We start from the raw sequence: 46,918 nt of genomic DNA, 5'->3' as shown, positions 1-46,918 counted from the left end.
ACCAGCGCCACCGTTACCGGCGGTGTTGGAGCCGTTGCTGGCACTGCCATTGCTGGCGCTGCCATTGGTGCTGGAACCCCCTGCGCCACCGGTGCCCGCGCCTGCCGTGCGGGTGCTGCCTCCACCGTTGCTGGTGGCGGTGCCGCCCGTGCCGCTGGCCGTGGTTGCTCCACCGGCACCGGTGTTTCCTCCGTTGCCGCCGCTGCCCTGGCCTTGGTCGTTGGCACCGCCGTTGGCGGCGCCACTGCGGCCGCCATCACCGCTGCCGCTACCGTTGGCTGAGACCGTGCCGCCGCTGTCGCCGCCATTGGCGCGTCCGCCATAACCCTTGCCACCGTTGCCGGCGCTGGCACTGCCATTGTTGGCACTGCCATTGGTGACGTTACCGTTGAATGCATCGCCGCCATTCGAGCCCACAGCCCCTTCACCTCCAGCGCCCGTGCCACCCGTGCCCTTGCCGCTGGCCGTGCCTCCATAGCCCTTGCCGCCATCGCCTCCGTAGCCCTTGCCGCCGTTGGCGTTGCCGGTGTTGTAGGCGTTGTTTCCGATGTCACGTACGTGGTTGCCCGTGACCATGCCGTGAAGGCTGCTGGTTGCAGTGGCTTTGGATACGTTGAAAGCGTCGGTGAATGTGCCGGTGGAGCCGTTGTTCAGCGCAGCCGAACGTGCGGCATTGGCAGTTGCAGCGCCCGAGTCCTTGTTGATGCTGTTGTCGGTTTTGTTGGCGTTCCTTGTTTTGGTGATGGTGTCGTTATCGTTTTTCGTGTAATTGCGCACACTGTTGTCGGTCTTGGTGTGGCTGTTGTTGTCTGTACTCGTGGTGGTGCTGGTACTGGTGCTGGTGTTGTTTCCGCTTTCGGTACCCTGGGATGTGTTCTGGTCTGTGCTGCCAAATGCCACGCCGCTGATGCCGAACGCAACTGCCATGGCCGAAGCCACAAGTGTCTTCTTCATAAAGCCTCCTACGGTGGAATGAAACAAGGTCAAGGATTGAGTTGCGCGGACGCAATTCGGAGGTCGTTCAGCAACTTCAGTGCCAGCCACATTCCGGTGGGATGTGGTGGCACCGCGCTACTGGAGAAGTGGCGTGCCAAGGGGGCCAAACAGGCGAGGCAAAAGTGAAGCGGGCAGGATGGTTCCGCGCAAAGTGTCACAGGAGGTTGACGCCATTGCCTCAGGCCGCAGCGTTTTCGGTGTGTCAGCGCCCGCTGCCGCAGTTGATTCATCTGCAAAACCACCCGGCGACTGCCACAGGCCTGGTGTCTCAGTGCTGTGACGCAGGGGTTGCGCAGTGCGGGTTGCAATGGGGTTGGGCGCACCAACTGATCTACAAAAGTGGCAGTGCGAAACGCAGGTGTGGCCGGCGCGGGCTCCGTCTCGGCTCTGCGACTGTGGGTTGATACCAGTGTGATGTCTTGCGCCCAAACTTACTTCCACTTGCAGAGTGGTGCTTGCACACCCAGAGGCCACGCGCCTATTCTTGCCCCGCGTTCACCGCCACTGTTGGCACAACAAAAACGCCGTTGCAGCGCCATCGGGAGTAGTCGCATGAAAACGCACAGCTCACACAGACCCTGGGTTTTGGTTACCGGTTCGGTCATGGCGCTTTCAAGTGCCATGGTGCAGGCGCAAAGCGTGCCCGCACGCAAGGGCATTACACAGCGCATTGAGGCGCTGGAACAGCAGGTCAGCGCGCAAGGTCGGGAAATCGAGGCGATGCGCCAGCAGGTGCTTGAACAGGAGGCCCGCTACCAGGACCTGGAGCGCTCGGTGGCCGAGTCAGCACGCAGCGCGCCGCAGCCAGCCACGGCCGAGGCGGCGCCTGCGGGCAATGTGCCTGCCGACACCGGGGCCCGCCCCGTGCGGGTGGGGGTGGCACCGGCGGTGGACAACCAGCCACCGGCGGTGGCGCCCTTGTTCGACCAGCCCGGCATCCTCACGCAGCCGGGTCACTATGTGCTGGAGCCGTCCCTGCAATACGGCTACTCGTCCAGCAACCGCGTGGCGCTGGTCGGCTACACCATCATTCCGGCGCTGTTGATCGGGTTGATCGACGTGCGGGAGGTCAAGCGCAACACCCTGACTGCGGCGCTCACCGGCCGCTGGGGGCTGACCCGCCGCCTTGAAGTGGAAATGAAGGTGCCTTATGTGTACCGCTCGGACGATTCGATCAGCCGCGAGATCTTTACGGGGTCGGCGTCTGAGCAGGCGTTCAACTCCAGCGGCCGTGACATTGGCGATATCGAGTTTGCGGCGCGCTACCAGCTCAATGAGCCCAAGGGCAATGACCCCTATCTGATTGGTTCGCTGCGCTTCAAGACCCGCACCGGCAAGGACCCGTTCGAGGTGGTTACCGACTGCGTGACGCGTTGCCTGGGCAACACCACCGGCACAGGGTTGCCGCTGGACCTGCCCACGGGATCGGGCTTTTATTCGCTGCAGCCTTCTCTCACCTGGTTGCTGCCTTCGGACCCGGCCGTGTTTTTTGGCGGCATCAGCTACACGCACAACTTCGGCCGCAGCAATGTGAGCCGTCGGGTGCTGGCGGGCGAACAGGAGTTCATCGGCAGCGTCAAGCCTGGCGACGTATGGGGCATCAACTTCGGCATGGGTCTAGCGATCAATGACCGCTCGTCCTTCAGCGTGGGCATTGACCTCAATTCCGTGGGGCGCACCAAACAGAACGGCTTGCCCGTGCCCAGCTCGGTGCGCACGCAGCTGTCGTCACTCCTGCTCGGCTATTCGTACCGCTACAGCAACCGGACCACCCTGAACGTCACGGTGGGTGCGGGCCTCACGCGCGACACGCCTGACCTCACGCTGAGCGTGCGCCTTCCGATGTCCTTTTGATGATGCAACGTGAACCTACGAGATCAACATGCAATGCCTGTGCGCAAAATTTTATGCCTGAGTCTTGGAGCAGAGGGCCAGATTGTGGAAGGCCACCTGCGGCGCGCGGGGTGGGAGGTTGCGTGCTGCAGCGATGTGTCCGCAGCACGCAGCCTTCTGGCGCAGCGCAAGTTTTCCGTGGCGCTGGTGGTGGCCGATGCCGCGCAGCGGCTGGACGAGGACGGAGTGGTCGCTGTGGAGGCCTGTGTCCATGCCTCGCTGCAAACGGAATGGGTGGCTTTATGTGAACAGGCGGTGCTGGAGTCGCATGCGTTCCGTGCGCTGATACTGAACTGTTTTTTTGACTATCAGGTGCTGCCGCTGGAATGGCCCGATCTGGACCGGATGATCGAACACGCTGCGCAGCGCGCCCTGCTGCGCCACGGGTCCACAGACGCCTTGCCCGAGGCCGATACCTTGGGCATGGTGGGGCAGGCCGCGTCGATGGTGCAGTTGCGCAAGGACATCCGCAAGGTGGCGGGTGCCTTTGCGCCAGTGTTGATTCAGGGGGAGAGCGGCAGTGGAAAGGAGCTGGCAGCACATGCCATCCATGCCCATTCTCCGCGCAAAAACGGGCCCTGGGTGGAGGTCAACTGTGGCGCCATTGCGCCCTCTTTGATCCAGTCCGAGCTTTTCGGCTACGTGAGGGGTGCATTCACTGGAGCGTCTGCCGACCGACGCGGGCTGATCGAAGCCGCCGACGGCGGTACCGTCTTTCTGGACGAGATCGGTGACCTGCCGCTTGAACTGCAGGCGAATCTGCTGCGTTTCCTGCAAGAAAAGACCATACAGCGCGTGGGCGCCGTGCGCAACACGGCAGTCGATGTGCGGGTGGTGGCGGCTTCGCATGTGAACTTGGCCGAGGCGGTGGCGCGGGGGCGTTTCCGGGAAGATTTGTACTACCGGCTCAATGTGCTCACCATCGAGGTCCCCCCGCTGCGACAGCGTATGGACGATGTGCCGCTGCTGGCCAAGCATTTCCTCAAGATATGCGCTGCCGACCGGCCACGGCGCGTGGAAGGATTCGACCGGCAGGCCCTGTCGGCCATGGCTGCCTATTCATGGCCTGGCAATGTGCGCGAGCTTTACAACTGCGTGCAGCGTGCGGTGGTCATGACCGACCAGCGCTATATCAGTGCCCGCGATCTTGGCCTGGCGCCCGTCGATGTGGTGGCTGGTACCGACCTGGATGCAGCCCGCACGCTGGCCGAGCGCGAAGCGATTGCGCGGGCGCTGACGCTGGTGGGAAACAACGTCACGCGCGCCGCCCGCGAGCTGGGTGTCTCACGCATGACGCTGTATCGACTGATGGACAAGCACCGTATCAACGCGGAGACATCGTAAGCCTGCGCTAAGAGCCTCAATCGGCCTTGCGCGTCGCCCCACCGCGCCCACCCCGGCCGCGTCTGGTGTGCCCCGCGCTCTGGCAGGCACGCCGGAAGGCGCGCAGGGTCTGCTCGGCCCGGCTGAGTACGGTGCCCTCTACATCGGCGGTCAGGTCGGGCAGCGCGCCCGGTCCCATCCCCGAGGCTTCGCCCGTCAGCAGCGCAATGCCTTCGCTCACATGGTTCACGGTGTAGACATGGAACAGACCGCGTTTTACGGCATCGAGAACGGCGTGGCTGAGCATCAGGTGGCGCACGTTGCGGGCGGGGATCAGCACGCCCTGCGTGCCATCCAGCCCTGCTGCGGCGCAGGCCTGGAACCAGCCCTCGATCTTTTCGTTGATGCCACCCACGGGCAGCACCTCGCCGTGCTGGTTGAGGGCGCCCGTCACGGCAATGCCCTGGCGCAGCGGCAGGCCCGACAGGCTGGACAGCAGCGCGTACAGCTCGGCGCACGACGCCGAGTCGCCCTCCACGCCGCTGTACTCCTGCTCGAACACGATGGAGGCGTTGAGGGCCAGTGGGGCCACATGGCTGAACAGCGCGGTCAGGTAGCTGTGCAATATCAGCACGCCCTTGTCGTGGATGGGGCCGGACATATCGACTTCGCGCTCGATGTTGAGCAGGCCTTCGTGCCCGGCAAACGTGCGCGCCGTGATGCGCACGGGGAACCCGAAGCGATAGTCGCCCAGATCGACCTGCGTCATGGCATTGATCTGGCCGGCCACCGTGCCCTTCAGAGTGATGAGGCGCTCGCCCTCGGTGATGGACTCGTGCAGTTGTTCTTCGGGATAGTTGTGGCGCAGGGTGTGGGACCACAGTGCCGCATCCACATCTGGCGCCTCGACCAGCACGCCGCCGCGTGCGCGGCAAAGGGCCGCGCTTTCGATCACCAGGGCGTCGGTGTTGGCAAATAGCGCACTCTGGCGGCTCTGGTCGTCGGCTTCGCGGTGGGTCTGCTCCAGCAGGCGTGCCACGGCGCTCGGGGCAAAGTGGGGAAGACCGCGCTTTTTGCAGCTGTGGGCGACAAAGATGGCGGTGGCGTGGCGCGTGGCGGGGCTGGCAATAAAGCGCTCGGCAAAGTCCACCTTCACGCGAAAGCGGCGCGCGGTGTCGGGGTCGGCTTCCTGCAGGGCGTAGTACTCATCGACCGAGCCGATCAGCACGATCTTCACGTCCACATCCACCGCTTCGGGCTGCAGCGCGACGGGCGCGGTGGTGCCGTGCGCGGCGGTGCTGCCCTCATCGATCTGCAGGCGGCTGCTGCGCAGAAACCGTCGCAGCCGTGGCCACAGGCCCTCGTCTTCGACCAGGTCGCGCAGGTGCAGCAGGATGAAGCCACCATGGGCCTTGAGCAGGCTGCCCGCGCGAATGCACGAAAAGTCGGCATGCGGCGGATCGGTGTCGGTTTGCAGGTCGATGGCGCCAAACAGGCTGCGCAGCTGCGGGTTGTCTTCCACGATCACGGGAGCGCCGTCGCGCTCGCTGTTGTCCACCGCCAGGTTCACCTGGCAGCGGGCCAGCAGGTCGGCCACGCGCTGCTTGCGCTCGTCTTCGGCATCGGTGTCATCAGCGGCAGCATCGCCTGCTTCGAACAGTGCCAGGTGCGTCAGCACTTCGCGCTCGACCTGGTCGAGCCACTGGCCCAGCTTGGCGCCATCCTTGATCTGTTTTTTGAGACCCTGGCGGATGTCCTGCACCGCATGTTCGATCAATGGCTTGATGGTCTGGCGGCGCAAATTCACCAAGGCCTCATCGCGGGAGCGCTCCAGCGGGCGCATGGTGTCCAGAAAGCGCGCAATCTCGGTGCGCAGGGCCTGCTCGGCGGCATCGATTTCGGTGCGGCGTTCGCGCGGCAGGGCCAGGGCCTCGTTTTCCGTGAGCGGGTGGCCTTTGTCGCCCGTAAGGGTGAACACCATCTGGCCGCCTTCGCGCGATAGGCGAAAGTGGCGGGCCTCTGCAAAGGCATCCAGCGCGGCAAAGGCGCTGGCCTCCTGGGTTTGCCAGGCTTTCTGGATGGCCTCGGCTTCGGCTTTGCAATCGGGGCTGGCCAGGCGCTTGGGGATGTCGGTTTGCAGCATCTTGGCCATCTCCAGCATGGCTGTGCGCAACTGGCGTCCCTGGCCGGCGGGCAGGCGCAGGGCGCGGGGGCGCTCGGGGGCGTCAAAGTTGTGCAGATAGCACAGGTCAGGCGGCACGGCACGCTGGGCCGCAGCGGCCTGTGTGGCCTGGCGCAGCAGCGAGGTGCGCCCGCTGCCCACTTCGCCCAGAACGAACAGGTGGTAGTCGGGCTGGTCCATGGCCAGGCCAAACTGGGTGGCGGCCTGGGCGCGCTCTTGGCCGATCCAGGGCAGGGGCAGGTCCTGTAACTCGGCGGTGCTGGCAAAGCCCAGGGATTCGGGTGCGATGGTCAGCCGCAGCTGATGGGGTTCAAGGGCAATGGCGGGCATGGGCAATGGCGTTGCTGCAAGCCGCAACGGCCTGCGCACAGCGCAAAGCGGTTGACGGGTTGGTGCATAAAAATATGAGTAAAAATGGCCTCTAGCGCTTTATCAGTAAGCGCTAACAGCTATCAAAATAATAGTTATTTCGACATGGGGCACGCCCCAGCCGGCGCGCCACCTGCCAGCGCCCGGGCGTGCGCATCGGCCAGTGCAGCGGCATCGGGCACCGTGGTGGGCCAGCCGGCCAGGTGCTGTTGGGCCACCTGGCTGAGCGCGGTGATCCAGGCGTTGCTGTCGTTCAGGCAGGGGATGTAATGAAACTCTTGGCCGCCTGCGTGCAGAAACGCCTCGCGCACTTCCATGTTGATTTCTTCCAGCGTCTCCAGGCAGTCGCTGGTGAAGCCGGGGCACACCACGTCCACGCGCCGGGTGCCCGCCTTGCCCAGCGCTTCGATGGTGGGCTGGGTGTAGGGCTCCAGCCACTTGGCCTTGCCAAAGCGCGACTGAAAGGTGATCTGGTAGTGGTCCTTGCGCAGGCCCAGGCGTTCGGCCAGCAGGCGGCCGGTCTTGAGGCTTTCGCAGTGGTAGGGGTCGCCCAGGTGCAGCGTGCGCTCGGGCACGCCATGAAAGCTCATTACCAGCTTGTCGGGCTGGCCATGGTGCTTCCAGTGGGTTTCGATGGTGCGGGCCAGCGCGTCGATGTAGCCGGGATGGTCGTGGTAGCGGTTCACAAAGCGCAGCTCGGGCACATTGCGCGTGCGGGCGGCCCAGCTGTATACGGCGTCCAGCACGCTCGCCGTGGTGGTGCCAGAGTATTGCGGGTACAGCGGCAAAATCAGGATGCGGGTGGCGCCCTCGGCCTTGAGGGCGTCGAGCTGGCTGGCGATGGACGGGTTGCCGTAGCGCATGGCATGCCGCACCAGCACGTTGTGCCCGGCCTGGCCCAGCCAGCCGCGCAGCAGCGTGGCCTGTTTGGCGGTCCACACCGCCAGGGGCGAGCCCTCGGGGGTCCACACGCTGGCGTATTTTTTGGCGGATTTGCCAGGCCGCGTGCGCAGGATGATGCCGTGCAGGATGGCCCACCAGACCAGCCGCGGAATCTCGACCACCCGGTGGTCGCCCAGAAAATCGGCAAGATACCGCCGCACGGCAGAGGCCGTGGGCGCGTCGGGGGTTCCCAGGTTGCACAACAGCACGGCGGTGCGCTCGGCCTGGCCGTGGGTATAGGGCGGTTCGGTTTGAAAAGGCATGTCGCATTCTCCCGCATGGCAGGGCCGCGCGTGTCGTCACGGGCCTTTGCGCCGGTGCGCTGCGCATCACGCCGGTGTGCTTCGCGGAGGGGGCGTTAGCGTGCCCCGGCGTGGCCTTTGGTCTGTTCCCAGCGTGATTTGCAGGCCACGCAGTGCTGCGTCTGCGGCTCGATCTTGAGGCGCTCGAACGGAATGCTGCAGCCGCATTCGGCGCACAGACCATAGCTGCCGTCTTCCAGGGCCTCCAGGGCGTGGTCGATGCGCGCCAGGTCGGCTGCATCGATGTTGGTGAGCGCCTGGTCCACCTCGCGTCCCACATTGCCCTGCACGATGCCGTCCTGGTCGGCTGCGGGTGGCGCAAGGTTCTCGCGGTTTTGCTGCATCTGGGCCTGAAGGTCTTTGCGCACAGCCAGCAGACGGGACTTGAGTTCCTGGCTTTGGTCGGTGGTCAGTGTTTCGTTCATGGGGTTCTCCTAATGGGTTGATCTCTAGCAGGCCTGTTGCCGGGGCGCCTGTCGTACGCAATGGCTTGCATGGTACGGGCGTTTGCCCCGGTGTTCGGCACAAGGGGTTCGGCCCAACGGGCTAGAGCGTCATATTCTCGTGCGACAGCACGGTCTTTTTTACATGCACCGAGATGATGGCCACCACCTCGTCCGGCTTGGCCGGGCGCAGCAGCTGTTCGGATTCGACCGACACCTTGGTGACCAGCGAGTCGTCTTCGAGCAGGCAAAAGAAGGGCAGGGGATCGGGCTCGTGGGGCAGCTCGGCGCGGCCCTCCATGGCGCCGCGTGGCACGCGCAGGCCGTCGAGCAGGGTTTTCAGCCGGTTGTCGATGTCGCCGCCATCGGTGATCAGCGTGCCCCGCGGTTGCTGGCGAAACAACAGCACCGACAGCTCGGCATACAGGTCCAGCCGCTGGGTGACCAGGGGCGCAAACAGCAGCCCGCCTTTTTCCACGATCACAGAGACGCGGCCCGGGGCGGCCGGGTGGGCCAGCAGCCGTGCGGCAGCGTCCTTGAGCGGACGCTCCTGCCACAGGCGTTGCAGCTGGGGATGCAGGGCGCGACGGATTTCCCATTTGTGCGAGGACTTGGCGCCCTGTCCGTGCAGGGGACCTTCGTAGATCAAGCGAAATTCCATGGGGGTCCGGGTCTTCTGTGGAGGGTGACGGGGCCTGCCACTGCAGGAAGCCCTTCATTATGGGCAGGGATCCAGGGCAAAAAAAGCCTCCGGCACCCGTGTTCGGGGCGCTGGAGGCCATGATGGAGTAATGCGGCGGCAGATGTCGGGCCCTGCCGCCCCGGCCCTTCAATGGATCAGAACTTCACGGTCACGCCTGCGCTGACCGAGCGGCCCATGCCGGGCACGCTCACACCCCACGGCACGGCCGTGGCGGCCATGGTGCGGCCCTGGCCCAGGTAGGCGCCGCCCTGTGGGTGGTTGTAGAAGCGGTCGAACAGGTTGTCGATGCCAAAGTCCAGCCGCACCTGCTTCCACTCGTAGCTGGCGCGCAGGTTCAGCAGGCCGTAGCCTGCAGTGGGCAGCTCGTTGCGCACGGCAGAAAGGCGCGATTTTCCGTCCACCATCAGCACCTCGGCCGTGCCTGTCCAGGCGCCCAGGCGCTGGGTCAGGGCCACGCGCGCGTTCAGCGGCATGATGTTGTAGAGGTGGTCGCCCGTGGTGCGGTTCTTGCCGTTGACGAAGTTGAGCATGCCGCTCAGGGTGAACTGGCCCCACTGCGCACTCTTGCCCAGGTCGGCAAAGCCCGAAAGGTCAAAACCATGCAGGCGCGCATCCTGGTTGGCAAACTGCAGGTAGACAAAGCCCGTGTTGGCCGTCTGGTTGGCGCTGGTGCAGGCCGACATGGCGCCGCTGCCGCTGCAGCGGCGGGCGTCGATGTAGTCGTTCACATAGGTGAGGTAAGGCGTGAACTTCACGCCCCAGCGCTCACCCGTGGCGTCGTGCCAGTCGGCGGTGGCGCTCAGGGTGTTGGCGGTTTCGGGTTTCAGGTCGGGGTTGCCCACGTAACCATTGCCATCACCCACCATGTTGATCATGCGCATGGCCATGCCGCCGGTGGACCAGATGTAGCGCTCATAGAGGTTGGGCGAGCGCGTCTTGTGCGCAAAGCCGAACTCGTAGGTGGCGTTGGCGTTGGGCGCATAGCGTGCCAGGGCGGTGAAGTCGATGTTGTTGTCGCTGCGCTTGCGGTCACGGGCGTTGAAGGCATTGGCCTCCATGTTGTAGTTGGCGTTGTAGCCCTGCACGGCGCCGCTGTTCATGCGCACATGGCTGCTGCGCAGGCCCACTTGCGAGAGCCACTGCGGGTTCCAGCGTGACTCCCATTCGCCAAACACGTCAAAGCGGTCGCGCTGGCCATCGCGGATGTTCCAGAAGGTGTTGGGCGCCATGCCGCCGCCCGAGGGCAGCCACCAGTCGTCCAGGCTGTATTGCTGCGCCTCGGCACCTGCGCGCAGGGTGTCGCGTTCCGACAGGGTGATGTCGCCCTTGACCCGCACGCCGGTGGTCTTGCCCTCGGTGTCCATGGGCATGCCGGGCACGTTGTTGGCGGGGCCGTACAAGAACTGCTTGTCTTCGCCAAAGTTCATGGCGTGGCGGGTTTTCTCGTGGTAGGCCCGCGCCTGGAGCTGGCCCCAGCTGTACTGGCCCTGGTAGCGCAGGTTGAACTGGTGGCTGTCGTTGCCCGTCATGTCCATGCGCTGGTTGGGGTAGTTCTGGTAGGGAATGTCCTGCAGGCCCAGGCGCATTTCGACAAGGTGCTCATCACTGCGCAATGCGTACGCCAACGAATGGTTGCGGGTTTTGTAGCTGGAAGAACCCACCTCGTCGCCCCCCAGCCACTGCGCTGGCTTGTCGGTGGCGGCAGGGCCGGCGGCCTTGAAGTCGCGGGCCGCCTTGTAGTTGTCGGCCTCGGCGGTGGAGCCGTCGTAGCGCAGGCTCATCTGCTCGGTGGCGTAGGTGGCCGAGAGGTTGAGGCCCATGCCGTCGCCATTGCTGCGATAAAAAGCGCCAGCCTGGCCCTGGACCCGCCGGCCCTCGCCGGCGAGGGCGAATTCGGGCGCGGGCGAGTCGACCTGGATGGTGGCGCCAATGCTGTCACCGCCCACGCTGACCGGGGTAATGCCAGCGAACACACGCACGCTGCCCACGCGCGTGGGGTCGATGTACGACAGGGGCGGATTCATGTGGTTGCCGCAGGCCGAAACCAGATCCATGCCGTCCACCTGGATGCGCAGCCGATCGTCGGCCAGGCCATGCACGCTGGGCAGGCTGGAGACACCGCCCGCGCCAAACAGGCTCACGCCGGGCACGCTGCGCAGCAGGTTGGCGGTGTCGCTGCTGGCCGTGCGGCCAGACTGAAGGGTGCTGGCGTCCAGGTTGCTGGCGCCCACGGGTTCCACAGCGGCCTTGGATGCCTTGATGGTGATGGTCTGGAGTGCGGCCTCTTGTTGTGCGAGGGCCGCAAAGGGCAGGGCAGCCAGCAGGGCGCACAGGGGGCGCAGGGCAGGAAACGGGCGGCCGCGAAGGGCGTGCGAACGGGTGTGGGTGTTCATGTCTGTAATGCGGAAAAGGATGGGCGCCGAGCCCATGCAGCAGGGCCGCAGCCAAAGGCGGCGGGCACTGCCGGGGAAAAAACGGGGGGTGTTCAGCTCAGGCGTAAGCCGGAGGGGCCTGCGCAGGGGGGCGCAAGTTGGCGTGCCGTGGTGTCAGGGCAACGCTGGGTGCAATTTTGATGCGGTAGAACGCATCTTCCTGAATAGCCGCCACTGCGGTGGGCAGGCTGGGCGGCGTAAAGCTGGCTGCAGCAGCGCTGCAGACAGGGCAGTTCAGCCAGCCGCCCCCGGTGTGGTTGGCCGGTGATGTGTCCGGCGTTTGACCCGAATGGGTTGCGATCTGTGCCGAGCAGACATCGCTAAAAAGGGCCTGCTCCGACAGCATCTGCCCCCAATGCACCGTGCTCAACTGCACCATCCACAACTGGGCAAAAAGCGCCAGCATGGCCAGCGCCATGGCCAGGTGGTGGTTGCGTGGGCGGGATGGGCGTGATGTCACGCGGCGGATTCTGGCGCCGATGGCAGGTCAGTCACTTGTTATGTATCAAGAATCAAGAGCCACAGAGCAGCGCTGCGGGCGTGTGTCGCAAATCCCTGCAGGCCGCTCCTGTTGGCGGTGTGGGGTATTCTCTGACGGGTCTTTTCCGGGCACTGCCCGCCACCCGCCCTGCATCTATCCACTGTGTCTGCTTCCGTCATCGACATCACCCGCGTCCGCGCCGTCACCCTGGATCTGGACGACACCCTGTGGCCCATTTGGCCCACCATCACCCGTGCCGAGGGGGTCTTGCTGCAGTGGCTGGGCGAGCATGCTCCCGCCACTGCGACCCTGTATTCCGACACCGCCGCGCTGCGTGCCATCCGCAACCAGATGGTGAGCCTGCGCCCCGACTTGCGGCACGACCTGAGTGCCCTGCGCCGCGAGTCCATCCGTCTGGCCCTCACCCAGGCCGGGGACGATGCTGCGCTGGCCGAGCCCGCATTTGACGTGTTTTTTTCCGAGCGCCAGCGTGTGGAGCTATTTGAGGATGCCCACCCGGCGCTCGCCTTCCTGTCGCAGCGCTACCCCGTGGTAGCGGTGTCCAACGGCAATGCCGATGTGCACCGCGTGGGCATCGGCCACTATTTCAAGGCCAGCATCAGTGCGCAGGAGTTTGGCGTAGCCAAGCCCGATCCGCGCATCTTTCATGCTGCCGCCAGCGCCATGGGCGTTGAGCCCCATGAGGTGCTGCATGTAGGCGACGATGCCACCCTCGATGCGCTGGCGGCCATCACCGCCGGCATGCAGGCGGTGTGGTTGAACCCTGCGCAACAAGCCTGGCCCCACGACACGCCGCCCCATGCCACCGTGGCCAGCCTTACCGAGCTGTGCCGTCTGCTGGATGCCCCGGCCGCACCCTTTCCACCCGCTTCCTCCCAATAAAACGATGCGCTTTCCCCCGCCCCCATTGCCCGTCGTCCGATCTGTCGGGCTGATGCAACCACTGGCCTGGCTGGCCCTGGGCTGGCGCGACATGGCGCGTGCAGGCTCTATCAGCTTTGCGCATGGCCTGGCTATCACGCTGGTGGGCGCAGCCATCGTGGCCGTGGCCTACAACCGGTTCTGGCTGCTGGCCGGCGCGCTTTCGGGCTTTCTGGTGGTGGCGCCCGTGCTGGCCACCAGCCTGTATGCCCTCAGCCGTGCACTGGAGCAGCGCGAGCCCGCCGATACCGCCGTGGTGCTCAAAACCTGGCTCAACTGGCAACACAGCCATGTCCACAAATGGGGCAACGACTACTGGTGCATGGTGCAGTTTGGTGCCTTGCTGGCGCTGGCCGCCACGGGCTGGGTGGTGACCTCGGCGGCCTTGATCACCCTGCTGGCTCCTGTGCCCATCGAAACACCGCGAGATTTTTTGCTGCATGTGGTGCTGGCCGACGAGGGCTGGTTGTTTGAGTTGTGGCTGGCACTGGGCAGCCTGATGGCCGCGCCCATCTTCCTGTCCAGCGTGGTGGCCATGCCTTTGCTGCTGGACCGGCGCGCCAGTCTGCGCCAGGCCATCCTGACGAGCTGGCTGGCCGTGCTGGCCAATCCCTTGCCCATGGCGCTGTGGGCTGCACTGATCCTGGGGTTCACCTTGCTGGGTCTGGGTTCGCTGTTGCTGGGCATGATTGCCGTCATGCCCATGCTGGGCCATGCCAGTTGGCATGCTTACCGCGATCTGGTGGACGCCTCCAGCCTGCCGCTGCGCGAATCGGTCCACGCCACGCCGACCCAAGGGGGGCGCCCGTGATTTTTGGATACACCGAAGCGCAGATTTCGAGCTTCTTCCTCACCTACGGGGTGGGGGCCTTCATCCTGTACATGGTATTCATCATCGGGCAGCTGGCCTGGGCCTCCAAGGCCGGCCGGTTTGGCACTTTCGTGCTGTTTTTGGGCCTGGGCGTGGGGTTTCTCGGGTTTTTGGCCAAGGTGGTCATCCAGTGGTGGCTGGAGAAGTAACGCCGCCACCCGGCGGGCTTGCTGCAAGGGCGATGAACATGGGGCTGGCCCGATAAGGCTTCCATGCCATTGAGGCCGTTCAGGCCAAGCGGGGTGGAGCCTTTGCAGTGGTGCAGGCTGCACGGGCCCGTTTTCATCGGGCCGGACGCTGGCGCACCCTGTTGTATCGCAATGCCGTCGGCGGCAACCATGCCACGCGGCCAGGGCCGTTACGCCGCAACGCCATGTTCAGGGCGTTTTCTCGGGGGCCGCCTCTGCTGGCTGCACCAATACGACCTTGTTGCGCCCTGTGTTCTTGGCTTCGTACAGCGCGGCATCGGCCTGGGCCAGGGTGGCATGTGCGTCGGCGTGCAGAGGGGCAGCGCCAATGCTCATGGTGACCTGGAGGATGGTGCCATCGCCGGCATGGATGCGGCTTTGCTCCAGTGCATGGCGCAGGCGCTCGCCAATTGCGGTGGCCTCCTGGGCGGTGGTGCCGGGCAGCAGCACGGCAAATTCCTCGCCGCCCAGGCGACCCGCCAGATCGTGTGAACGCAAAAGATTGCCTTTGAGCATGCGGGCCAGGTGCACCAGCACCACATCGCCCGTGGCGTGACCCCAGGTGTCGTTGACGCGCTTGAAATGGTCCAGGTCGAGCATGAGGACCATGCCACCAGGCCCGCCACTGGCCTGGCGCGCGCACTCTGGCTCCAGCCGCTCCATGAAGGCGCGGCGGTTGGCAAGCCCTGTCAGGGTGTCGGTGCTGGCAAGGCGCTCAAGGGTCTGCTCATGGCGCCGGCGTTCGGTCACATCTTTGGCAAGCCACAGCCGCCCCAGTTGATCACCGTGGGGGGTGAGGATGGGAATGAACTGGATTTGCACCGTGCGCCCATCCCCCAGCGCAACCTCGTGGGTGGATGCCACCGCATCATCGTGCAAAGGGCTGTCGGGTGGCAGAACCGACCGCGCTTCCGGCGGCACCAGCATTGCCAGTTCTGCACGGCTATAACCCATGACATCGGCCGCGCGCAAAGGCACCTCGAATAGATCGCACAGGGCCTGGTTCACCACCACGGGCGCGCCCTCCGAGTCCTGCACCAGAACGCCTGCCGGAAAATGCCGAATGATTTCCAGCAGGTGCGTGCGTGCGGTGGAGAGGGCCTCTACGCCCTCGCGCCGCTCGGTGGTGTCCACCAGGGTCCAGATCAGGTTGCCAGCGGGTTGCTCCGGGTCCAGCAGGGTGCCGCGAATCGAGAACCAGCGCAGTCCCTTGGAGGTGGTGGGCAATTGGTGTTCCACGTGCACAGTCCCGGTGCGACGGACTTCTTCCACCGACTGGCAAAAGTCACTGAAGGCTGCGTCTTCACGGCAGATCATGCGCATGCTGCGGCCCTTGAGTGGCAGCCCATCCACGGAAAAAAATTCTTCCGCACGCCGGTTGCCCAGTTCAATCGTGTTGTCGGCAGAGGTGACCAGCAGCGCCGCAGCCGCGTTGTCGAGCACGGCGTGGTGCAAAAGGGTGTCCGCGCGGCGCTGGCTGATGTCGGTCTGTGTGCCAATGACCAGCGAGACGGTGCCCGCGGGTGAAGGGGTCGCCTGGCCCCGGATTTCGACCCAGCGCCATTGGCCATCTGCCGTGCGCAAACGCACTTCCTGGTTGAACGGCTGGTACAGGGCAATCTGTTGCTGCAACACCGCCAGCAAGGTGCCACGGTCGTCGGGGTGCACCAACCGGCGCCATGCGCAAAATGACAGGGGGCTGGGCTGCCCGTGGTAACCCAGCATCTCATGGCAGCGGGCATCGGGCGTAACCCTGTGGCTGGTGGTGTCCCATTCCCACAGACCATCCTGCACGGCGGCTACTGTCAGACGCAACCGTTCTTCACTGCGGCGCAGCGCTTGTGTGGCCGCATGTTGCTCGGTCACATCGTGGATGTAGCCGTGCCACAGGGTGCTGCCGTCGGCTTCTCGCTGGGGGTTGCCGGAGCCCTCCAGCCAGCGCGCCTCCCCGTCCTGCCGGATCTGCCGCCATTCGGCGTGCCATGTGGTCAGTGTGCGAGCCGAATCGCCAATGCTGCCCTTGACGCGATCCCGGTCCTCGGGATGCATGCGTGCAAACACATGCGCTGCATCCATGGCGGCCTCTTCGGGTGAAAGACCATAAATACCCAAAATCCCGGAGCTGGAATAAGGAAAATGGCTGCTGCCATCGGGTTTAAGCCGGTATTGAAAGACGGTGCCAGGCACCTGCTGCACAAGCTTGGACAGTCTCAGTTGCAGTTCTTCGCGTGCCGCCTCTGCGGCATATCTCTGCGTCACATCGGTGCAGGTGCCGCTGATCTGCTGGGGCTGATCTGCAGGTGCCCGCTCAATGATGCGCCCCCGCACATGGATCCAGCGCCAGGTTCCATCGGGGTGGCTTATGCGGGACTCGGCCTCAAAAACGTCGGAATCTCCGCGCACATGGGCGTCAAGTGCTGCTTTCCAGGCCGGCCAGTCTTGCGGGTGCGCGCGTGCGCGCAGGCTGTCCAGGCTGGGAGGCCCATCGGACGGGCTGGAGCCCATCAGGGTGTGCCAGCGTTCATCGACATGGAGGTGGTCGGTGTTGGTGGTCCATTCCCAGGTGCCCAGGTTGCCGCCCTCCAGCGCCAGCTGATAGCGCTGCTGGTGCTGCTCCAGGCGCGCCTGAATTCGCCGCTGGTGCATAAAAAGCAACGCAATCCACAGGGCAGCCAACACTGCCAGCAGCGTGCCTGCGGCGTTCCAGAGGCGGCTTTGCGCAATACTGCTTTTTGTGGTCGCCAGCGCCTTGTCGTGGTCCAGTCCCACGCTCACCACAAGGGGATACTCGCGCAGCCGTTGCCAGGCATAGAGCCGCTCGACACCGTCAATCGGCGACTTGGCCTGGAACTCGCCCTGCATGCGGTCCGGGTGGCGCAGAAATTCGATATCGGGCGGCACGGACAGGCTCAGCACCTCTTCCTGCCGGTCAGAGCGCGCCAGATAGGCGCCATCGTCGCGCACCAGCAGCGTCACGTCGTTGCCACTTGTGGAAACGTCGCTGAAATGGCCAGAAAGGTACTCGGGCGCAACCGACAGCACCACCACGCCATCAAACTGCCCGCCCCGCATCACCGGGTACGAAAACTGCACCGACCATTTGCCCGACAAACGCCCCAGCGAAGGCCGACTGATAGACAGGGCTGGCTGGGTGCGCTCGGCGTGCCCCTGGAAGTGCTCTCGATCTGCAATGGAAATCGGTGCGTCCTGGGTCTTGGGGTCCTGGTCCAGGCTCGAAAAAACCACCTGACCCGAAGCGTTGGCCACACAAATATGCCGCAGGCTGCCGTTGGGAAATGTGGCCAAGGCCGTGCGCACGGCGACGGGAAAGTAGTGGTCGGGCTCCGCCTCGCGATTCATGGCCAGGCTGCGTGCCAGATATTCCAGACCGGCCACCAGTGTCCCGACGTGCGAGGCCATGGTGGTGGACATCTGCACGGTGCGCAAATGGGCCTGGTTTTCGGCAAAGGCGAGTTGGTTGCGCTGTTGTGCCAGCAGTTGCCACCAATAGATGCCGCCACACAAAGCCACCAGCACCAGCGCCCCCGCGATGCGCCAGAACCCTACGGGCGATGGCGCCCGGTAGGGGCGCAAACCCAAGTGCTTTGGTGGGAACAGGTGGTCAAAAATCTTCATCTGTCGCTATTTTATCGTTGTGATTGCAAATGGTTACACACGGTTGATTCCCCTTGCGCCAAACCCTGGTTCGGGCTACGCCGCGTCCAGCGCAAGAACCATGGCATGGCGAGCTGCCAGAGGCTGCAAGAAGCGGCCAGTGGCTGCCAGTAGCCTGTCACGCCTCCTGGCGCACGAAAGCCTCGGTGAATGCAAGAAGGGCAGTGCCTGCGGTCAGGCCATTGTTGCTGCCACTGGAGTACCGGCTGCTGCGGTGCCGCTCAACACCGCGCCTTCCAGCGTGGCCGGGTAAGGGCCTTCAACGTAGTCGCCGCAGGCGCACAGGCCGTTGGCCACGGTCTGAGGTGGGCGCTGCAAGGCGGGCGTGCAGGCAAAGGTGGCACGTTTTTCGACAACCGTCTGGACGATGCGCAGGCCTTGCAGCCCCAACTGGTCCTGCGCCTGCTGCAGCACTTCCCGCTCCAGGGTGGCGCGATCCCCCTCGCTGGCGCTGACCACAAAGGCCAGCAGGCCCGCCGGGCCGCCCAGCTGCATGCGGTCAAACACAAACTGTGCGGGCTGGCCCGCGCCGGGGCGCAGCGCCAGCATGGGCTGGCTGAGCACGGTGCCCTGCGGGAGCGCAGACGTCTGGGCATAAACGGTGGCGATGGCGGTGAAACGCAATGCTTGTGCCTTGCGTGCCCAGGCCTGCAGGGCCGCCGCCTCGGGGCCTTGCAGCGTGGGGTGTGCCGTATGTGCCGTCAAAACCAGGCGGGCCGCCTCGGTGCTGGTGGTGGCCAGCACCACGGCGTCAAACGGCGCGTCGTCCACCCGCCAGCCGGTGCTGCCTGCGGGGCCGCGCGCGATGCGCTGCACCCGGTAGCCGGTGTGCAGCGTGCCGCCTTGGGCTTGCAGCCATTGGCCGGCGGCCTCGGCAAACAGCGCGCCCAGGTCAGTGCGCGGCAGCAGCAGGTTGGAGCCGCCCCGGCCGCTGAACAGGCTGTCTTGCAGCACGCGCAAAAACACCTGGCCGCTGGCCTCGCACGCCGGGGTGTTGAGGGCCGACACGCACAGCGGGTCAATGAACTCGGCCATCAGGCGTGGTGTGAGCGCGGCGCACAGCTCGGCCACCGAAGTCTGCGGTGCGCAGCGAAAGCCGCGCAGCTGCCAGCCAGTGGCCGTGCGCAGCAGCGCCAGCTTGTCACGCCAATGCCAGCCTTTGGCGCGGGCAATGCCCAGCAGGGCATCCAGCGGCGGCGGCAGATCGGGCAATTGCAGCCCCTGCCCGTCGGGAAACTGCAGTGTGAGCGGCAGGCGCAGCAGGGCAGAATCCGTATCGACCCCCACCAGCCGCATCAGGCGAAGGCTGGTCGCATAGGCGCCAATCAAGATGTGCTGGCCGTTGTCGAGGGTCACAGGCGAGCCGTCTGGCAGCGTGCCCGGCACAGCCCGCGCACGGCCGCCCACGGTGCGCGCCGCCTCGAACACCGTGATCTGATGGCCCGCCTGCGTGTGCGCAATGGCGGCAGCCATGCCCGCCCAGCCCGCCCCGATGACGGCCACTTTCATACCTGGATATCCACGAAATCAACGAAAGAGCTGGGCGCGCACCAGGAGCGCGGCCCAAGGCCAGGGCCAATGTGGAACCGGCTTTGCCGGGCCACTGGTTGCGTCCCCCTTCCCGTGCACAGCGAGGGAGAAGGCGGAAGCGGCGCAGCCGCACAGTTGGGGGTACTCACATTCTGCCCAGCGCCTGCACCTTCCACGCCAGCCAGAACTTGCGCAGCGGCGTGAGCCGGATGCGTTGGTGGAGCACCTGAAAGTTCTCATGCTCGATCTCGCGCAGCAGCGTGCGGTAGATGCTGGCCATCATCAGGCCGGGTTTTTGCGCGCGGCGGTCGGCATCGGGCAGAAGGGCAAAGGCCTCGTCATACAGGCGGTGCGCGCGCTCGGCCTGAAAGCGCATCAACGCGGTAAAGCGCTCGGAATACTGGCGCTTCAAGATCTCGTGCGCCTTCACGTCAAACTGTTGCAGCTCGCTCACGGGCAGATAGATGCGGCCCAGCATGGCGTCCTCGCCCACGTCGCGGATGATGTTGGTGAGCTGAAACGCCAGGCCCAGCCGGTGGGCGTATTCTGTGGTGCGCGGGTCGGTCTGGCCAAAAATGCGCGCCGCCACCTCGCCCACAATGCCCGCCACCAGATGGCAATAGCCCTTCAGGCCCGCAAAGTCGAGGTAACGAGTTTGCTCCAGGTCCATCTGGCAGCCATCTATCACCGCCTGCAGGTGGCGCTGCTCAATGCCGTAGTCGGCGGTGTGCGGCATCAGCGCCTGCATCACCGGGTGCGTGGGCTGGCCGGCAAAGGCCTTGGCCACCTCAGCCTGCCACCAGGCCAGCTTGGTGCGGGCTACGCCAGGGTCGGTCACTTCATCCACCACATCGTCTACCTCGCGGCAAAACGCATAAAACGCCGTGATGGCCGCGCGGCGCGGCGCGGGAAGGAAGAGAAAGGCGTAATAAAAGCTGCTGCCCGAGGCCACGGCCTTTTGTTGAACGTACTGCTGCGGTGTCATGGGGCGAGATTGTCCCATGGCGCACAGGGCTTGCCGGGGTGACGGGGTTTAAGGTGTTTTCGGCCTCTAGCGCTTGATGGGTAAGCGCGAGCAGCTATTGTTTTGATAGTTTGATCGAAGCGGACGTCGTGGTGTCAACGCCGCTCCTTCTTTTGTGACCTCTTCGCGCACAACCTGGCGTCGTGGTCGTCGCCGTCTTCCGGGGCTGCCGCGTCGTGGCCGTCAGGGTGCTGGTGCCTGCGCGGACCAGGTGAGGGCTTCGTCTCGGTGCGGTATGCCGGGCTGCAGGCTTGGGGCCTTGGGGCCTTGGGGCAGAGTGCCACTGGGCGTTTCTTAGTGGCGGAATTTTCCTTCGCGGGTCACGATGGCCAGGTCGACCAGCGACAGGCCGGTGTGAGTGCCATTGCGGTAGTTCACCTTCAGGCCGTCGATCTGGAGGTCGGCGTCCTTGAGCCCTGCGACAAAGCTGTCACGGGTGGGGTTGGGGCCGGCGCGGCGCAGCGCCTCCACCAGTGCGCGGGCTGTCATGTAGCCTTCCAGACTGCCGTATGAAAAGTCTTCCTTGGGCTTGTAGGCCTTGAAGGCTTCCTGGTAGGCGCGGGTGATCGCGGTCTTGCGCTCCCAGGGGCTGGGCATCACCTGGGCAAAGATCATGTTCTGCGCCAGCGGCCCCAGGTGCCTGGCCAGCTGGGTGGAACCCGAGTTGACGCCATAGAACTGGGTGGTCAGCTGCTGTTCGCGCGCTTTGCGGATGATCTTTTCATAGATGCCGGTGCTGCCATGGTTGAACACCATCTGCGCGCCACTGCTGGCGATCTGTTTCACCACGGCGTCGATGCCCGCGTCGTTGATGTCGGATTTGAAGGGCAGGTCGGCTGCCAGCTCCAGTCCGAGGGGCTGGATGATCTTGCGCACGTTGGCCAGGTGCTCCTGCCCCACCGCCGAATCCGAGCGAAGGAAGGCCACGCGTGTCATGCCCAGGTTTTTTGCGTGTTCAAGCAGTGCGCGGAATTCCTCCTTGTGCTCGGCGCGCACGGGAAAGACCAGCGGCTGGTGCGGCGCGCGGAATGTGGGGGAACCGGCCATGGGGCCAAAAAAAGGCACCTTGAGTTCGTTGCTGACCTTCATCACCGCATTGGACGGCCCACCTTCAATGGAGCCGAACACGATGAAGACCTTGTCTTTTGTAATCAGCTCGCGCGCATTGGCCTCAGCCTGTGCGGGCTTGTTGTCGTCATCCAGCACCTTGACGACGACTTTGCGGTCGGCGATGCCGCCCTGGCGGTTGACCTGCGCGAGGTAGGCCTGGACACCATCGAGCACGGCGACGCCGTAGTCGTTTTTGCCGCCCTGCAGCGTGATGGTTTGGCCAATCAGGAGTTGTTGGGCCGTGACGCCGTCTGCGGCGTGAGCGCTGGGAAATGCCAGCACAGTAGTGGTGACGATGGAGAGGAGTCTGCGACGAATCGATGTGTTAATTTTCATAGTAAATTTCTATTTCAGAGCGATTCTACGAAGCCCCAATATCCCCCGCTGGTGTCAGGCATAGACGAGGCCGGGCATCGTGAAACAGCCGACACGCCGCATCCCCGCCAGGGTCAAAGCGAAGGCGTCCATGAACCTTCTGGGGCCAGCATCCGCATGGGGCTGCCATCGGGCCGGGGCTGCATCAACCGCGCCCTGCTGGTAGGGGCGGGACAGTGGTCAGGAAGGCAGGCTCAATCGCTGCCTCAGCACTCCACCACATTCACCGCCAGCCCGCCGCGCGAGGTTTCCTTGTATTTGGCTTTCATGTCGGCGCCGGTCTGCATCATGGTTTTGATGACCTTGTCGAGCGAGACCACATGCTGGCCGTCGCCGCGCAGGGCCATGCGGGCGGCGTTGATGGCCTTGATGGCGCCCATGGCGTTGCGCTCGATGCAGGGAATTTGCACCAGCCCACCCACGGGGTCGCAGGTCATGCCCAGGTTGTGCTCCATGCCGATCTCGGCGGCGTTCTCGATCTGCTCAGGGCTGCCGCCCATCACAGCGGCCAGAGCGCCCGCAGCCATGGAGCACGCCACGCCCACTTCGCCCTGGCAGCCTACCTCGGCGCCCGACAGGGATGCGTTTTCTTTGTAAATGATGCCGATGGCGCCAGCGGTCAGAAGAAAGTTGGCAATGCCGTCTTCGCTGGGCTGGCCAGCGCCCTGCAAAAAGTTGACGTAATAGTGCAGCACGGCCGGAATGACGCCCGCTGCGCCGTTGGTGGGCGCGGTGACCACGCGGCCACCGGCGGCGTTTTCTTCGTTGACGGCCATGGCATAAAGATTCACCCAGTCGAGCATGGCGAGCGGGTCCCGCAGCGCGGCCTCGGGGTGGCTGCTGAGGTTTTTGTGCAGCTCGGCAGCGCGGCGGCGTACATGCAGGGGGCCGGGCAATGTGCCGGTGGCGGCGCAGCCGCGCTGCACGGCACTCGCCATGGTGTGCCAGATGGCCATGAGCTGGCGGCGCACCTCGGTGCGGCTGCGCCAATGCTCCTCGTTGGCGGCCATTATCTGGGCCATGGTCAGGCCGGTGGCATGGCACTGGGCCAGCAGCCCGGCGCCGGTGCGAAAAGGGTGGGGCAGGCCACGGCCGTGGCCTGCGGCGTCGGGCTGCGCGGTGGCGGCGGTGTTGAGCACGCGCTCGCCCGCCGTGTCAATCACAAAGCCGCCACCCACCGAGTAGTACTCGCGCGTGGCGATGGCGTGGCCCTGTGCGTTCAGCGCGGTAAAGCACATGCCGTTGGGGTGCAGCGGCAGGCTTTTGCGTCGAAACAGCAGGTGGTCTTTTTCGATGAACGGCACGGTGTGTTCACCCAGCAGGGCCAGCGCCCCGCTGCTGCGGATTTGCGCAATGTTGGGCGCGATCTGTTCGGGGTCGATGCGGTCGGGCTCGTGCCCGGCCAGGCCCAGCAGCACGGCCCGGTCGGTGCCGTGGCCCACGCCAGTGGCCGAGAGCGAGCCAAACAGCTCCACGGTGACGCAGTGCACCGCCGCCAGCACCCCGCTGGCCCGCAGGTACACGGCAAACTGCCGCGCTGCAATCATGGGCCCCACGGTGTGCGAGCTGGACGGCCCGATGCCAATTTTGAAGAGGTCGAAAACGCTGACGGACAGGGTGGACGAGGACATGGTTGCGAGGCTACCCGGGCGGCCATGCCGCAGCATGCTCGCTATCCCTGCCCTGGGTACGAGGCCTGGGGGAAGTCAGGGCGCGCTGCCCATCAATCGCTTATATATTGATAGCTGCCTTCGCTTGTTGCATAAGGGCTAGAGGCTGTTTTGGCATCAATATGCCGCCTGATGCAGGCAAGGTCAGACGACCTTGCTTCCCATGAATCTTTCTTATCTCGTGTCTTTATCCACCGGGCACCTGGCCGGCCGCGGTTGCCGTGCGCCGGCACTGCCGGCGCCGGGCCTTTTTTTGCTCGTGCGGGAAGGGGCGTTGGCGCTACATCACCAGCGCGCGCGCCAGCATCACGCCCCAGTCCCACGCATGCAGGCGCGGGCGGGTGTGAAGGCTGCCGCCCTGCAGGGCATCGACCTTGTCCAGAATGCGCAGCCCGCCTTGCACCACCAGGCGCAGCTCCCACCCCGCGCGGCCGGGCAGGCGGTGGACCAGGGGGGCGCCATGCTCCATGCTGTCGCGAGCCCAGCGGGCGCAGTCGGTAATCAGGCGCGTGGTTTCGGGGGTGCTTTGCAGTGTGTGCAGCTGCGCCGGGTTGGCGCCGTGGCGGGCGCAGTCGGCGTGGGGCAGGTAATGGCGGCCGCGGGGGATGTCCACGCTCAGGTCTTGCCAGAAATTGATCAGTTGCAGGGCGGTGCAGATGGCGTCGCTTTCTTCCAGCGCTTGCGCGCCGGTCACGCCATACAGGTGCAGCAGCAGACGGCCCACGGGGTTGGCGGAGCGGCGGCAATAGTCCAGCAGCTCGGTGCGGTCGGCGTAGCCCTGGGCGTCGCGGGTTTTTTGCACGTCCTGGATGAAGGCGCTGAGCAGGTCGTCGAGCAGCGTCACCGGCAGCGCGTGGTTGCGCAGCACGGCCTGCAACGGGCCGAACACAGCGGCCCACTGTGCTGCGGGCGGCTGGCCTGCGGCTACCCGGGTCAGTTCGGCGCGGTAGGCGGCAAGGTCAGCCAGGCGTTGCGCGGGCGTTGCGTCGCCCTCGTCGGCAATGTCGTCTGCCGTGCGGGCAAAGGCGTAGATGGCTGTAATGGGCTGGCGCAGGTGCGGCGGGCACAGCAGCGAGGCCACGGGGAAGTTTTCGTAGTGCGTGACGGGCGCCGCCACCACCGGCGCTGGAGACTGTGGCGCCGTTGCAGCACCGGGGGCAGAAGTCGGGGGGGCAGTCCGAGGGGAGGGGGGCTGGCGTGGGTTCACGGCGGGCATTGTCGCTTGACATTGTCAGGGCGACCCTCTAGATTACTAACCGGCCAGTCAGTAAAAATTTCACGGTTGGGTTGCCTTGTCCCGTCGCAAAGGAGGGCGCGCTTTGTCGGCGGTGTTCGTCGGCTTTCGTGCGCGGGGCAGCCCACCCCCTCTATCCCGGATTTCCCATGCGCACACCTTTCGCCCGGCGGCCTTCGCTGCGGTATTTGTTTCTTGTCGCTTCTGCGGCCTTGCTGGCTGCGTGTTCCCGGTCAGCGCCGCCCGAAGAGCCCGTGCGCTCGGTCAAGCTGCTGACCGTGGGGGTCGGGGCGATGCAGTCCACGCTCGAATATTCGGGCGAGGTGCGCGCGCGCGTGGAGTCGCGCCTGGGTTTTCGGGTGGCGGGCAAGATCGTGCAGCGCCAGGCAGAGCTGGGCCAGCGGGTGAAGGCCGGTCAGGTGCTGGCGCAGCTCGACCCCCGGGATTACCAGCTGGCGGCAGATGCGGCGCGTGCGCAACTGGCCTCTGCCACCACGCAGCGTGATCTGGCTGCAGCCGACTTCAAGCGCTTTCAGGCACTGAAAGACCAGAACTTCATCAGCGGCGCCGAGCTGGAGCGGCGCGCTGCCACCCTCAAGGCTGCGCAGGCCACGCTGGACCAGGCGCGTGCACAGCTTTCTTCGCAAGGCAACCAGACGGCCTACACCACGCTGGTGGCCGATGTGGCGGGCGTGGTGACGGGCATTGAGGCCGAGCCGGGCCAGGTGGTGGCTGCGGGCGCGCCCGTGGTGCGCATTGCGCAAGACGGCGCGCGCGATGTCGTGTTTGCCGTGCCCGAAGACAAGGTCGGGCTAATCAAGCCCGGCCAGGACGTGACGGCGCGCGGCTGGTCGGGCGGCGCACCGCTGGCGGGCCGCGTGCGCGAGGTGGCGGCCAGTGCCGATGCCGCCACGCGCACCTACCAGGTCAAGGTGGCGCTGGAAGGCGCCGAGGTGCCCGCTCTGGGCGCCACGGTGTATGTCACGCCCATGGCGTTGAGTCATGCGGGGGTTGCGGCCATCAAGCTGCCGACCAGTGCGTTGCGCCAGGAAGGGCAGGCCACGGCGGTGTGGGTGTACGACCCGGCCACCAGCACGGTCAATTCGCAGGTGGTGCAGATCGCCACCGCCGATGGCAACGATGCCGTGGTGGCCTCGGGCCTGACGCCCGGCATGCAGGTGGTGGCCACCGGCGTGCATGTGCTTTCGCCGGGGCAGAAAGTCATGATTTATCAGCAAAAAACGGCTGTAGCGCCCGTGCCTAAAGCGCAGACAGCTACGAATTCAGTAGCTATTCCGGCAGTGCCTGCCGCATCTGCAGCGGCTGCGGCCTCTTCCGCAAAGTAAGGCAGGCCATGACCCAACGACAACCCAAAGAGGGGTTCAACCTCTCCAAGTGGGCACTCGACCACCCCGCGCTCACCCGCTACCTCATGGTGGTGTTGATGCTGCTGGGCTTTGCGGCCTATTTTCAGCTGGGGCAGGACGAAGACCCGCCCTTTACCTTTCGGGCCATGGTGGTGCGCACCTACTGGCCGGGCGCCACGGCGCAGCAGGTGGCCGAGCAGGTGACCGACAAGATCGAGCGCACGCTGCAAGAGGTGCCTTACACCGACAAGATCCGCAGCTATTCCAAGCCCGGCGAGTCGCAGATCATTTTTCAGATCAAGGACTCGTCCAAGGCCAGCGAGGTGGCCAACGTCTGGTACAGCGTGCGCAAAAAGGTGGGCGACATGCGCTACACGCTGCCCGGTGGCATCCAGGGGCCGTTCTTCAATGACGACTTTGGCGACGTGTATGGCGTGATCTACGCGCTGGAGTCCGAGGGCTTCAGCTACGCAGAACTCAAAACATTTGCCGACGACGCGCGCCAGCAGCTGCTGCGCGTGCCCGATGTGGCCAAGGTTGAGCTTTTTGGTGTGCAGGACGAAAAGCTGTTCATCGAGATCTCGCAAAAACGCCTGGCGCAGCTGGGCCTGGACATGAACCAGGTGCTGGCGCAACTGGGCCAGCAAAACGCAGTGGAGGGCGCTGGCGCCTTCCAGACGCCGCAAGACCAGGTGCAAGTGCGGGTAGGGGGGCAGTTCAATGCCATTGAAGACCTGCGCGCCATGCCCATACGGGGCCCTTCGGGCGCACAACTGCGCCTGTCGGACATTGCCGATGTGCAGCGCGGCTATGTGGACCCAGCCACGGTGAAGGTGCGCCACCAGGGGCGCGAGGTGATTGCGCTGGGCGTCTCCATGGCCAAGGGGGGCGACATCATTGCGCTGGGCAAGGCCTTGCATGTAGGGGCGGAACGCATCAATGGCACGCTGCCGGCAGGGGTGAAACTGGTGAATGTGCAGGACCAGCCCAAGTCCGTGGCCACCTCGGTGAACGAGTTCGTCAAGGTGCTGATCGAGGCGGTGGTGATTGTGCTGGCGGTGAGCTTTATCAGCCTGGGGCTGCACAAGCGCCCGGGCAACCACCCCCTGTGGAAGCGCTGGTACATCGACCCACGCCCGGGCTTGGTGGTGGGCATCACCATTCCCATGGTGCTGGCCGTGACCTTTTTGGCCATGTGGTACTGGAATATCGGCCTGCACAAGATCTCGCTGGGCTCGCTGATCATTGCGCTGGGCCTGCTGGTGGACGACGCCATCATTGCGGTGGAGATGATGGTGCTCAAGCTCGAAGAGGGCTACGACAAGGTGCGTGCCGCGACCTTTGCCTATGAGCTCACGGCCATGCCCATGCTGACAGGAACGCTCATCACCGCCGCCGGTTTTCTGCCCATCGGCATCGCCAAGTCCGTGACGGGCGAATACACCTTTGCCATCTTTGCCGTGACGGTGATTGCGCTGGTGCTGAGCTGGATCGTGTCGGTTTACTTTGTGCCGTATCTGGGCACGCTGCTATTGAAGGTGCCGCCGCATGTGGCGGCGGCGCAGGCCACGCATGGCATCACGGACGACCCGCACGAGGTGTTCGACAGCCCTTTCTACAGCGCTTTTCGACGGCTGGTGCACTGGTGCGTGGAGCACCGCTGGCTGACCATTGGCGCCACGGTGCTGACCTTTGCTCTGGGCGTTGTGGGCATGGGCAAGGTGCAGCAGCAGTTCTTTCCGGATTCGAGTCGCCCCGAAATCATGGTGGACATCTGGTTCCCCGAGGGCACTTCGTTCGCGGGCAATGAAGAGGTCACCAAGCGGGTGGAGCAGCGTCTGCTTTCCGAACCCGGCGTGAGCACTGTCAGCACCTGGGTGGGTTCGGGTGTGCCGCGGTTTTACCTGCCGCTCGACCAGGTGTTTCCGCAGACCAATGTGTCGCAGTTCATCGTGGTCCCGCAAGACCTGAAAATCCGCGAGTCGCTCCGAAACAAGTTGCCTGCACTGCTGGCACAGGAGTTCCCCGAAGTGCGTGGCCGCATCAAGTTGCTGCCCAATGGGCCGCCAGTGCCGTATCCCGTGCAGTTTCGCGTGGTGGGGCCGGACCCGCTGGTGCTGCGCGAGCGCGCCGACGAGGTCAAGGCCGTGCTGCGCCAGAGCCCTGACATGCGCGGCGTGAACGACAACTGGAACGAATCGGTGAAGGTGCTGCGCCTGGAGGTGGATCAGGCCAAAGCGCGCGCGCTGGGGGTAACCAGTCAGTCCATTGCGCAGGCATCCAAGACCATTTTGTCGGGCACGCAGGTGGGGCAATTCCGCGAGGGCGACAAGCTGATCGACATCGTGCTGCGCCAGCCGCTGGATGAGCGCAACGCCATCACCGACATTGCCAATGCCTACCTGCCCACTGCTTCGGGCAAGTCGATCCCGCTCACGCAGATCGCCAAGCCCGTGTTCACCTGGGAGCCCGGCGTGATGTGGCGCGAAAACCGCGACTACGCCATCACCGTGCAGGGCGACGTGACCGAAGGTCTGCAAGGCGCCACGGTGACGGCGGCGCTGCTTCCGGCCCTCAAGGAGATAGAGGCCCAATGGCGCGCTGCGGGGCAGGGGGGATATCGCATTGAAGTGGCGGGGGCCGTGGAAGAAAGCTCCAAGGGCTCGGCGTCGATTGCAGCGGGCATTCCGATCATGCTGTTCATCACCTTCACGCTGCTCATGCTGCAACTGCACAGCTTCAGTCGCGCGATGCTGGTGTTTCTGACCGGGCCGCTGGGCCTGGCGGGCGTAGCGGGGGCCTTGCTGCTGCTGGGTCGGCCGTTTGGCTTTGTGGCGTTGCTGGGCGTGATCGCGCTCATGGGAATGATCCAGCGCAATTCGGTCATCCTGATCGACCAGATCGAGCAGGACCGCGCCCGGGGTGTGCCCGCGTGGGATGCCATTGTGGAGTCGGCGGTGCGGCGGCTGCGGCCCATCGTGCTCACGGCAGCGGCGGCGGTGCTGGCCATGATTCCGCTGTCGCGCAGCGTGTTCTGGGGGCCCATGGCCGTTGCCATCATGGGCGGACTCGTGGTGGCCACGGTGCTGACATTGCTGGCCCTGCCGGCCATGTATGCCGCCTGGTTCCGTGTGCGCCGCCCCGTTCCCGAGGTGGCATGAACGCATGTATTCAAACTGCTTCCCACATCAGGGTAAAATAGAAGGTTGACCGATTTCACACAGGCGGCAGCTCAGTTTGCCGCCTGTTTGTTTGTAGAACCGCGCGGGTGGCGAAATTGGTAGACGCACCAGGTTTAGGTCCTGACGCCAGCAATGGTGTGGGGGTTCGAGTCCCCCCCCGCGCACCACCCCTGTGAGACTTTGCGGAACACGGCGCCGCTGCGCTGCAGCCAGCACGATCCACATCCATACGAGGAATAGCGATGTCCGTTACTGTTGAAACCCTTGAAAAGCTCGAGCGCAAGATCACGCTGAGCCTGCCCCTGACCACCATCCAGACCGAAGTTGACTCGCGTCTGAAGCGCATGGCTCGCACCGTGAAGATGGACGGTTTCCGTCCTGGCAAGGTGCCCATGAATGTTGTCACCCAGCGTTATGGCTACTCTGTGCAGTACGAAGTGCTGAACGACAAGGTGGGTGAGGCCTTTGCCGTGGCCGCCAACGAAGCCAAGCTGCGCGTGGCGGGGCAGCCACGCATCACCGAGAAGGAAGGCGCCCCAGAAGGCCAGGTCACCTTTGACGCCATCTTTGAAGTGTTCCCTGAAGTCAAGATCGCTGATCTGGCGGGCGTGGAAGTGGAAAAGCTCTCGGCCGAAGTGACCGATGCTGCCATCGACAAAACCATTGACATTCTGCGCAAGCAGCGTCGCAGCTTTGCCCAGCGCGCCCTGGACGCAGCCGCACAGGACGGTGATCGTGTGACGGTGGATTTCGAAGGCAAGATCGACGGCGAGCCTTTTGAAGGCGGCAAGGCTGAAGACTTCCAGTTCCTGGTTGGCGAAGGCCAGATGCTCAAGGAATTCGAAGACGCAGTGCGCGGCATGAAGTCGGGCGAAAGCAAGACGTTCCCCCTGGCTTTCCCAGCCGACTACCACGGCAAGGATGTTGCCGGCAAAACGGCCGACTTCTTGGTCACCGTCAAGAAGATCGAAGCCGCCCATCTGCCCGAAGTGAACGATGCCCTGGCCAAGTCACTGGGCATTGCTGACGGCTCGGTGGAAGGCCTGCGCGCCGACATCAAGAAGAACTTGGAGCGTGAAGTCAAGTTCCGCCTGCTGGCCCGCAACAAGGCAGCTGTGATGGACGCCCTGGTTGCCAAGGCTGAGCTCGACCTGCCCAACGCCAGCGTGCAGGCTGAAATCGCCCGCCTGCTCGAAGGTGCCCGTGCCGAACTCAAGCAGCGCGGCATCAAGGACGCCGACAAGGCCGAGATTCCGGAAGACGTGTTTCGTCCCCAGGCTGAGCGCCGCGTGCGCCTGGGCCTGGTGGTGGCGGAACTGGTTCGCGCCAATGAGCTGTTCGCCAAGCCCGAGCAACTCAAGGCCCACATCGACGAGCTGGCTGCCAGCTACGAGAAGCCTGAAGACGTGGTGCGCTGGTACTTCGGTGACCGCCAGCGTCTGGCCGAAGTCGAAGCCGTTGTCATCGAAAACAACGTGACCGATTTCGTGCTGGGCCAGGCCAAGGTGATCGACAAGGCCGTCTCGTTTGACGAACTGATGGCCCAAGGCTGAGACCGGGCGGCCGAGTCCATCCCTTGCGGATGATCTCGCGCCAGCCAGCCATCAGGGGCTTGTGCTTTGGTGCACAAGCCCCAATTCATTTCTGGGTACAGTAGCTGCCTGACTGGAGAAATAATGAGCGCATTGGAAACACAAGGCCTGGGCATGGTCCCCATGGTCATCGAGCAGTCGGGCCGCGGCGAGCGGTCCTATGACATCTATTCGCGCCTTCTGAAGGAGCGCGTGATTTTCCTGGTGGGCGAGGTCAACGACCAGACGGCCAATCTGGTGGTGGCCCAGTTGCTGTTTCTGGAAAGTGAAAACCCAGACAAGGATATTTCGTTCTACATCAACTCTCCGGGCGGAAGCGTCACGGCGGGCATGTCGATTTACGACACCATGCAGTTCATCAAGCCGGATGTATCCACCCTTTGCGTGGGTTTCGCGGCCAGCATGGGCGCTTTCTTGCTGGCGGCTGGCGCCAAGGGCAAGCGGTTTTCGTTGCCCAACTCCAAGGTCATGATTCACCAGGTGCTGGGCGGCGCGCGCGGCCAGGCTACCGATATCGAGATCCATGCGCGCGACATCCTGCGCACCAAGGACCAGATGAACCGCATCCTGGCCGAGCGCACAGGACAGCCTCTGGAAAAGGTCAAATCAGACACCGAGCGCGACTACTTCCTCACAGCCGACGAAGCCAAGGACTACGGCATCATCGATCAGGTGATTCACAAGCGTTCCTGAGTCGGCCCGTGGTGGCCACGCGGCGTTTTCCCGCTGGGAAGACGCCGCTTTTTATTTGGGTATCATCCCGACAACTTTCCGTAACAAGGCATTGCCCCCATGGCCGAGAAAAAAGGCTCTTCCAGCGAAAAAACCCTTTACTGCTCTTTTTGCGGCAAAAGCCAGCATGAAGTGAAGAAGCTGATCGCCGGTCCGTCGGTCTTTATCTGCGACGAGTGCATTGACCTGTGCAACGAGATCATTCGCGATGAGCTTCCAGTCGGTGACCTGGCGCGTGAAGGGCGCAGCGACCTGCCCACCCCGGTAGAAATCAAGACCAACCTGGACAACTATGTCATTGGTCAGGAGCAGGCCAAGCGCACGCTGGCGGTGGCCGTCTATAACCACTACAAGCGCCTGCGTCACAAGGACAAGGCCCACAAGGACGACGTGGAGCTGTCCAAGAGCAATATTCTGCTCATCGGCCCCACGGGTTCGGGAAAGACGCTGCTGGCGCAAACTTTGGCGCGAATGCTGGATGTGCCCTTCGTCATGGCCGATGCCACCACGCTGACCGAGGCGGGCTATGTGGGCGAGGACGTTGAGAACATCGTTCAGAAGCTGCTGCAAAGCTGCAACTATGAGGTGGAGCGCGCCCAGCGCGGCATTGTCTACATCGACGAGATCGACAAGATTTCCCGCAAGTCGGACAACCCCAGCATCACGCGCGACGTGTCGGGCGAGGGCGTGCAGCAGGCGTTGCTCAAGCTCATCGAAGGCACCATGGCCAGCGTGCCGCCCCAGGGCGGGCGCAAACACCCCAACCAGGATTTCCTGCAGATCGACACGACCAACATCCTGTTCATTTGCGGTGGCGCGTTCGCAGGTCTTGAAAAGGTCATCGAAAACCGCACCGAGGCTTCGGGTATCGGGTTCGGCGCATCGGTCAAGAGCAAGAAGCAGCGCTCGCTGTCCGAGGTGTTTACCGAGATCGAACCAGAAGATCTGATCAAGTTTGGCTTGATTCCAGAGCTGGTGGGCCGCATGCCCGTGGTGACGGCACTGGCCGAGCTGAGCGAAGACGCGCTGGTGCAGATCCTGACCGAGCCCAAGAATGCGCTGGTCAAGCAGTACAGCAAGCTATTGGCCATGGAAGGCGTGGATCTGGAGATTCGCCCCGCCGCGCTGAAGGCAATTGCCCGCAAGGCGTTGGCGCGCAAGACGGGTGCCCGCGGTCTGCGCTCGATTCTGGAGCAATCCCTGATCGGAACCATGTTCGACCTGCCCAATACCAGCAATGTCGAAAAGGTGGTGGTGGACGAGTCCACGATTGAGGAAAACAAGCCACCTCTGCTCGTTTACCGCGAGGCGGCCAAGAAAGCCTGAAGCGACCGGAGCGGGCGCACTTTCGCGGCCCCCTGAAACCCATCAACCCTTGCTGCAGTGCGGCTGTGCGCAAGGGTTGAAAATCCCCACATGTGGACCATATTCCACAGAGTACTTTGAGGATTTCCATGTCCGGACATACCCCCCTGCCAGCCACCCCCATTGATCTGCCGCTGTTGCCTTTGCGCGATGTGGTGGTGTTCCCCCACATGGTCATTCCGCTTTTTGTGGGTCGACCCAAGAGCATCAAGGCGCTTGAGTTGGCGATGGAGTCCGACCGGCGCATCATGCTCGTGGCGCAAAAGGCGGCCGCGAAGGATGAGCCTTCCGTCGAGGATATGTTCGACGTGGGCTGTGTCTCCACCATCCTGCAGATGCTCAAGTTGCCCGACGGCACTGTCAAAGTGCTTGTTGAAGGTCAGCAGCGCGCTCTGGTGACATCCATTGCCGATGCGGAAACCCATTTCACGGCGACCGTGACCCCTGTCGAGCAAGACCAGGAAAAGCACAAATCGAGTGAAATCGAGGCGCTTCGCCGGGCGGTGATGCAGCAGTTTGACCAGTACGTCAAGCTCAACAAAAAGATCCCGCCCGAGATTCTCACGTCCATCTCCAGCATCGACGACCCCGGTCGGTTGGCTGACACCATTGCGGCCCACCTGCCTCTCAAGCTGGAGAACAAGCAGGTGGTTCTGGATCTCTCTGACGTCAAGGTGCGCCTCGAGAATTTGTTCGAGCAGCTTGACCGGGAAGTCGACATCCTGAATGTCGACAAGAAGATTCGCGGCCGCGTGAAGCGGCAGATGGAGAAGAATCAGCGCGACTTCTATCTCAACGAGCAGGTCAAGGCCATCCAGAAAGAACTCGGCGAGGGGGAAGACGGCGCCGATATTGAAGAGATCGACAAGAAGATCAAACTCGCCAAGATGCCGGCAGAGGCCCGCAAGAAGGCCGAGGCCGAGTTCAAAAAGCTCAAGCTGATGTCGCCCATGTCGGCAGAAGCCACCGTGGTGCGCAGCTATATCGATGTGCTCACGGGCTTGCCCTGGAGCAAGAAGAGCAAGATCAAGCACGATTTGGGCAATGCCGAAACGGTGCTCAATGAAGACCATTTCGGCCTCGACAAGGTCAAGGACCGCATCCTTGAATATCTTGCAGTGCAGCAGCGCGTGGACAAGGTCAAGGCGCCCATCCTGTGCCTGGTGGGGCCACCCGGCGTGGGCAAGACCTCGCTGGGGCAGTCGATTGCCAAAGCGACCGGGCGCAAGTATGTGCGCATGGCGCTTGGCGGGATGCGCGACGAAGCGGAAATCCGTGGGCATCGCCGCACGTACATCGGCGCCATGCCAGGCAAGGTGCTGCAGAGCCTGGGCAAGGTAGGAGTGCGCAACCCCCTGTTCCTGCTGGACGAAATCGACAAGCTGGGCACCGATTTTCGGGGCGACCCGTCGAGTGCGCTGCTGGAGGTGCTGGATCCGGAGCAAAACCACACCTTTGGCGACCACTATGTCGAGGTGGACTTCGATCTGAGCGACGTCATGTTCGTGGCGACATCGAACTCGATGAACATTCCGCCCGCCCTGCTTGATCGCATGGAGGTGATTCGCCTGTCGGGTTACACCGAAGACGAGAAGACCAGCATCGCCATGAAATACCTGCTACCCAAGCAGCTCAAGAACAATGGCGTGAAGGACGAGGAACTTCTCATCACCGAAGGTGCTGTGCGCGATATGGTGCGCTACTACACCCGCGAGGCCGGTGTGCGCTCGCTGGAGCGCGAGCTCTCCAAGATCTGCCGCAAGGTGGTGAAGGGGTTGCAGCTCAAAAAGCTGCAGCCGCAGGTCGTCGTGAATGAAGATAACCTGCCCGACTTTTTGGGGGTGCGCAAATACACCTACGGCCGCGCGGAGTCTCAGAACCAGGTCGGCCAGGTGGTTGGGCTTGCGTGGACGGAAGTTGGCGGCGATTTGCTCACCATTGAGGCGGCTGCCATGCCGGGCAAGGGTGTCATCACCCGCACGGGTTCGCTGGGCGACGTGATGAAAGAGTCGGTTGAAGCCGCCCGTACGGTGGTGCGCAGCCGGGCACGCATGTTGGGCATCAAGGACGAGGCTTTTGAAAAGCGCGATATTCATATTCACGTACCCGACGGCGCCACCCCCAAGGATGGCCCCAGCGCGGGTGCCGCCATGACTACTGCATTTGTGTCCGCCCTCACGGGGATTCCAGTGCGGGGTGATGTGGCGATGACAGGGGAAATCACCCTGCGCGGCGAGGTCACTGCGATTGGTGGCCTCAAGGAAAAACTGCTGGCGGCGTTGCGCGGCGGAATCAAGACGGTGCTGATCCCTGAAGAGAACATGAAAGACCTGCAGGAGATTCCCGACAACGTGAAGAGCGGTCTGGAGATCGTGCCGGTCAAATGGATCGACAAGGTGCTGGAAGTTGCTTTGGAGCGCAAACCGGTTCCTTTGAGTGATGAAGAGGCGGCTGTCGTGGTGGCATCGGCGGCAGAAAAATCGGTTGTGGGTGCGGCCAACGCCGATCCGTTGAAGCATTGATGAAAAAATGCTGGCAGCCCTTGAAAATTGCGCTACAATACACTCCATCGCAGCAAACGTTGTATAATGTGAAGCTTCGGTAAATGCGGGAATAGCTCAGTTGGTAGAGCGCAACCTTGCCAAGGTTGAGGTCGAGAGTTCGAGACTCTTTTCCCGCTCCAATTTCCAAAAAAAGGGAAGCGTTAGCTTCCCTTTTTTGTCGGAGGAAAGTGATTTTTTGGCGCGGTAGCAAAGCGGTTATGCCCCGGATTGCAAATCCGGTTAGTCCGGTTCGACTCCGGACCGCGCCTCCAGAACACCATTGGTTCAATCCGATGCAACAAGGTCCTTCGGGGCCTATTTGTTGGGTCGCTTCAGTGGACGGTCTGAGAAAATTTTTCAAAAAATGTTCTCAGCTTCTGGAGAGCTAAAAAATAACGCTATAATTTGAGACTTGCTGATGCACGCTGAAGGTGACTACAGGGTGTAAAAGTAAATGCGGGAATAGCTCAGTTGGTAGAGCGCAACCTTGCCAAGGTTGAGGTCGAGAGTTCGAGACTCTTTTCCCGCTCCAAGTTATGATCTACAGACTTCTACTGACGTCTGTAAGTCGTTGAAAAGAGGGGCTTCGGCCCCTTTTTTCATTCCAGCGAGCGCCACGGAAATCCACCCACAGCCAGCCTTTTTTAGGCGCCAATCTAGGCACAGGAATACGGGTGAGACGGCTTCCGGATAGTTGCTGGGGCTGAGCGGGAACCATGACGAGCATAGGGCCTAAGTCATCACTTAGGAGCCTCGAAATGGCACTCTCTGATCTGATCGTCCGGCAGGCCAAGACCGCCGGCAAACGCTACACCCTCTACGACAACGACTGCCTGAGCCTGATGGTCTCTGCCGCAGGCGGCAAGTCGTGGATCTTCCGTTATTGCTGGCTGGGCAAGCAAAAGCGCATGTCCCTGGGCAGCTATCCCGCCCTGAGCCTGCGCGAGGCCCGCGCGGAGCGGGACAAGGCCCAGGTCCTGCTCGCCAGGGGGATCGATCCTCAAATCGAACGCGATCAGCGCCGGCACGCAGCCAGGCTGGCGGGCGAATACACCTTCAAGAACGTCTTCGATGCCTGGGTCGAGCATCGCCGCAAGGAACTCAAGGAAGGTCGTCAGAGCACGCTTTCGCAGATCCTGCGCATCTTCAACAAGGACGTGCTGCCTACCCTGGGGAAGATGTCGATCTACGACATTCGTCGGCCCCAGCTCGTGGGCGTCGTGGCGGCGATCGAGAAACGCAAGGCGTTCACCACCGCCGAGAAGGTCCGCACCTGGTTCAACCAGATGTTCCGCTATGCCCTGGTCATCGCCGAGGGGCTGGAAGTCAACCCAGCCGCGGACCTGGACGTGGTGGCCGAGCCCAAGCCCCCGGTGGCCCACAACCCCTATCTGCACCTGCCCGAGCTGCCCGAGTTCCTTCAGAAGCTCCGGCGCTACAACCCCCGGGGCTGGCAGACCCAGCTTGGCGTCCGGCTGCTGTTCCTGACGGGGGTGCGCACGGGCGAGTTGCGCCTGGCTGAGCCTGAGCAATTCGACCTCGACCGCGGCTTGTGGATCATCCCGCCGCAGGTCGTCAAGCAACTCCAGGACGAAATGCGCAAGGCCGGCAAGCGGCCGCAGGACGTGCCGCCCTACATCGTGCCCCTGTCCCTGCAGGCCATCGAGATCGTGCGCTATCTACTGGGCGTGATGCGGCCGGCGCAGAAGTACCTGCTGTCGCATCGCAGCGAACTCAAGAAGCGCATCAGCGAGAACACCCTCAACAAGGCCGTGCAGCTCATGGGCTACGAGGGGCGCCTGACCGGCCACGGCATCCGCGGCACCATCTCGACCGCGCTCAACGAGATCGGCTACCCGAAGATTTGGGTGGACGCGCAGCTTTCGCACTCCGACCCGAACAAGGTCAGCTCGGCCTACAACCATGCCAAGTACGTGGAGCCTCGGCGCCGCATGATGCAGGACTGGGCCGACCGTCTCGACCTGCTCGAACAGGGCGAAGTCGAAGCCGCGAGCGCGCACCTGACCATCCGCATCGACGGGGTGCCGGCGATGGCGGAAGTGGAGGAAGTGGTGGGCGTGGCCCCCACGGCGGCCGAGCCCGCTGTCCCCGGCGTGCCGCCCGTGGTGGCCACGCCCATCGTCGTGACCCCCAACAGCGGCGGAATCACGTTCCAGCGGCTGTCGCAGGTGCCGCCGCCTCCGGTGCATGCCCCGGAGCCGGAAGTGTCCGCCATCCAGCGCGAGCGCGAGGAAATGCTGGCCATCTACGAGTCGCCGAACAATCTGCCGGTCCCGCTGTTCGGCAAGCTGGCCGGGAAGTCCAAGGACCAGATCAACCGCGAGCTGAAAGCCGGCAAGCTGCTGTCCATCAGCCTGGGCAACCGGGGGCAGCGGGTTCCCGACTGGCAACTGGTGCCGCTCAAGCACAAGCTGGCCCAGATGCTCATGAACCAGTGCCCGCACGCGGATTCGTGGGACCTGTACCGCATGCTGACCCAGCCTCATCCCGACCTGGGTGATCGTGCGGCTATCGATGCGGTCAAGCCGACCAACGTGCCCGCGATCATCCGGGTCATCATGGGCGACTACCAGCGTCATGAGGATGTGCCCGGAGCCATTGCCATGCGGCCCATCCCCGAGGATGTGCGGCTGAGCGTCCGGCGGCTGGTGGATAGCGCAGCGGTGTTAGAGGGGGCCTAACTTCGCGCTGGAACCTATGGTCGGGGTTGTTACCCCGGCCATAGGGGACGTCAACTATGCAGCCCCCGTCCTGGCAACTTGCAGCGCTCTACGCTCGAACCGGTCCACAACTGAACTGGTTTCTTCCTGGGGACGCTGCAAATACGTCACGATCTCGTAGGGGCCATCGATGAGCGGCCGCATCGTGATCCCCCATCTATGGGCATGCGCGATGCGCGATTGCGCGGACACTCCCACGCCATAGCCGGCCGCGACCCACGTGGCCAAAAGGCCAAATGAAGTCACGTACTGGATGTTCTGCCGACCGGTCGGCAGGAGGTTGGAAAGCTGCTCATCCAACTTGGAGCAGATTTCCGCCTGCCAGCGATACAGCGAGTAGTCCAACAGATCGGCGATCGTGAGTGTCGCCTGGTCAAGCAAAGGGAACCGTGGAGGCACGGCAACGGCCATGTCTTCGATCCACAACGGCTGGATTTTCAAGGCTGCGTCGTTCGATGCCTGAACCGATAGCCCTGCGTCGTAGCGGCTCTCATGGAGTCCCTCACGCAGATCTTCATCTGAAACCTCGAAGAATGCGAGGGTGACATCCGGCTCTTCCGCGCGTTGCAGCGCCAGCAGTGCCGAGAGCTTTGACGACGGTACGCCTGGCGCTATGGCAAGCCTGAGACGGGAGAACTGGCCGGTGGCGTTGAACATGATGGCGCCGCAAAGGCGGCTAAGCAGGTCGAGAACAAGCCGACATGATAGTTAAGAGAGAACTTTAACGTCTATAACTTTAACGTGGTTAATTTCGGAAGATTGTTCGACGCTTCTGCTAATGCAGAAGCCCACTATTCAGCCAGGCCGCCCCTCTGGCACATCGACATATGAATCCGAGCCAGCGTTAGCCTTTGGGCAGGCCGTGCGCGCTGCGCGCGTCGCTCAAAGCATCGCTCAAGACGAGTTTGCATCTAGAGCAGGCATCTCGCGCTCGCACATGGGCAAGATTGAGCGCGGGGAGCACGTGCCCACGCTTCCTCTCATATTGAAAATTGCCATGGCGCTCGGAATAAGCGCTGCTGAATTGATGGCTGCAACGGAGCGCTACCTTGGCACCGGCGGCAACACCAATTCTTGAGGGTGACCGTCGATGATGGCGCTGTCAGCTACCCAGACTGTCACGTAGGCGGACGAGATCGCGCAGACGAACGATGAATCGCTCCAGCGAAGCCGGTGCGTCGCCGCCGCCGAGCCGGAGCAGATAGGTTGTGATTACTGCGGAATCCACCGCCAGAGGGCGGGTAAGCACATCTGGTCGTGAACTGATGGCAACCCTGGTCGCTGTCGTGAAACCGACACCAAAACCCGCGCTGACCAGGGTAAGCATCATCTCCAGCGAGGAGACGTGTTCGACCACATTCGGTTCGCGTTCCAGAAGCCGTAGAAGCCGAGCCAGTTCACGACAGTAACCTTCGCATACCTGTGGATCGCACAGTACGAGTGGGTGGCCGCCGAATTCATGGAGCGGGACTGCCTTGTGGACGAGCAGCTCATGCCTGACTGGTACGGCGATCACCAGCGGGTCTTGCCAGATCGGCTCGGCAACGATGTCGTCGCCGACTTCGGCCGTGTGCGCGAACCCGATGGTGAAGTCGCCGGCACGCAGGCCGCGCAACTGCTCGGCCAACGGCACCTCGGACAAGCGGATCTCGATGTCTGGCTCTTCAGCGCGGCAACTGGCGAGAAAATCCGATAGCCAAGGATCGATCGCGCCATCGGACACTGCGATGCGCAGGCTGCCTCGCGAACCCGCTGCGACGGCCTTGGCATTCTCTCGTGCTTGTTCCAGGACGGCGAATAGTCGGCGAGTGTCTTGCAGGAACGCGGTACCTGCTGCGGTCAGCCGGGTTCCTCTACGGTCCCGGTCGAAGAGCAAGACGCCCAGCTCATCCTCCAGTTCCTTGATGGCCCGGGATAAAGGTGGCTGCTCGATATGCAGGCGCTCGGCGGCTCGGGTGAAATGCAGTTCTTCGGCGAGGGCGACAAAGCAGCGAAGGTGACGTAGCTCCATGAAGTGCCCCCGATTTCCGTTTCACGGCCGTGGTTCTGTGACAGACAACGGTTTGCAATCGAGGGCGAGATGAAGGGCGTCCTGGTTGCACAGTTCCGGCAAGCGCAACAAGCCATGTATTTCGCTTTGTTTGAACGCCTCCATCAGTTGCGAGAGCGCGGAGTGCCAATGCGATTTCAATTCACGTATTGCATTGTTTCCACGCTCAGTCAGAACAATTTCGATAACTCTTCGGTCATGCGTGCGATCCACACGCTCCTGCGCCGCTCTCTGGATCATGCCCTTCTTCTCAAGGCGGTCTAACAGCCTCGTCACCGAGGCTGAATCGACTTCCAGACTACGAGCCAAAGTGCTAGGCGTAGATGCCGGAGTGGCCGACACATGGTGTAGTGCCATGACCTGCACAGCGGTCAAACCAAACGGAGCAGCTACGCGATTCAGCACTTGATTTCTGGCTGTGGAAAGCCGCGTGATGGCTGTAGAAAGCTCCATCACCCGAAGGGCATCGCTTGCTTTTCCCGTTTCGGTTGACCCATTCGGCATCATGATCGGGAACGTTTACTGGTCGCTTCCTCACCGCGGCCGTAGGCACGCATGAATGTCACCACGGCTGCGTTTGCCCACTGGTCGATCTGCGCCGAGGAAGGCGCGGCATCCGGATGAGTCAGGCACTGAAGCTGAGGCTCACCCCGAACTAGATTGATGAACAGATTGGCGGCCGTCTCGCGGCCGATCTCGCCAAGATCAACCTCGCCGGATGCTGCCGCCTTGGAGAGTTGCTCGGCAACCAACGTCGTCATGACCTGCGGGCCGGCCAAGTAGAACGTCCGTGCGAGCTTGGGAAAACGCGGTGCTTCGCCAATCACGACGCGGAAGACAGCCAGTCCACTAGGTGAGAGCACGATGTCCAGGTAGGCCTTGGCCAACAGGGTCAACGTCTCTCGCAGCTTTCCCGGGTGGAATTCGATGCCATGCACCGTTTTCGTGAATGCCGCACATTCGGCCTCGATCACCGCAGTGAAGAGGGCTTCTTTGTTCGCGTAGTGCGCATACACCGTGGATTTGGACACGCCAGCCTCGCGCTGGATCATGTCGGTGGTTGCCGCGCTGAACCCATGGGTCAGGAAGATGTTGCGCGCTGCACGCAGGACGGTGAGCGCCTTGGCGTTCAGCTCGCCGTTGCTCGGCGGCGGGGCGGTCATGACTTGGTTGGTGCGTGGCATCTGCTTGGTCTGCTTGGTTTGGAAGTTTTGACACGGTGGCTTGATTTCGGTATAGTACCAAACCGCTCGGTACGAATCAACTTAGCCAACCATCTCACGGGTAGCTGCACTTAAGTAGTTGCTGAAATCCCCTATGAGCTGGTGGCCTAATTTTTGTCTCTATAGTAAACCGAGCGGTTCGGTACTAATCGCATATTGGATGAGCCTTCATGACGTCACAACCGCTGCTCTCACAACTGCTGCGACAAGCAGGCTCGGCGCTCTTCACGATCTCACTGGTCGGCTGCGCGGTTGGTCCTGACTTCGTGAAACCCGACGACAGGCTCGCAGCCGTCCAACTGTCGCCCAGGGCGGACTACACGCAGACTCAGGAAACATCCGCCGCGAACTTCCCATCTTCATGGTGGACGTTGTTCAACGATGGCGTGCTGACGGATCTGCAAGCCCGTGCGCAGGCGGGCAACCTGAACCTGCAGATAGCTTCCGAGCGCATCGAGCAAAGCCGGGCGCAGTTGGGGATTGCCTCCTCGCTGCTGCTGCCCAGCGTGGGCGCTTCGGCGGGCTATTCCCGCGAGGCCATCAGTGAGCACGGCAAGTTTGCCGCGTTGGGCGCACCGACGAGCGCGAGCGACTTCTGGCAGTTGGGATTCGACGCCAGTTGGGAACTTGACCTATGGGGCCGTGCGCGGCGATCGCGCGAAGGCGCCGCAGCCGCTTTCGAGGCCACGGTATATGAACGCGAAGCGGCACGGGTGGCCTTGTCCGCCGAGGTGGCCCGCACCTATCTCCAGTTACGCGGTACGCAAGCGCAACTGGATATCACCCGGCAGAACTTGGAGGTCGCCGATCGCACCCTCCGCCTTGCCGAGAGCCGTGAGCGCAATGGTGTCGCCACACGTTTTGAAACCGCTTCGGCGCGCGCGCAACTGGCAACGGTCGAGGCGCTGGTGCCCGAACTGGTCCAGCGCCGCAACACGCTGATGAACGCCTTGGCACTGCTGCTGGGGGAGCAGCCGCGCGCCCTCGATACGCAGTTGCTTGAAGCGATGCCCTTGCCGTCGCTTCCTTCCAATGTGCCGGTGGGCCTGCCCTCCGAATTGGCGCACAGGCGGCCGGACATACAGCGCGCCGAAGCTCAACTCCATGCTGCGACGGCAGCCATCGGCGTTGCCAAAGCCGATTTCTACCCGCGAATCGGCCTGAAAGGCAGGGTCGGCGTCGAAGCCTTCGAGTTCAACGACCTCGACAGTTGGGATTCCCGGTTCTTCTCCGTCGGCCCGACGGTCTATCTTCCCATCTTTCAGGGCGGGCGTCTGAAGCAGCGCCTGGCGCTGAACGAGGCACGGCAAAGAGCTGCCGCCATTGCCTACCGGCAGACGGTGCTGCAAGCCTGGCATGAAGTGGACAACGCTCTCGATGCCTGGGCAGCTCAGCAGAACCGCCATACCGAACTGCTGGTGTCGTATGAACAGAACAAGCAGGCGCTGCATGCTGCCGAGCGCGGCTATCAGGAAGGCGCTGCCGACTACCTGAATGTTCTGGCCGCGCAGCGTGGCGTTCTTGCCAGCCAGACCAGCCTCAATGCCAGCGCCACCAACGCTGCGCTCACCCTGGTCAATCTCTACAAGTCGCTGGGCGGCGGCTGGGACCCCGACGCACTCACATCCGAACGGCAGGCCGGCGGCGATGCGCCCCTGACGACCATCGCGTCGTCGGCTACCTCGCAACCCAAGGTTGAGCAATGAGTGCCGCAGCGTTGCAACCGACAGCGGCGCCGCCCGCACCCGCCGCTGCGGCAGCCCCTCCGAAGCGGGCGATTGCGGGGCTGGTCGGCATCCTCATCGCGGCCATGATGGCCGGCCTGAACAACCGCGTGGGCGCATTGGCCCTGGCGGACGTGCGCGGCGCGCTGGGCTTCGGCTTGGACGATGCCTCCTGGCTCACCACCGTCTATAGCGCGGGCGAAGTGATCGCCATGCCGTTTTCGGCATGGTTCGCCATCACCCTCTCGGTGCGCCGATTCGAGCTGTGGATGATCGGTGCATGCACTTTGTTGGCGGTGTGCATCCCCTTCATCCATGACCTCGATCTGCTGCTGGTCATGCGCTTCCTGCAAGGCATCGCCAGCGGCACGATGATCCCCGTGCTGATGATGGCGGCATTGAAGTTCCTGCCGCCCCACATCCGGCTGCACGGATTGGCGCTGTATGCACTGACGGCCACCTTCGCGCCCAACCTTTCGATCTGGCTGGCGGGGCAATGGACGGATGGCCTGTTCGATTGGCGCTGGGTGTACTGGCAGATTCTTCCGCTCGCGGCGATTGCCGCCTTGCTGATCGGATGGGGTCTGCCCAAAGACCCCATCCAGACAGACCGTTTCCCGCAGGCCAACTGGCCCGGTATGGCTTTCGGCGTGCCCGCATTCGCCCTGATTACCGTCGCCTTGGATCAGGGCGTGCGGCTGGACTGGTTCAATTCACCCCTCATCGTCGTCTCGCTGGTGGCTGGGCTGACGCTGCTGGGGGCCTATCTGCTGACGGAGTGGTATCACCCGACGCCGTTCATCAAGTTGCAGATGCTCAGCCGCCGCAACCTGGCGCTGGGCTTCACCTTGTTCATCTGCCTTCTAGTCGTGCTGACCTCCGGCGTGATGTTGCCGATGACCTTTCTCGGGCCGCTCCAGAGCTACCGACCGCTTCAGATGGCACCGATCGGTCTGATCGTCGCGCTGCCTCAACTGGTCCTGGGTTCCGTGGTGGCGCTGTTTCTGTACCGGAAATGGGTCGATGCTCGATTTGTGTTCGCGGGCGGCTTGCTGCTGATCGCCCTGGCGTGCTTCCTTGGCGCGCAACTGACTTCTGACTGGAACCGCGACCAGTTTGTGCTGACGCAGACGCTGCAAGCCTTTGGCCAGCCCATGGCTGTCGTCTCGCTGCTGTTCCTGTGTACCAGTGTCGTGCACCCAAGCGAAGGCCCGTATGTGTCGGGGAACATCAACACGCTGCGCGCCCTGGGGTCGCTGATCGGGGGCGCGGTAGTCGGGCAGCTCGTGACCGTGAGACAGCGGTTCCACGCGGAAATGCTGCTGGATCACGCCGCGTCCGTAGGCAACTCCGTTCCGCTTGTCCCGGAGCCCGCTCAACTGATGGGAATCATCGGCCAGCAGGCACTGGTGCTATCGGTCGCGGATGCCTATCGCGCGCTGGGCGTTCTGGCGTTGGTGATGGTCCCCTTCGTATTGCGGCTGACCTACATTCCCGCCCCCGATTTGCAGCCCGCTGCCCCTCAATCCATATCGTCGTCCCAAGGATAGTTCCACCATGGCCATGCCGAAGAAAGCCAAGATCACCAGTGCCCTGCTACTGCTCGCAGTGGCAGTGGGCTGTGTCATTTATCTGAATCGCCCCGAATCCAGCGCATCGACCCAATCCACGGACGACGCCTATGTACAGGCCGACTTCACCCTCGTCGCCCCCCAGGTGTCGGGAGTGATCGGCAAAGTGCTGGTCGAGGAAAACCAGCCAGTGAAGGCCGGCGATCTTCTCGCCGCGATCGACGATAGGGATTTCATCGTTGCGGTGGACGCGGCCAAGGCACAAGTCGCCGCTGCCGAGGCCAGCGTCGCGGGGCTTGCCGCGCGCGTGGCACAGCAGGAAACCGCGATACGTCAGGCGCAGGCGGCCGTCGCGGTGGACGATGCAGAACTCAAATTGGCCGAGGCCAACCAAAGACGTTATCGGAATCTGGCCTCCGACGGATCAGGCTCGATCCAAGCCCAGCAACAGGCCGAGGCGCAGTTGGCCATTCGGCTGGCCAGCCGGGACAAGAATCGCGCGGGCCTGCAAGCGGCGCGGCAGCAGACGGACATCCTGAAAGCCGATCTTGAAAAGGCCAAGGCTGCACTTTCCCAGGCGCAGGCGGCGCAGGCCGCAGCGGAGTTGAAGCTCTCCTATACCCAAATCACGGCGCCCATCGACGGCGTGATTGGCCAGAAATCGGTGCGCGTCGGCGCATTCGTGAATGCCGGCAAGCCGTTGGTGGCGGTGATTCCGCTCGACGCGGTCTACATCACGGCCAATTTCCGCGAAACGCAATTAGCGCGTGTGCAGCCAGGGCAATCTGTGGACATCAAGGTGGACGCCTTGCCCGGTGCCGTACTGAAGGGAACCGTGGAGAGCCTGGGGCCGGCCAGTGGCGTCAGCTACTCGGCCGTCGCGCCGCACAACGCCACGGGTAACTTCACCAAGATCGTCCAGCGCCTGCCCGTGCGCATTCGCATCGACCCCGACCAGCCTGATGCCGCGAATTTGCGCGTCGGTATGTCCGTGACGCCGAAGATCCGCATCGGTGAATAGCGCCATTCGTCCAGCATGAGGAGCCATATAAATGAGGCAATACCGTTATCGCGTAACTGTGGAGCAGTTGACTGATTCGCATGGCATCCCCAGCGATCGCAAGCCTCTGCAATTTGAGGCCGGAAATCATGACGACATCATTTCCGTCGTGACGTGGCTTCGCAGCCGAGGTGACTTCAGTAGCCAGGATGACGCGGCGGCATTTGCGGTCGGGTTGAAGCTGTTGGCCGGGGCAATCCTGGCAAACAAGGAAAACCCGCTTCTGTCTTCATTCCTGCCGCATCTTTATCAGTTCGTGAAGGACCTGAAGGCTGGTTCCAAGACCGACCAATGATTCGGCGGCCCACGCAACCAAGGAGAAGAAAGGACGCTTGTCCAGATGACGCCTTGTCCATACACGGCAGGAAAGTCGGCCACATTGAGGGCATGCAACGGTGAGGTGGATCCCGGCATAGCCGCCGGACGCGGTATGCGCATTCTCTTGGCCTTGGCTATAGGTGCTCTGCCGGCTGTTTCTGCGGCCCAGGGCCGCTTTGCCGACGCGAAGCTGTATGTCCAGGCCGGAGCCACATCTTTGCAAGGCGACGCAACGCACGCAATGAACGTGGGCGTGATGGTGCCTTCTGGCCTCTTCAAGGGCATCAGTCGTGATGCGGGTCCGCTGACCCTGCATTGGGATCTATGGGGTGGCCATTGGAGGTCGCACCATGCTGATGGCACAACAGGGGGCTATTCCCAGCTCGGAGCCCTGATGGCTTGGCGCTACCAGCCTGCAGGGCCGCAATCTCCTTGGTTCTTGGAGGCAGGCCTGGGAGGGAGCGTCTCGGACGGCCTCTACAACTCAGGGCAGCGTCGATTCAGCACGGCCTTCCAATTCACGGAAGTGCTGGCAGTGGGCTACCGCTTTGGGCCGGCAAAGGCCTATGAGGTTTCCTTGCGTGTACAGCATTTCTCGAATGCCGGCATCAAGAAGCCAAACCCAGGTGAGAACTTCATGTTCTTGCGTCTCTCTCTTCCATGGTGAACGCGATGGTTCCCATCCGTTCAGGCTGATGTCCCTGAATTTGCTCCAACGCCGAGTTGCTTGGGCCATCGTCGTTATTCCGGCGGCGGTTCTGTGTT

General features: G+C 63.3%; 35 protein-coding genes and 4 tRNA genes. 22 read left to right on the top strand and 17 right to left on the bottom strand.

Annotated features, from left to right (window positions below; genetic code table 11):
• Nucleotides 1-954 (bottom strand): hypothetical protein (locus B7Y64_RS07405; protein WP_291328594.1); only part of this gene is annotated, 954 nt, incomplete at its 3' end.
• A 645-nt stretch (nt 955-1,599) separates the two neighbouring features.
• Here B7Y64_RS07405 and B7Y64_RS07400 point away from each other — a divergent pair.
• Nucleotides 1,600-2,850: an acetate kinase gene (locus tag B7Y64_RS07400; protein WP_291326318.1), complete on the top strand. Its 1,251-nt coding sequence runs from the start codon at nt 1,600-1,602 to the stop codon at nt 2,848-2,850.
• A gap of 33 nt (nt 2,851-2,883) precedes the next feature.
• On the top strand, nt 2,884-4,233 hold the full coding sequence (locus B7Y64_RS07395; RefSeq protein WP_291326316.1) for a sigma-54 dependent transcriptional regulator: 1,350 nt from the start codon (nt 2,884-2,886) through the stop codon (nt 4,231-4,233).
• 16 nt (nt 4,234-4,249) lie between these two features.
• Here B7Y64_RS07395 and B7Y64_RS07390 read toward each other — a convergent pair whose 3' ends face one another.
• The 6 genes from B7Y64_RS07390 to B7Y64_RS07365 all read right to left on the bottom strand — a co-directional run bounded on the left by B7Y64_RS07390 (nt 4,250) and on the right by B7Y64_RS07365 (nt 12,045).
• Entirely contained in the window at nt 4,250-6,724 is a 2,475-nt protein-coding gene (locus tag B7Y64_RS07390; protein ID WP_291326314.1) for a Lon protease family protein, read from the bottom strand.
• Nucleotides 6,725-6,858: 134 nt separating this feature from the next.
• A complete protein-coding gene (hemH, locus tag B7Y64_RS07385) occupies nt 6,859-7,968 on the bottom strand; it encodes a ferrochelatase (protein ID WP_291328591.1) in 1,110 nt (369 codons plus the stop codon).
• 95 nt (nt 7,969-8,063) lie between these two features.
• Nucleotides 8,064-8,432, bottom strand: coding sequence for a TraR/DksA C4-type zinc finger protein (locus B7Y64_RS07380; protein ID WP_291326312.1), 369 nt, complete (start codon nt 8,430-8,432; stop codon nt 8,064-8,066).
• A 121-nt stretch (nt 8,433-8,553) separates the two neighbouring features.
• Entirely contained in the window at nt 8,554-9,111 is a 558-nt protein-coding gene (locus B7Y64_RS07375) for a hypothetical protein (RefSeq protein WP_291326310.1), read from the bottom strand.
• Nucleotides 9,112-9,287: 176 nt separating this feature from the next.
• Nucleotides 9,288-11,546, bottom strand: coding sequence for a TonB-dependent receptor (locus tag B7Y64_RS07370; protein ID WP_291326308.1), 2,259 nt, complete (start codon nt 11,544-11,546; stop codon nt 9,288-9,290).
• 97 nt (nt 11,547-11,643) lie between these two features.
• The gene (locus B7Y64_RS07365) at nt 11,644-12,045 is read right to left on the bottom strand and encodes a DUF2946 family protein (RefSeq protein ID WP_155886565.1); all 402 of its coding nucleotides are present in this window, start codon (nt 12,043-12,045) and stop codon (nt 11,644-11,646) included.
• A 183-nt stretch (nt 12,046-12,228) separates the two neighbouring features.
• On the opposite strand from B7Y64_RS07365, the gene B7Y64_RS07360 reads away from it, so the two are divergent.
• Genes B7Y64_RS07360 through B7Y64_RS07350 form a run of 3 tightly spaced genes read left to right on the top strand, consistent with a single transcriptional unit; the run spans nt 12,229 to nt 14,028 of the window.
• Nucleotides 12,229-12,969, top strand: coding sequence for an HAD-IA family hydrolase (locus B7Y64_RS07360; protein ID WP_291328587.1), 741 nt, complete (start codon nt 12,229-12,231; stop codon nt 12,967-12,969).
• 4 nt (nt 12,970-12,973) lie between these two features.
• Nucleotides 12,974-13,819, top strand: coding sequence for a DUF2189 domain-containing protein (locus B7Y64_RS07355; RefSeq protein WP_024815662.1), 846 nt, complete (start codon nt 12,974-12,976; stop codon nt 13,817-13,819).
• Entirely contained in the window at nt 13,816-14,028 is a 213-nt protein-coding gene (locus B7Y64_RS07350; RefSeq protein WP_024815661.1) for a DUF2788 domain-containing protein, read from the top strand. The genes B7Y64_RS07355 and B7Y64_RS07350 overlap by 4 nt, the downstream gene beginning before the upstream one ends.
• A gap of 228 nt (nt 14,029-14,256) precedes the next feature.
• On the opposite strand, the gene B7Y64_RS07345 is transcribed toward B7Y64_RS07350, so the two are convergent.
• From B7Y64_RS07345 to hpnC, 6 genes are all read right to left on the bottom strand, one after another.
• Nucleotides 14,257-17,703 (bottom strand): PAS domain-containing protein, encoded by a 3,447-nt coding sequence (locus tag B7Y64_RS07345; protein WP_291328585.1) that lies wholly within the window; start codon nt 17,701-17,703, stop codon nt 14,257-14,259.
• 213 nt (nt 17,704-17,916) lie between these two features.
• Nucleotides 17,917-19,251, bottom strand: coding sequence for a hydroxysqualene dehydroxylase HpnE (gene hpnE / locus B7Y64_RS07340; RefSeq protein WP_291328583.1), 1,335 nt, complete (start codon nt 19,249-19,251; stop codon nt 17,917-17,919).
• A gap of 166 nt (nt 19,252-19,417) precedes the next feature.
• Nucleotides 19,418-20,257 carry a presqualene diphosphate synthase HpnD gene (gene hpnD / locus B7Y64_RS07335; RefSeq protein ID WP_291328581.1) on the bottom strand — a complete coding sequence of 280 codons (840 nt, stop codon included), beginning with the start codon at nt 20,255-20,257 and terminating at the stop codon, nt 19,418-19,420.
• Between the two features lie 333 nt (nt 20,258-20,590).
• On the bottom strand, nt 20,591-21,742 hold the full coding sequence (locus B7Y64_RS07330; protein ID WP_291328579.1) for an ABC transporter substrate-binding protein: 1,152 nt from the start codon (nt 21,740-21,742) through the stop codon (nt 20,591-20,593).
• A gap of 245 nt (nt 21,743-21,987) precedes the next feature.
• Nucleotides 21,988-23,397: an L-serine ammonia-lyase gene (locus tag B7Y64_RS07325; RefSeq protein ID WP_291328600.1), complete on the bottom strand. Its 1,410-nt coding sequence runs from the start codon at nt 23,395-23,397 to the stop codon at nt 21,988-21,990.
• Nucleotides 23,398-23,731: 334 nt separating this feature from the next.
• On the bottom strand, nt 23,732-24,667 hold the full coding sequence (hpnC, locus tag B7Y64_RS07320; RefSeq protein ID WP_291328577.1) for a squalene synthase HpnC: 936 nt from the start codon (nt 24,665-24,667) through the stop codon (nt 23,732-23,734).
• A gap of 167 nt (nt 24,668-24,834) precedes the next feature.
• On the opposite strand from hpnC, the gene B7Y64_RS07315 reads away from it, so the two are divergent.
• The 11 genes from B7Y64_RS07315 to B7Y64_RS07265 all read left to right on the top strand — a co-directional run bounded on the left by B7Y64_RS07315 (nt 24,835) and on the right by B7Y64_RS07265 (nt 38,168).
• On the top strand, nt 24,835-26,031 hold the full coding sequence (locus tag B7Y64_RS07315) for an efflux RND transporter periplasmic adaptor subunit (RefSeq protein ID WP_291325253.1): 1,197 nt from the start codon (nt 24,835-24,837) through the stop codon (nt 26,029-26,031).
• 8 nt (nt 26,032-26,039) lie between these two features.
• Nucleotides 26,040-29,213, top strand: a complete 3,174-nt coding sequence (locus B7Y64_RS07310; RefSeq protein ID WP_291325254.1) for an efflux RND transporter permease subunit — start codon at nt 26,040-26,042, stop codon at nt 29,211-29,213.
• Between the two features lie 101 nt (nt 29,214-29,314).
• Nucleotides 29,315-29,401 (top strand) — tRNA-Leu (locus tag B7Y64_RS07305).
• A 75-nt stretch (nt 29,402-29,476) separates the two neighbouring features.
• On the top strand, nt 29,477-30,787 hold the full coding sequence (gene tig / locus B7Y64_RS07300) for a trigger factor (protein WP_024815651.1): 1,311 nt from the start codon (nt 29,477-29,479) through the stop codon (nt 30,785-30,787).
• A gap of 123 nt (nt 30,788-30,910) precedes the next feature.
• Nucleotides 30,911-31,519: an ATP-dependent Clp endopeptidase proteolytic subunit ClpP gene (clpP, locus tag B7Y64_RS07295; protein ID WP_024815650.1), complete on the top strand. Its 609-nt coding sequence runs from the start codon at nt 30,911-30,913 to the stop codon at nt 31,517-31,519.
• Nucleotides 31,520-31,618: 99 nt separating this feature from the next.
• Nucleotides 31,619-32,884 carry an ATP-dependent Clp protease ATP-binding subunit ClpX gene (clpX, locus tag B7Y64_RS07290; RefSeq protein ID WP_024815649.1) on the top strand — a complete coding sequence of 422 codons (1,266 nt, stop codon included), beginning with the start codon at nt 31,619-31,621 and terminating at the stop codon, nt 32,882-32,884.
• A gap of 128 nt (nt 32,885-33,012) precedes the next feature.
• The gene (gene lon, locus B7Y64_RS07285; RefSeq protein WP_114656751.1) at nt 33,013-35,445 is read left to right on the top strand and encodes an endopeptidase La; all 2,433 of its coding nucleotides are present in this window, start codon (nt 33,013-33,015) and stop codon (nt 35,443-35,445) included.
• Between the two features lie 85 nt (nt 35,446-35,530).
• A tRNA-Gly gene (locus B7Y64_RS07280) sits at nt 35,531-35,606 on the top strand.
• Nucleotides 35,607-35,664: 58 nt separating this feature from the next.
• A tRNA-Cys gene (locus tag B7Y64_RS07275) sits at nt 35,665-35,738 on the top strand.
• A 184-nt stretch (nt 35,739-35,922) separates the two neighbouring features.
• Nucleotides 35,923-35,998: transfer RNA gene (locus B7Y64_RS07270), tRNA-Gly, on the top strand.
• 226 nt (nt 35,999-36,224) lie between these two features.
• Entirely contained in the window at nt 36,225-38,168 is a 1,944-nt protein-coding gene (locus B7Y64_RS07265; RefSeq protein WP_033448740.1) for an integrase arm-type DNA-binding domain-containing protein, read from the top strand.
• Nucleotides 38,169-38,222: 54 nt separating this feature from the next.
• Here the strand turns inward: B7Y64_RS07265 and B7Y64_RS07260 are convergent, their stop codons facing one another.
• On the bottom strand, nt 38,223-38,864 hold the full coding sequence (locus B7Y64_RS07260; RefSeq protein ID WP_033448741.1) for a substrate-binding domain-containing protein: 642 nt from the start codon (nt 38,862-38,864) through the stop codon (nt 38,223-38,225).
• Between the two features lie 121 nt (nt 38,865-38,985).
• Between B7Y64_RS07260 and B7Y64_RS07255 the strand changes: the two genes are divergently transcribed.
• The gene (locus B7Y64_RS07255; RefSeq protein WP_060433536.1) at nt 38,986-39,285 is read left to right on the top strand and encodes a helix-turn-helix transcriptional regulator; all 300 of its coding nucleotides are present in this window, start codon (nt 38,986-38,988) and stop codon (nt 39,283-39,285) included.
• A gap of 24 nt (nt 39,286-39,309) precedes the next feature.
• On the opposite strand, the gene B7Y64_RS07250 is transcribed toward B7Y64_RS07255, so the two are convergent.
• Genes B7Y64_RS07250 through B7Y64_RS07240 form a run of 3 tightly spaced genes read right to left on the bottom strand, consistent with a single transcriptional unit; the run spans nt 39,310 to nt 41,420 of the window.
• Nucleotides 39,310-40,218, bottom strand: a complete 909-nt coding sequence (locus tag B7Y64_RS07250) for a LysR family transcriptional regulator (RefSeq protein WP_291325256.1) — start codon at nt 40,216-40,218, stop codon at nt 39,310-39,312.
• 21 nt (nt 40,219-40,239) lie between these two features.
• On the bottom strand, nt 40,240-40,764 hold the full coding sequence (locus B7Y64_RS07245; protein ID WP_060433537.1) for a MarR family transcriptional regulator: 525 nt from the start codon (nt 40,762-40,764) through the stop codon (nt 40,240-40,242).
• Nucleotides 40,761-41,420, bottom strand: a complete 660-nt coding sequence (locus tag B7Y64_RS07240; RefSeq protein ID WP_050450503.1) for a TetR/AcrR family transcriptional regulator — start codon at nt 41,418-41,420, stop codon at nt 40,761-40,763. Before B7Y64_RS07240 ends, B7Y64_RS07245 begins: the two co-directional genes overlap by 4 nt.
• 230 nt (nt 41,421-41,650) lie before the next feature.
• Here B7Y64_RS07240 and B7Y64_RS07235 point away from each other — a divergent pair, with 230 nt between their 5' ends.
• The 5 genes from B7Y64_RS07235 (at nt 41,651) to B7Y64_RS07215 (ending at nt 46,820) form a co-directional block, all read left to right on the top strand.
• Nucleotides 41,651-43,186, top strand: a complete 1,536-nt coding sequence (locus tag B7Y64_RS07235; RefSeq protein ID WP_033448747.1) for an efflux transporter outer membrane subunit — start codon at nt 41,651-41,653, stop codon at nt 43,184-43,186.
• The gene (locus tag B7Y64_RS07230) at nt 43,183-44,754 is read left to right on the top strand and encodes an MFS transporter (protein WP_033448748.1); all 1,572 of its coding nucleotides are present in this window, start codon (nt 43,183-43,185) and stop codon (nt 44,752-44,754) included. Before B7Y64_RS07235 ends, B7Y64_RS07230 begins: the two co-directional genes overlap by 4 nt.
• Nucleotides 44,755-44,761: 7 nt before the next feature.
• On the top strand, nt 44,762-45,796 hold the full coding sequence (locus tag B7Y64_RS07225) for an HlyD family secretion protein (protein WP_033448750.1): 1,035 nt from the start codon (nt 44,762-44,764) through the stop codon (nt 45,794-45,796).
• Between the two features lie 31 nt (nt 45,797-45,827).
• The gene (locus B7Y64_RS07220; RefSeq protein ID WP_033448753.1) at nt 45,828-46,130 is read left to right on the top strand and encodes a DUF3861 domain-containing protein; all 303 of its coding nucleotides are present in this window, start codon (nt 45,828-45,830) and stop codon (nt 46,128-46,130) included.
• Nucleotides 46,131-46,265: 135 nt separating this feature from the next.
• Nucleotides 46,266-46,820, top strand: a complete 555-nt coding sequence (locus B7Y64_RS07215; protein ID WP_158386241.1) for an acyloxyacyl hydrolase — start codon at nt 46,266-46,268, stop codon at nt 46,818-46,820.
• The last annotated feature ends 98 nt before the right edge of the window (nt 46,821-46,918 follow it).

The organism is Acidovorax sp. 35-64-16, assembly GCF_002281195.1.
Classification (GTDB): domain Bacteria; phylum Pseudomonadota; class Gammaproteobacteria; order Burkholderiales; family Burkholderiaceae_C; genus Acidovorax; species Acidovorax defluvii.
This window is presented reverse-complemented; position numbering and strand designations above follow the sequence as displayed.

Bases quoted from the DNA above. Each gene is read 5' to 3' on its own strand.
- B7Y64_RS07265 (WP_033448740.1), top strand. From the start codon at position 36,225: ATGGCACTCTCTGATCTGATCGTCCGGCAGGCCAAGACCGCCGGCAAA.
- B7Y64_RS07395 (WP_291326316.1), top strand. From the start codon at position 2,884: ATGCCTGTGCGCAAAATTTTATGCCTGAGTCTTGGAGCAGAGGGCCAG.
- hpnE (WP_291328583.1), bottom strand. From the start codon at position 19,251: ATGAAAGTGGCCGTCATCGGGGCGGGCTGGGCGGGCATGGCTGCCGCC.
- hemH (WP_291328591.1), bottom strand. From the start codon at position 7,968: ATGCCTTTTCAAACCGAACCGCCCTATACCCACGGCCAGGCCGAGCGC.
- hpnD (WP_291328581.1), bottom strand. From the start codon at position 20,257: ATGACACCGCAGCAGTACGTTCAACAAAAGGCCGTGGCCTCGGGCAGC.
- B7Y64_RS07355 (WP_024815662.1), top strand. From the start codon at position 12,974: ATGCGCTTTCCCCCGCCCCCATTGCCCGTCGTCCGATCTGTCGGGCTG.
- B7Y64_RS07380 (WP_291326312.1), bottom strand. From the start codon at position 8,432: ATGAACGAAACACTGACCACCGACCAAAGCCAGGAACTCAAGTCCCGT.
- B7Y64_RS07400 (WP_291326318.1), top strand. From the start codon at position 1,600: ATGGCGCTTTCAAGTGCCATGGTGCAGGCGCAAAGCGTGCCCGCACGC.
- lon (WP_114656751.1), top strand. From the start codon at position 33,013: ATGTCCGGACATACCCCCCTGCCAGCCACCCCCATTGATCTGCCGCTG.
- B7Y64_RS07310 (WP_291325254.1), top strand. From the start codon at position 26,040: ATGACCCAACGACAACCCAAAGAGGGGTTCAACCTCTCCAAGTGGGCA.
- B7Y64_RS07235 (WP_033448747.1), top strand. From the start codon at position 41,651: ATGACGTCACAACCGCTGCTCTCACAACTGCTGCGACAAGCAGGCTCG.
- B7Y64_RS07330 (WP_291328579.1), bottom strand. From the start codon at position 21,742: ATGAAAATTAACACATCGATTCGTCGCAGACTCCTCTCCATCGTCACC.
- B7Y64_RS07370 (WP_291326308.1), bottom strand. From the start codon at position 11,546: ATGAACACCCACACCCGTTCGCACGCCCTTCGCGGCCGCCCGTTTCCT.
- B7Y64_RS07215 (WP_158386241.1), top strand. From the start codon at position 46,266: ATGCGCATTCTCTTGGCCTTGGCTATAGGTGCTCTGCCGGCTGTTTCT.
- B7Y64_RS07220 (WP_033448753.1), top strand. From the start codon at position 45,828: ATGAGGCAATACCGTTATCGCGTAACTGTGGAGCAGTTGACTGATTCG.
- B7Y64_RS07375 (WP_291326310.1), bottom strand. From the start codon at position 9,111: ATGGAATTTCGCTTGATCTACGAAGGTCCCCTGCACGGACAGGGCGCC.
- B7Y64_RS07250 (WP_291325256.1), bottom strand. From the start codon at position 40,218: ATGGAGCTACGTCACCTTCGCTGCTTTGTCGCCCTCGCCGAAGAACTG.
- B7Y64_RS07240 (WP_050450503.1), bottom strand. From the start codon at position 41,420: ATGACCGCCCCGCCGCCGAGCAACGGCGAGCTGAACGCCAAGGCGCTC.
- B7Y64_RS07390 (WP_291326314.1), bottom strand. From the start codon at position 6,724: ATGCCCGCCATTGCCCTTGAACCCCATCAGCTGCGGCTGACCATCGCA.
- hpnC (WP_291328577.1), bottom strand. From the start codon at position 24,667: ATGCCCGCCGTGAACCCACGCCAGCCCCCCTCCCCTCGGACTGCCCCC.
- tig (WP_024815651.1), top strand. From the start codon at position 29,477: ATGTCCGTTACTGTTGAAACCCTTGAAAAGCTCGAGCGCAAGATCACG.
- B7Y64_RS07345 (WP_291328585.1), bottom strand. From the start codon at position 17,703: ATGAAGATTTTTGACCACCTGTTCCCACCAAAGCACTTGGGTTTGCGC.
- B7Y64_RS07225 (WP_033448750.1), top strand. From the start codon at position 44,762: ATGGCCATGCCGAAGAAAGCCAAGATCACCAGTGCCCTGCTACTGCTC.
- clpX (WP_024815649.1), top strand. From the start codon at position 31,619: ATGGCCGAGAAAAAAGGCTCTTCCAGCGAAAAAACCCTTTACTGCTCT.
- B7Y64_RS07315 (WP_291325253.1), top strand. From the start codon at position 24,835: ATGCGCACACCTTTCGCCCGGCGGCCTTCGCTGCGGTATTTGTTTCTT.
- B7Y64_RS07245 (WP_060433537.1), bottom strand. From the start codon at position 40,764: ATGATGCCGAATGGGTCAACCGAAACGGGAAAAGCAAGCGATGCCCTT.
- clpP (WP_024815650.1), top strand. From the start codon at position 30,911: ATGAGCGCATTGGAAACACAAGGCCTGGGCATGGTCCCCATGGTCATC.
- B7Y64_RS07255 (WP_060433536.1), top strand. From the start codon at position 38,986: ATGCAGAAGCCCACTATTCAGCCAGGCCGCCCCTCTGGCACATCGACA.
- B7Y64_RS07260 (WP_033448741.1), bottom strand. From the start codon at position 38,864: ATGTTCAACGCCACCGGCCAGTTCTCCCGTCTCAGGCTTGCCATAGCG.
- B7Y64_RS07230 (WP_033448748.1), top strand. From the start codon at position 43,183: ATGAGTGCCGCAGCGTTGCAACCGACAGCGGCGCCGCCCGCACCCGCC.